57 protein-coding genes (2 of these 57 running past the window's edge) are annotated in these 55749 nt (G+C 69.2%); 30 read left to right on the forward strand and 27 right to left on the reverse strand.

Translation table 11 applies throughout. The features are described 5' to 3' along the window. On the reverse strand, positions 1-518 hold the 5' portion of the coding sequence (locus tag AC1HFH_RS14590; protein WP_480243316.1) for an oxygenase MpaB family protein. The gene continues 397 nt to the left of window position 1, outside the view; the window shows 518 of its 915 coding nt (coding positions 1-518); it begins with the start codon at positions 516-518; the stop codon falls past the left edge of the window. A 126-nt stretch (positions 519-644) separates the two neighbouring features. On the opposite strand from AC1HFH_RS14590, the gene AC1HFH_RS14595 reads away from it, so the two are divergent. Both AC1HFH_RS14595 and AC1HFH_RS14600 read left to right on the forward strand, forming a co-directional pair. Then, on the forward strand, positions 645-1292 hold the full coding sequence (locus AC1HFH_RS14595; RefSeq protein WP_480243317.1) for a TetR/AcrR family transcriptional regulator: 648 nt from the start codon (positions 645-647) through the stop codon (positions 1290-1292). Between the two features lie 166 nt (positions 1293-1458). After that, the gene (locus AC1HFH_RS14600) at positions 1459-2619 is read left to right on the forward strand and encodes a BtrH N-terminal domain-containing protein (RefSeq protein WP_480243318.1); all 1161 of its coding nucleotides are present in this window, start codon (positions 1459-1461) and stop codon (positions 2617-2619) included. A 21-nt stretch (positions 2620-2640) separates the two neighbouring features. On the opposite strand, the gene AC1HFH_RS14605 is transcribed toward AC1HFH_RS14600, so the two are convergent. The 3 genes from AC1HFH_RS14605 to AC1HFH_RS14615 all read right to left on the reverse strand — a co-directional run bounded on the left by AC1HFH_RS14605 (position 2641) and on the right by AC1HFH_RS14615 (position 4606). Next, a complete protein-coding gene (locus AC1HFH_RS14605) occupies positions 2641-3030 on the reverse strand; it encodes a VOC family protein (RefSeq protein WP_480243319.1) in 390 nt (129 codons plus the stop codon). Positions 3031-3194: 164 nt separating this feature from the next. Further along, positions 3195-3791, reverse strand: a complete 597-nt coding sequence (locus AC1HFH_RS14610; protein ID WP_480243320.1) for a dihydrofolate reductase family protein — start codon at positions 3789-3791, stop codon at positions 3195-3197. Next, positions 3788-4606, reverse strand: coding sequence for a metalloregulator ArsR/SmtB family transcription factor (locus AC1HFH_RS14615; protein WP_480243321.1), 819 nt, complete (start codon positions 4604-4606; stop codon positions 3788-3790). The genes AC1HFH_RS14610 and AC1HFH_RS14615 overlap by 4 nt, the downstream gene beginning before the upstream one ends. Positions 4607-4699: 93 nt before the next feature. On the opposite strand from AC1HFH_RS14615, the gene AC1HFH_RS14620 reads away from it, so the two are divergent. The 5 genes from AC1HFH_RS14620 (at position 4700) to AC1HFH_RS14640 (ending at position 9873) form a co-directional block, all read left to right on the forward strand. After that, positions 4700-5029 carry an ArsR/SmtB family transcription factor gene (locus AC1HFH_RS14620; protein WP_480243322.1) on the forward strand — a complete coding sequence of 110 codons (330 nt, stop codon included), beginning with the start codon at positions 4700-4702 and terminating at the stop codon, positions 5027-5029. 37 nt (positions 5030-5066) lie between these two features. Then, a complete protein-coding gene (locus AC1HFH_RS14625; protein WP_480243323.1) occupies positions 5067-7208 on the forward strand; it encodes a heavy metal translocating P-type ATPase in 2142 nt (713 codons plus the stop codon). 321 nt (positions 7209-7529) lie between these two features. After that, entirely contained in the window at positions 7530-8513 is a 984-nt protein-coding gene (locus AC1HFH_RS14630; protein ID WP_480243324.1) for a helix-turn-helix domain-containing protein, read from the forward strand. Between the two features lie 257 nt (positions 8514-8770). Beyond that, on the forward strand, positions 8771-9058 hold the full coding sequence (locus AC1HFH_RS14635) for a hypothetical protein (RefSeq protein ID WP_480243325.1): 288 nt from the start codon (positions 8771-8773) through the stop codon (positions 9056-9058). Between the two features lie 95 nt (positions 9059-9153). Beyond that, complete coding sequence (locus AC1HFH_RS14640) at positions 9154-9873, forward strand: hypothetical protein (RefSeq protein WP_480243326.1); 720 nt, start codon at positions 9154-9156, stop codon at positions 9871-9873. A gap of 19 nt (positions 9874-9892) precedes the next feature. On the opposite strand, the gene ppk2 is transcribed toward AC1HFH_RS14640, so the two are convergent. Together ppk2 and AC1HFH_RS14650 are read right to left on the reverse strand one after the other, a co-directional pair. Then, the gene (gene ppk2 / locus AC1HFH_RS14645) at positions 9893-10783 is read right to left on the reverse strand and encodes a polyphosphate kinase 2 (RefSeq protein WP_480243327.1); all 891 of its coding nucleotides are present in this window, start codon (positions 10781-10783) and stop codon (positions 9893-9895) included. 60 nt (positions 10784-10843) lie between these two features. Beyond that, complete coding sequence (locus AC1HFH_RS14650; RefSeq protein ID WP_480243328.1) at positions 10844-12181, reverse strand: wax ester/triacylglycerol synthase family O-acyltransferase; 1338 nt, start codon at positions 12179-12181, stop codon at positions 10844-10846. 183 nt (positions 12182-12364) lie between these two features. Here AC1HFH_RS14650 and AC1HFH_RS14655 point away from each other — a divergent pair, with 183 nt between their 5' ends. Further along, positions 12365-12901: a hypothetical protein gene (locus AC1HFH_RS14655; protein WP_480243329.1), complete on the forward strand. Its 537-nt coding sequence runs from the start codon at positions 12365-12367 to the stop codon at positions 12899-12901. Next, positions 12898-14274, forward strand: a complete 1377-nt coding sequence (locus tag AC1HFH_RS14660; protein ID WP_480243330.1) for a wax ester/triacylglycerol synthase domain-containing protein — start codon at positions 12898-12900, stop codon at positions 14272-14274. The genes AC1HFH_RS14655 and AC1HFH_RS14660 overlap by 4 nt, the downstream gene beginning before the upstream one ends. Before the next feature lie 64 nt (positions 14275-14338). On the opposite strand, the gene AC1HFH_RS14665 is transcribed toward AC1HFH_RS14660, so the two are convergent. The 3 genes from AC1HFH_RS14665 to AC1HFH_RS14675 all read right to left on the reverse strand — a co-directional run bounded on the left by AC1HFH_RS14665 (position 14339) and on the right by AC1HFH_RS14675 (position 17262). Further along, a complete protein-coding gene (locus AC1HFH_RS14665) occupies positions 14339-14992 on the reverse strand; it encodes an MspA family porin (RefSeq protein ID WP_480243331.1) in 654 nt (217 codons plus the stop codon). Between the two features lie 97 nt (positions 14993-15089). Continuing rightward, positions 15090-15794 (reverse strand): MspA family porin, encoded by a 705-nt coding sequence (locus AC1HFH_RS14670; protein WP_480243332.1) that lies wholly within the window; start codon positions 15792-15794, stop codon positions 15090-15092. Between the two features lie 130 nt (positions 15795-15924). After that, positions 15925-17262 carry an MFS transporter gene (locus AC1HFH_RS14675; RefSeq protein ID WP_480243333.1) on the reverse strand — a complete coding sequence of 446 codons (1338 nt, stop codon included), beginning with the start codon at positions 17260-17262 and terminating at the stop codon, positions 15925-15927. Between the two features lie 490 nt (positions 17263-17752). Between AC1HFH_RS14675 and AC1HFH_RS14680 the strand changes: the two genes are divergently transcribed. The 3 genes from AC1HFH_RS14680 to AC1HFH_RS14690 all read left to right on the forward strand — a co-directional run bounded on the left by AC1HFH_RS14680 (position 17753) and on the right by AC1HFH_RS14690 (position 21180). Then, complete coding sequence (locus AC1HFH_RS14680) at positions 17753-18421, forward strand: cysteine hydrolase family protein (RefSeq protein WP_480243334.1); 669 nt, start codon at positions 17753-17755, stop codon at positions 18419-18421. A 229-nt stretch (positions 18422-18650) separates the two neighbouring features. Beyond that, the gene (locus AC1HFH_RS14685) at positions 18651-19946 is read left to right on the forward strand and encodes a cytochrome P450 family protein (RefSeq protein WP_480247853.1); all 1296 of its coding nucleotides are present in this window, start codon (positions 18651-18653) and stop codon (positions 19944-19946) included. A 10-nt stretch (positions 19947-19956) separates the two neighbouring features. Then, positions 19957-21180 carry a cytochrome P450 family protein gene (locus tag AC1HFH_RS14690; RefSeq protein ID WP_480243335.1) on the forward strand — a complete coding sequence of 408 codons (1224 nt, stop codon included), beginning with the start codon at positions 19957-19959 and terminating at the stop codon, positions 21178-21180. A gap of 55 nt (positions 21181-21235) precedes the next feature. On the opposite strand, the gene AC1HFH_RS14695 is transcribed toward AC1HFH_RS14690, so the two are convergent. The 5 genes from AC1HFH_RS14695 to AC1HFH_RS14715 form a co-directional block, all read right to left on the reverse strand. Beyond that, positions 21236-22162 (reverse strand): DUF4153 domain-containing protein, encoded by a 927-nt coding sequence (locus tag AC1HFH_RS14695; RefSeq protein ID WP_480243336.1) that lies wholly within the window; start codon positions 22160-22162, stop codon positions 21236-21238. A gap of 72 nt (positions 22163-22234) precedes the next feature. Continuing rightward, complete coding sequence (locus AC1HFH_RS14700; RefSeq protein ID WP_480243337.1) at positions 22235-22909, reverse strand: hypothetical protein; 675 nt, start codon at positions 22907-22909, stop codon at positions 22235-22237. Positions 22910-22980: 71 nt separating this feature from the next. Beyond that, the gene (locus tag AC1HFH_RS14705; protein WP_480243338.1) at positions 22981-24000 is read right to left on the reverse strand and encodes a HAMP domain-containing sensor histidine kinase; all 1020 of its coding nucleotides are present in this window, start codon (positions 23998-24000) and stop codon (positions 22981-22983) included. Beyond that, entirely contained in the window at positions 23997-24689 is a 693-nt protein-coding gene (locus AC1HFH_RS14710) for a response regulator transcription factor (protein ID WP_480243339.1), read from the reverse strand. The genes AC1HFH_RS14705 and AC1HFH_RS14710 overlap by 4 nt, the downstream gene beginning before the upstream one ends. Before the next feature lie 9 nt (positions 24690-24698). Beyond that, positions 24699-25370: a TetR/AcrR family transcriptional regulator gene (locus AC1HFH_RS14715; RefSeq protein WP_480243340.1), complete on the reverse strand. Its 672-nt coding sequence runs from the start codon at positions 25368-25370 to the stop codon at positions 24699-24701. 133 nt (positions 25371-25503) lie between these two features. On the opposite strand from AC1HFH_RS14715, the gene AC1HFH_RS14720 reads away from it, so the two are divergent. The 7 genes from AC1HFH_RS14720 (at position 25504) to AC1HFH_RS14750 (ending at position 33141) form a co-directional block, all read left to right on the forward strand. After that, positions 25504-26655, forward strand: coding sequence for an acyl-CoA dehydrogenase family protein (locus tag AC1HFH_RS14720; protein ID WP_480243341.1), 1152 nt, complete (start codon positions 25504-25506; stop codon positions 26653-26655). A 12-nt stretch (positions 26656-26667) separates the two neighbouring features. Continuing rightward, positions 26668-27420 carry a 3-oxoacyl-ACP reductase FabG gene (gene fabG, locus AC1HFH_RS14725; protein ID WP_480243342.1) on the forward strand — a complete coding sequence of 251 codons (753 nt, stop codon included), beginning with the start codon at positions 26668-26670 and terminating at the stop codon, positions 27418-27420. Between the two features lie 43 nt (positions 27421-27463). After that, positions 27464-28621: an acyl-CoA dehydrogenase family protein gene (locus AC1HFH_RS14730; protein ID WP_480243343.1), complete on the forward strand. Its 1158-nt coding sequence runs from the start codon at positions 27464-27466 to the stop codon at positions 28619-28621. 3 nt (positions 28622-28624) lie between these two features. Further along, a complete protein-coding gene (gene pcaF / locus AC1HFH_RS14735; protein ID WP_480243344.1) occupies positions 28625-29818 on the forward strand; it encodes a 3-oxoadipyl-CoA thiolase in 1194 nt (397 codons plus the stop codon). A 25-nt stretch (positions 29819-29843) separates the two neighbouring features. Continuing rightward, a complete protein-coding gene (locus AC1HFH_RS14740) occupies positions 29844-31346 on the forward strand; it encodes a long-chain-fatty-acid--CoA ligase (protein ID WP_480243345.1) in 1503 nt (500 codons plus the stop codon). Then, positions 31343-31795: a MaoC family dehydratase gene (locus tag AC1HFH_RS14745; protein ID WP_480243346.1), complete on the forward strand. Its 453-nt coding sequence runs from the start codon at positions 31343-31345 to the stop codon at positions 31793-31795. The genes AC1HFH_RS14740 and AC1HFH_RS14745 overlap by 4 nt, the downstream gene beginning before the upstream one ends. 158 nt (positions 31796-31953) lie before the next feature. Next, complete coding sequence (locus AC1HFH_RS14750; RefSeq protein ID WP_480243347.1) at positions 31954-33141, forward strand: AI-2E family transporter; 1188 nt, start codon at positions 31954-31956, stop codon at positions 33139-33141. Between the two features lie 25 nt (positions 33142-33166). On the opposite strand, the gene AC1HFH_RS14755 is transcribed toward AC1HFH_RS14750, so the two are convergent. Then, positions 33167-34015 (reverse strand): helix-turn-helix transcriptional regulator, encoded by an 849-nt coding sequence (locus AC1HFH_RS14755; RefSeq protein ID WP_480243348.1) that lies wholly within the window; start codon positions 34013-34015, stop codon positions 33167-33169. Between the two features lie 115 nt (positions 34016-34130). Between AC1HFH_RS14755 and AC1HFH_RS14760 the strand changes: the two genes are divergently transcribed. Next, positions 34131-34898: an SDR family oxidoreductase gene (locus AC1HFH_RS14760; RefSeq protein ID WP_480243349.1), complete on the forward strand. Its 768-nt coding sequence runs from the start codon at positions 34131-34133 to the stop codon at positions 34896-34898. Positions 34899-34921: 23 nt separating this feature from the next. Here AC1HFH_RS14760 and AC1HFH_RS14765 read toward each other — a convergent pair whose 3' ends face one another. The 5 genes from AC1HFH_RS14765 to AC1HFH_RS14785 form a co-directional block, all read right to left on the reverse strand. After that, a complete protein-coding gene (locus tag AC1HFH_RS14765; RefSeq protein WP_480243350.1) occupies positions 34922-35455 on the reverse strand; it encodes a DinB family protein in 534 nt (177 codons plus the stop codon). 218 nt (positions 35456-35673) lie between these two features. Then, the gene (locus tag AC1HFH_RS14770) at positions 35674-36888 is read right to left on the reverse strand and encodes an epoxide hydrolase family protein (RefSeq protein WP_480243351.1); all 1215 of its coding nucleotides are present in this window, start codon (positions 36886-36888) and stop codon (positions 35674-35676) included. 103 nt (positions 36889-36991) lie between these two features. Then, complete coding sequence (locus AC1HFH_RS14775; protein WP_480243352.1) at positions 36992-37153, reverse strand: hypothetical protein; 162 nt, start codon at positions 37151-37153, stop codon at positions 36992-36994. A gap of 127 nt (positions 37154-37280) precedes the next feature. After that, positions 37281-37745 carry a MarR family winged helix-turn-helix transcriptional regulator gene (locus AC1HFH_RS14780; RefSeq protein WP_480243353.1) on the reverse strand — a complete coding sequence of 155 codons (465 nt, stop codon included), beginning with the start codon at positions 37743-37745 and terminating at the stop codon, positions 37281-37283. A 348-nt stretch (positions 37746-38093) separates the two neighbouring features. Beyond that, entirely contained in the window at positions 38094-38510 is a 417-nt protein-coding gene (locus AC1HFH_RS14785) for a YybH family protein (RefSeq protein ID WP_480243354.1), read from the reverse strand. Between the two features lie 516 nt (positions 38511-39026). Between AC1HFH_RS14785 and AC1HFH_RS14790 the strand changes: the two genes are divergently transcribed. Beyond that, the gene (locus tag AC1HFH_RS14790) at positions 39027-39908 is read left to right on the forward strand and encodes a TIGR03621 family F420-dependent LLM class oxidoreductase (RefSeq protein ID WP_480243355.1); all 882 of its coding nucleotides are present in this window, start codon (positions 39027-39029) and stop codon (positions 39906-39908) included. Positions 39909-39912: 4 nt separating this feature from the next. Here AC1HFH_RS14790 and AC1HFH_RS14795 read toward each other — a convergent pair whose 3' ends face one another. Further along, entirely contained in the window at positions 39913-40314 is a 402-nt protein-coding gene (locus AC1HFH_RS14795; protein WP_480243356.1) for a response regulator transcription factor, read from the reverse strand. Between AC1HFH_RS14795 and AC1HFH_RS14800 the strand changes: the two genes are divergently transcribed. Beyond that, positions 40307-40678 (forward strand): DUF6223 family protein, encoded by a 372-nt coding sequence (locus tag AC1HFH_RS14800; protein ID WP_480243357.1) that lies wholly within the window; start codon positions 40307-40309, stop codon positions 40676-40678. The two genes, AC1HFH_RS14795 and AC1HFH_RS14800, sit on opposite strands and share 8 nt — an antisense overlap. A gap of 33 nt (positions 40679-40711) precedes the next feature. Here AC1HFH_RS14800 and AC1HFH_RS14805 read toward each other — a convergent pair whose 3' ends face one another. After that, positions 40712-41704: a DMT family transporter gene (locus AC1HFH_RS14805; protein WP_480243358.1), complete on the reverse strand. Its 993-nt coding sequence runs from the start codon at positions 41702-41704 to the stop codon at positions 40712-40714. Positions 41705-41777: 73 nt separating this feature from the next. On the opposite strand from AC1HFH_RS14805, the gene AC1HFH_RS14810 reads away from it, so the two are divergent. Continuing rightward, the gene (locus tag AC1HFH_RS14810) at positions 41778-42692 is read left to right on the forward strand and encodes a LysR family transcriptional regulator (RefSeq protein ID WP_480243359.1); all 915 of its coding nucleotides are present in this window, start codon (positions 41778-41780) and stop codon (positions 42690-42692) included. Between the two features lie 24 nt (positions 42693-42716). On the opposite strand, the gene AC1HFH_RS14815 is transcribed toward AC1HFH_RS14810, so the two are convergent. Then, positions 42717-43523: an SAM-dependent methyltransferase gene (locus AC1HFH_RS14815; protein ID WP_480243360.1), complete on the reverse strand. Its 807-nt coding sequence runs from the start codon at positions 43521-43523 to the stop codon at positions 42717-42719. Positions 43524-43661: 138 nt separating this feature from the next. Between AC1HFH_RS14815 and AC1HFH_RS14820 the strand changes: the two genes are divergently transcribed. The 6 genes from AC1HFH_RS14820 to AC1HFH_RS14845 all read left to right on the forward strand — a co-directional run bounded on the left by AC1HFH_RS14820 (position 43662) and on the right by AC1HFH_RS14845 (position 51953). Then, complete coding sequence (locus AC1HFH_RS14820) at positions 43662-45830, forward strand: putative bifunctional diguanylate cyclase/phosphodiesterase (protein ID WP_480243361.1); 2169 nt, start codon at positions 43662-43664, stop codon at positions 45828-45830. Positions 45831-45837: 7 nt separating this feature from the next. After that, positions 45838-46932, forward strand: coding sequence for a coiled-coil domain-containing protein (locus AC1HFH_RS14825; protein WP_480243362.1), 1095 nt, complete (start codon positions 45838-45840; stop codon positions 46930-46932). Positions 46933-46993: 61 nt separating this feature from the next. Beyond that, entirely contained in the window at positions 46994-47998 is a 1005-nt protein-coding gene (locus tag AC1HFH_RS14830; protein WP_480243363.1) for a phosphatase PAP2 family protein, read from the forward strand. Positions 47999-48061: 63 nt separating this feature from the next. Next, complete coding sequence (locus tag AC1HFH_RS14835; RefSeq protein WP_480243364.1) at positions 48062-48649, forward strand: DUF308 domain-containing protein; 588 nt, start codon at positions 48062-48064, stop codon at positions 48647-48649. A 193-nt stretch (positions 48650-48842) separates the two neighbouring features. Then, positions 48843-50261: a three-helix bundle dimerization domain-containing protein gene (locus AC1HFH_RS14840; RefSeq protein WP_480243365.1), complete on the forward strand. Its 1419-nt coding sequence runs from the start codon at positions 48843-48845 to the stop codon at positions 50259-50261. 129 nt (positions 50262-50390) lie between these two features. Beyond that, positions 50391-51953 carry an endoglycoceramidase I gene (locus tag AC1HFH_RS14845; RefSeq protein ID WP_480243366.1) on the forward strand — a complete coding sequence of 521 codons (1563 nt, stop codon included), beginning with the start codon at positions 50391-50393 and terminating at the stop codon, positions 51951-51953. 13 nt (positions 51954-51966) lie between these two features. Here AC1HFH_RS14845 and AC1HFH_RS14850 read toward each other — a convergent pair whose 3' ends face one another. Next, positions 51967-52089: a hypothetical protein gene (locus AC1HFH_RS14850; RefSeq protein ID WP_480243367.1), complete on the reverse strand. Its 123-nt coding sequence runs from the start codon at positions 52087-52089 to the stop codon at positions 51967-51969. Further along, complete coding sequence (locus tag AC1HFH_RS14855; protein WP_480243368.1) at positions 52068-52256, reverse strand: hypothetical protein; 189 nt, start codon at positions 52254-52256, stop codon at positions 52068-52070. The genes AC1HFH_RS14850 and AC1HFH_RS14855 overlap by 22 nt, the downstream gene beginning before the upstream one ends. Positions 52257-52355: 99 nt before the next feature. Here AC1HFH_RS14855 and AC1HFH_RS14860 point away from each other — a divergent pair, with 99 nt between their 5' ends. Beyond that, positions 52356-52541, forward strand: coding sequence for a hypothetical protein (locus tag AC1HFH_RS14860; protein WP_480243369.1), 186 nt, complete (start codon positions 52356-52358; stop codon positions 52539-52541). Between the two features lie 13 nt (positions 52542-52554). Here the strand turns inward: AC1HFH_RS14860 and nuoN are convergent, their stop codons facing one another. Both nuoN and AC1HFH_RS14870 read right to left on the reverse strand, forming a co-directional pair. Beyond that, the gene (gene nuoN, locus AC1HFH_RS14865) at positions 52555-54159 is read right to left on the reverse strand and encodes an NADH-quinone oxidoreductase subunit NuoN (RefSeq protein WP_480243370.1); all 1605 of its coding nucleotides are present in this window, start codon (positions 54157-54159) and stop codon (positions 52555-52557) included. A gap of 38 nt (positions 54160-54197) precedes the next feature. Beyond that, positions 54198-55749 carry the 3' portion of an NADH-quinone oxidoreductase subunit M gene (locus tag AC1HFH_RS14870; RefSeq protein WP_480247854.1) on the reverse strand. Its footprint extends 56 nt past the window's final position, so 1552 of the gene's 1608 nt are visible here — the last part of the coding sequence; the start codon falls outside the window, past its right edge — the gene reads right to left on this strand; its stop codon occupies positions 54198-54200.

The raw sequence follows: 55749 nt of genomic DNA on the forward strand, positions 1-55749 counted from the left end.
TCGTAGAACCGCTCCCACTCGGCGTAGGTCTCCGGAATGTCCTTGATGCCCATCCGGCGACTCAGGCCTCGGACGTGGTTGGTGACGGCGACGATCTCGTGGTCGCTCAGCGAGCGCCAGCCGAAGGTGTTCACCCAGCGGACCGGGCCGATGAGCAGGCTGGCGGCGGTGTAGACCATGTCGTCGTTGGCGATGTCGTAGGCGCCGTGCATGTTGTTCAGCCGGCGGAAGGCCCGTTTCGCGGTCGTGGAGTCGTAGTCGTGCTCGATGAAGGTCGCGAGGATGATCGCGGTGTCGTCGATCCGCTTCTGCGGGGTGTCGACATAGGTGCCGGTCCGGCCGAGCAGATCACCGATACTCGGCACCGCGAAGGTGTGGAACTGGGCGAGGGCGCCGGAGTAGAACATGTCCCAGGGGAATTCGTGCTGGTGCAGGATGCGGACGATCTCCCGGCAGTCCTTCTCGGCATCGAGTCGATCGATCGTCCGCTTCCACTCGTAACGGCCACGCAGGTCCATCGTGATCACCTTTCGGCTTCGGTGGCGACCGGACCGGTCGCCACCGGCCCGCGTGAGACTCAAATGTAAAATCAGTCTCACTTCGGACTATGGCACAGGTAGGTGCCCGCGTGGAAGGATTATCCGGTGACTTTTTCCGGCGAGCTGGTGTCACGGGCGGTGGAGCTGAGTCGCCGGGCCGATCCGGCGCCGGATCCGGGGGACGACCACGTATTCGATGCGGCCCTCGGGATCCTGGACACGAAGCCCCTGGCCCAGATCACCATGGACGAGATCGCCGCGGCCTCGGGCGTCGGCCGAGCCACCCTGTTCCGGCACTACGGCTCCAAGCAGCGACTGTTCGAACGGCTGCTGGCGCGGGACACCCGCCGCTTCCTGGATGACATCGATCGTTCCCGCCGCGCCACCCCGGACCCGATCGAGCATCTGGCGAACACCTTCGCTGCCTGCCTGGACTGGCGCGACCATCCGATGTTGAACCGCCGGGATCCGGCCGGCGTGGGCGAGTTCCTGGCCGACCTCGGATCGGGTGATCCGTCCCCACTGTTCCTCGGTCAGGAGGCGGTGGCCGCCATGCTCCTCGAATATCAGCGAGATGGCAGCTTGCCGCCCGCCGATGCTCGGCGGCAAGCCGAGATCCTGGTCCACCTGATGCTCGGCTACCTCGCTTCCCCGGGGCCGTTCACCGATCTGACGGACCGGGTTGCCGTGCGTGAACTGGCCGTCACCTACGTCGCACCGATCGTGCTGTCGCCGTATCGGCGTGATGGATGATCCCCGTACGAAAGTGGGGGACCGGCTGCTGAGTCTCGGACGGCGAACCGACGCGGGGAGTGGGACGTTGCGCCGACCGCATTGCTGGAGCAGGGGGTCCGGTAGCTGAAGGGATCACACCGAACAGCACTCGGTACCTCGAGGAATAGTATCTGGCTACGTAGATATGCGCATCAAACAATTAGTCCTCATCCAAACCAACAACACCACTCACCTAGACCTGCAAACCAACGTCCCGACACATCGCCAATCTGCTTCGACCAGGGAGCCGAGCCTCCGGAGTGGCATCTCCAGCTACTGGAGGTGCCACTATCGAGATATGCCCACCGTGCCCGATATCGATGGCCGAGCAATGCAGCACTGCGAGACGACCACGCTGGGGGTGTTGCTGCGGCATCGGGGAATCGATCTGTCCGAGCCGATGCTGTTCGGCCTGGGTTGCGGGCTCTCGTTCGTCTATTGGGACAGCAAGCAGCTGGAGTTCCCGTTTCTGGGCGGACGTGTGAAGCCGTTCGAACTGACGCGCAATCTCGCTGCCGGGTTGGGGCTGGAGCTGGTGGTTCGGGAAACGGCCTCACCGCGCAGAGGCTGGGCAGATGTGGTCGACGTGCTCGATGGGGGAGACCCGGTCGGGTTGCAGCTCGACAGCTACCACTTGGACTACTTCGGGTCGAAGGTGCATTTCGGTGGCCACATCGTCGCCATGTACGGCTACGACGACCGGAACGCGTACTTGGTGGATACGCGCGGACAGGGCGGCAGCGTGGTGACCGGCCGGTCGAGTTTGGCGGCGGCACGGGCGGCCCGTGGCCCGATGACCGTACGGCATCGCTCGTTCACGCTCACGGCACCTCGGGAACTGCCGGCACCACGAGACCGGATGCTGCAGGCGATCGAGAGGTGCGCCGACGCTTTTCTGAACCCGCCGATCGCCAATCTCGGATACCGCGGGATCGAAAAAGCTGCGCGACGGGTGCCGACCTGGTGGGAGCGTACCGGCGATCCTCGACGGGTTCTGCAGCAGGCTGCGATGTTGATGGAGTACGCGGGAACCGGAGGTGCCCTGTTCCGGAATCTGTATCGGGACTTCCTGGCCGAATGCTGCGTTTGGGTGGACAGTGCCGACCTACGGGCCGGGTATCGACGGTATGCCGAGGCTGCCGACCTGTGGACGGAGGTTGCCGCGCTGATCGCCCGGTCGGGGGAGACCGGGGTCGCCCAGCACCTCGACGAGGCGGGGGTGCTTCTCGCCGACCTGTCGCGACTCGAGCGGACGGCGATGGAGCTGTTGCGCAAGTCGGCGCCGGGCGGTCCCGGCACGGTGTGAGTCGTACCGAGGCCGGGGACGTCACGCGCCGGCGGTCTCCCACAGCCCGATGAGATTGCCCTCGGTATCGGTGAAGTAGCCGACGAAACCCATCTCGCCGACGGGCATCTTCTCGGTGACGACGGCGCCGCCGGCCGCAGCGGCCCGGGCCAACGCATCGTCCACGCTCGGCACATCGATCACGATGTTCGAGGCCTTGCCGGGGAACATGTCGCTGCGTTCGTACATGCCGCCGTTGATGAACCCGGCCTCGGTGGGGCCGGATTCGGGGTCCGACGGTCCGGTCATGACCATCGTGTACTCCATCTCCGGGACCGGCATGACCTGCCAGCCGAACGTTTCGGAGTAGAACTTGCGCGCCCGGTCGCCGTCGTCGAATGGGATCTCGAAATGCACCACCTTGCCCGACATCGCACCCTCCAGGGAGAAGATCTTCGGTTCGGCCGATCGTTCGTGCAGTGCGCCGGAGGAGACGGCTGGGTCGATCAGCCGCGGGATTACAGGTCGAGGATACTCCGGTGAGGTGCGCCCCACACCGGTCGCGCAGTCGGTGTGGGGCGCTGCCGCAGGGCAGGTCAGCGGGTGCGGTCGTAGATGACGGCGAGTTCGCCGAGTGCACCCGCTTCGCTGTGGGTGAGCTGCCAGCCGGATGCCGGTAGCCCGTCGTCGAACAGCCGCTGCCCGCCTCCGGCGATCTCCGGGCAGATGAGCAGGTAGAGGCGATCGATCAGGTCCTCGGCGAGCAGGGCCCGGGTGATGGTGGGGCTGGTGTTGACGAGGATCTCGCCGGTACCGTGCGCGCGGAGATCGGTGACGACGTCGGCAGCGGGGGCGTCGATGATGCGGGCGTTGTCCCAGGGTGCGTCGGTCAGGGTGGTCGACAGGACCACTTTTTCGGTTTTCATCAGCCACTCGGCGTAGCCGCGATCGCGTGGGTCGGCGGTCGCGTCGGCGGCGACGGTCGGCCAGAACCCGAGGAATCCTTCGGCGTTGCCGCGGCCGAGGAGAGCGGTCGTGGCGTCGCGGTGGATCCGGGCGAGGTGGTTGCGCCCGACTTCGGTGGTTGCGTAGCGGACGATCGGGCCGAGGTCGGCGGGGCCGCCCGGGCCGTTGTAGCGGCCGTCCAGGGTGAGGGCGATATTGGCGGTGACCTTGCGGGTGTCGGTGCTCATGCGCGGGGGTCCTTTTCTGTGGTGGTGCCGAGGGTGTCGGTGAGGATGTCGAGCACCTGGCCCCAGCCGGTTTCGATACCGGCGATGAAGGCGGCGGACTCGATCGTGGTGTCGGTGATGTCGAGGTCGAGCCGGAGGCGGGTGCCGGCGGCGTGGTCGGTGAGTGCGAGATGGTAGGCGCCGGTGAACAGAACGGTCCCTGCCTCGGCGAGTACCGCGAGATCGAAGTCGAGCCGGGCGGGCGCGGTGGCGGCGTGTACCCGGCCTTCGGATCGGTGGATCCGGCCGTCGGAGTCCCGGTATTCGAGGACGGTGCGACCGCCGGGCTCGGGTTCGATGATGCAATCGGTGAGGGTCATCGACGGTGGTGCCCACCAGGTTTTCAGCAGTTGCGGGTCGGTCCAGTACCGCCAGGCGGTGTCGCGGTCGACCGGGAGTTGCCGCTCGAAGCCGAAGTGGCGGCCGTCTGCCCAGCGGTCGCGGGTTGCGGCCGCTGTTTCGGTCTCGATGGCGGCGCGGTAGCGCTCCAGGACGTCGCGTTCGCCGGCCTGTGCAATGGCGGTGGCCGCGAGTTCGCGGAGGCGGTCGCCGAACTCCTGCAGGGGTGCGGTTTCGATTGCGTAGACCCGTCGCTGACCGAGCGGGAAGACGGCGACCAGTCCGGCCTTGGTCAGTGTCTGGAGGTGTTTGGTGGTCTGGGGTTGTCGCAGGCCGGTCAGTTCGGCGAGTTCTCCGACCGAGCGTGGGCGCTCGGCGAGCAGTTCGACGATGCGCCATCGGGCGCTGTCGCCGAGTGCCGATGCGATCCGTTCCATGGCGATAAGAATTCCACGGAGTGAATATTCCTGTCAAGGAATATCTGTGGCTACATGATTTTCTGGATTCAGAAAATGATGTACCGTCCAGGTGTGGAGACATTGCTGCACTCGGATGCACTCGCCAGGTTCGGGCACGTCTTGTCCGACGCCACCCGGACGCAGATTCTGCTGAGCCTGCGGTCCGGGCCCGCTTATCCGTCCGAGATGGCGGAGCGGATCGGGGTGTCACGCCAGATTCTGTCCAACCACCTGGCCTGCCTGCGCGGGTGCGGACTGGTGGTGTCGGTGCCCGAGGGGCGGCGCAATCGATACGAACTGGCCGATGCGCGGATCGGGCATGCGCTCGGCGACCTGCTGGGAGTGGTGCTGGCCGTCGATCCCGCATGTTGTGCAGATGCGCAGTCCGCGCAGTGTTGCTGACGAAGCCGAAATCGGGTGATACGGAGGTGAGGCCGGAATGAGCGACGCATGCTGTGGAACCGACGCCGCCCCAGCCGAGCACGGCCCGGCCGAGCAGCCGCCACGGGTATGGCAGGTGCGGGAACTGCAGGCGGCCGCAGCCGCCGGAGTGCTCCTGGTCGCCGGGTTCGTCACCGGCTGGACAGTGTCGCCGACCGCGGCAGCGGTGCTATATCTGACCGCGGCTGCCGTCGGCGGTGCGACATTCGTGCCGGGCACGCTGCGTGCGCTGCGCCGGGGCCGGATCGGGGTGGGCACCTTGATGACCATCGCGCTGGCCGGGTCGCTGATCCTGGGTCAATTCGCCGAGGCCGCCATGCTCGCCTTCCTGTTCTCCATCAGTGAGGCCCTGGAGGACTATTCGCTGACCCGCACCCGGCGTGGTCTGCGGGCCCTGATGACGCTGGTTCCGGACCGGGTGCGGGTGGTGGGTGCCGAGGGCGGCACCGTGATCCGGGCGGCCGAATTGCAGGTGGGGGACCGGATGCTGATCCGTGCCGGTGACCGGATCGCCAGCGACGGGATCGTCCGGAGCGGCCGATCGAGCCTGGATACCGCGGCGATCACCGGGGAATCCGTACCGGTCGAGGTGGGTCCGGGGGATTCGGTGTACGCCGGGTCGATCAATGCGCACGGTGTGTTGGAGGTCGAGGCGACCGTGACCGTCGCGGACAACTCGCTCGCGAAGGTGGTGCGGGTGGTCGAGGACGCGCAACGACGCAAGGGGGTGCGACAACGGCTCGCCGATCGCTTGGCCGCACCTCTGGTGCCGGCGGTGATGGTTCTCGCCGCGGCGATCGCCGGCGTCGGTGCGGTGCTGGGTGACCCGGCGGTCTGGGTCGAACGGGCCCTGGTGGTGCTGGTCGCTGCCGCGCCCTGTGCCCTGGCGATCTCGGTGCCGGTCACGGTGATCGCGGCGGTGGGTGCGGCCTCCCGACTCGGAGTGCTGGTGAAAGGTGGTGCGGCCCTCGAAGCGCTGGGCGCCGTGCGTACCGTGGCACTGGACAAGACCGGGACGCTGACCCGGAACCGGCCCGCGGTCGTGGACATCGTGGCGGCGCCCGGCTACACCCCCGAGCATGTGCATGTGGTTGCAGCCGCACTGGAGTCGGGTAGCGAACACCCGCTCGCCGCGGCGATTCTGGCGGAGGCCCCCGCGGCGAGCCGGGCCGCAGCGGTCACCACCGTTCCGGGTGCGGGAGTCGAAGGCACGGTCGACGGGCTGCCTGCCCGGCTCGGCAAACCCGGGTGGGTGGCACCGGGTGTGCTGGCAGCTTCGGTGAACCGGCTCGAGGATGCGGGCGTCACCGTGGCGGTCGTCGAACTGGAACACACCGTGATCGGCGCGATCGGCGTCCGGGATGAACTGCGCCCCGAAGCCGCGGAGGCGGTGGCTGCGCTGCACCGGGCCGGCGTCGCGACGCCGATGCTGACCGGCGACAATCCCGGTACCGCTCGGGCGCTCGCGGTGCGGGCGGGTATCGCCGACGTGCATGCCGGGCTGCTGCCCACCGACAAGGCCCGCCATGTCGATCGGCTCCGCCGGGAACGTCGTGGTGCGGTGGCGATGGTGGGGGACGGGGTGAACGATGCTCCGGCGCTCGCGACCGCCGACGTGGGTATCGCCATGGGCGCCATGGGGACCGATGTGGCCGTCGAAACGGCCGATGTGGCGTTGCTGGGCCACGATCTTCGGCACCTGCCGCAGGCGGTGCGGCACGCCCGGCGGGCGCGGGCGATCATGCTGCAGAACATCGGTCTGTCGGCGGCGATCGTGGTGTCGTTGGTGCCGCTGGCCGCCACCGGCGTGCTGGGGTTGGCAGCCGTTGTGTTCATCCACGAGCTGGCAGAGGTGTTCGTCATCGGAAACGGGGTGCGGGCGGCGCGGCTCCGGCCGCTGCCGAATACGCAGTCACCCGGGAGGACAGCGGAATCCGGCCCGGATACCGGACGCACAGTCGGGTGCGCGTGTTGCCCGCCTCCGGATGGGGCCGCCGCAGATTCGGCGGTACCGGCGCGGCCCGGGGGTGTGCTCGCATTGGAGCCGTCGCCGATCGTTGTCGAACCCGGGCCGGTGGATGCCGCCTGCGAGTGTTGTACCGGCGTGGCATCGGCCGCGGAGTCACGGCAGGGCCGATGACCGGTTCTCACGATTCGGTCGACAGCCGGTTGCCGTGGAAAGCTCCGCGCTGGGAGAGGCGATGTCGAGGACCACCCGCTGGCCGCCTTCGCAGGCGTTGAGTCGGGTGGAAGACGAAGGCGGCCGGACCCCGACCCGGCGGATATCGGCGGGAACCGGCATCGGTGGACCCAAGGGAGCGGATGTCCACCGATCGGTGGGCACATCGGTGCGTTCGATGCCTTCGCTGCAGGTTACGACGGTTGCCGAGTGCTGGCGTCCGTTGTGCTGCTGCGGTGTGGCAGCTCGGCGAACGGCCACGTACATGTGAACATGATGATCATGAGCGAGCACGAGGTGGTCGTGAGGGGGCCGACGATATCGACGGACGAGGCTGCGCCGTACGAGGCATTCGACCTGTGGGCATCGATATTCGGCGACTCGATCCTGCCGTGCGCGATCGAACCCGTCGCCGACGGGCCGTTCCGGGGCGCGCTGACGCCACAGGTGATGTCGGAACCGCTGTCGATTGCGCTGGTGCACCACAGTGCCCAGGTCGCCCGGCGCAATCCGAGGCATATCAGTCGCGCCACCGAGTCCTATGTTGCTGCCGGAATCACGGTGTCCGGCAGCATCGAAGTCGCCGGGGTCGACCGGACGATCCGGGTGCCCACCGGTGCGATGTTCATCGTCGACGGTGAGCAGCCGCAGGTTGCGCGCACCACCGAGTACCGGGGGATTCTGATCAGGGTTCCCAGGAATTTGCTGGTTCGTGCCACCGGTCTCGGCGACGATGCGTTCCCGGTTGCCTCGATGCTGCCTCCGACGGCGCACGGTGGGCTGGCGATCGACTTCTTCCGGCGGTTCGTCGAACTGCCCCCGGATGTATTGGGGTCGGCCCCACTGCTCGATGTCGGAGTGCGACTACTGGGTGCTGCAATCGCGACCGAGGTGGGACGTGATCCTGATATCGACTCTGCTCATGCGCTCGTGCGTGAACATGTCGTCGCCTACCTCCGGGGCCACCTCGATGATCCGTCGATGAGTACGGAGAAAATCGCTCAGGGCTGCGGTATATCCCGCCGGAAGCTGTTTCGAGTGCTCGGTGACGATGTGGGTGGACCGATGACTGTCCTGCGCAGGATGCGGCTGGAACATGCGTGTGAGCTGCTCGTATCATCGCCCGACCGCACTATCTCGACGATTGCCGACGATTGCGGATTCTCCGGTGACCGCAGTTTCTATCGAGCGTTCCGAAGTGAAATCGGGATGACACCGTCCGAATATCGGGAAATCCACGTGGCCGTTCCGGTCGATGGGCGGTGACGATTCACCTCCTGTTCCGGTGTGGCCATGGTGGCACTGGAGGTCACTGGACCGGCCTGCGGTGTCGGTGGTGATTTCGGTTGGGCATCGTGTGGGCCGTTCTTCGGCTCTCCGACGTAATATCCAGTTCCGTACGGAAGTGCTGGTCGGGTGTTCAGCCGAAAGGGGTGCACATGTTCCGCGCTGAATGTTTGCCGGATCCGGCGCCGGGCCGGGAGGACGCCTTTCGGCCGACCACAGCCGCACCGTTGGATCCGGTGGTGCTGACGACGGGCGGGCTGCTCCTTTCCGCGGTGGCTGCGGCGATGATCGGACCGCTGCTGGCCGCCGTTTGGATGTTGCGCGCCGGTGCCGCAATCGGTGCCGGCGCGCTGGTGTCGCTGCTGTCGGTGATCGTCGGTGTCGCACTCGCGAGCACCGCTGCGGTTCGATTGTTCGTCCTCGCCCGCCGCCGATCCCGGCCCCGCACGCGGGTGGTACTTCGCGCCCGGCGTCGCCGGAACCCGGAGCGCGGTTTCGGTCTCGCCGAAGGGAGCATGCCATGACCGCGGTGCAAGGAATTCCCGAATTGTCCGCGAGCGTCGACTGCTGGCTCGTTCGAGCCGAGGGGTCGGTCGAGAACCCGGCACGCTGCCGGCGGATGACCGATGTTCTGCTCGACCGCGCCCGGCGGCGTTGGGCGGGGCGACCGGACGCCACCGACTTTCCGCCGGTGCGGCGGTGGTCGGCGATCGCGCCCGGCTACCTGGGCGGCCTCGAACGGTTGCCGGGCGATCTCGTCCGTTCGGTCGCCGCTGGGTATCGGCCGAACGCTGCCGATCTGCATCGGGGTGTCCGGGATGTGGTGGTGCTGCTCACGGGATGCCCGGTATCGGTGCAACCGTCGGACGCGCTGCGGCGCGGCTTCGTCATGACGATCTACGGCTGGGGCGACGACGATATGTCCCTGGCAGAAGGACTGCTGGGCTGTCTGACAGCGGTCGGGGCGCTGTCGGTGACCGAGTACCGGTCGCGGTGGCTGCCGCTGCCATTGGATACCGACGGTCACCGGCATGCGCTCTCGGCCGGTGAGCCCGGTCGGCAGTCCCGGCCGCGGTTCGGTCACGACTCGACGGTCCGAACGCACGTCCCACGCTCCCGGCGGCGACCCGTTATATCGTCTGGTCCGCTTCTCGATGACGGGTGCGAAGGCGAGGTGGGTGCCGTGGACCAGGACGTGCGGACCGAACAGCGGGGTGACGGGACGTGGCGTGCGTGGTATGCCGATTCCGATTGGGCGGCCGAGGGATTCTCCCGGCAGGAGGCGGTGGCTGCCGCCCGGGATCGGCGGGAACGAGCCACCGTGCGGCCGGCGGTGTGACTGCGGGGCCGGGCGGCGGTCAGTCGTCGACGGCGTCGCGGCCACGCAACACGATGGCCGGGTCGGGTCTGCCGACGGCGTCGGGATCCTTTCCTTCGTACTCGACCGTGGACAGGAAGTACCGCATCGCGTTGAGGCGGGCGCGCTTCTTGTCGTTGCTCTTGATGGTGATCCACGGAGCGTGATCGGTGTCGGTGCGCCGGAACATCTCCTCTTTGGCGGCGGTGTAGGGCTCCCACTTGTCCAGCGATTCCAGGTCCATCGGAGACAGTTTCCACTGCCGGACCGGGTCGACCTGCCGGATGATGAACCTGGTGCGCTGCTCGGAACGGGTGACCGAGAACCAGAATTTCGTCAGCCGGATACCGGAGTCGACCAGCATCTGCTCGAGTAGCGGCACTTCGCGCATGAACTGCAGATATTGGTCGTCGGTGGCGAAGCCCATGACCCGTTCCACGCCGGCGCGGTTGTACCAGCTGCGGTCGAACAGCACCATCTCCCCGGCGGCGGGCAGGTGTGCGACGTAGCGTTGGAAGTACCACTGGGTGGCCTCGCGGTCGTTGGGCTTGGTGAGCGCGACGATTCGAGCATGCCGTGGGTTGAGGTGTTCGGTGAACCGCTTGATGGTGCCGCCCTTCCCGGCGGCGTCGCGGCCTTCGAAGATCAGCAGATGTCGTTCACCGGTCCGCTGCTGCCAATTCTGGAACTTGAGCAGCTCGACCTGGAGGCGGTACTTGTCGACGTCGTAGCTCTCACGCGGCAGGCGTTCCGGGTACGGGTAGTTCTCCCGCCAGGTGTCGACTGCGCGTCCGGCGGGGTCGATGAGGATCGGGTCGTCGTCGTGATCGGCGCCGATGGTGTGCCCCTCGGCCTGCAATCGGTCGATGTAGGCGCGGACGTTGTCGAGCATGGCTGCACCTTAGGAGGGGCAGCCGAACGTGAGCTGTCCCGGCGGCGTCTGGGTGTTGAACTACTGGCCGGGGCGCTCGGTGGCGGCCCGGCGGGTGAGGTCGGTGAGGGTGCGGCGGATGCCCTGGGCGAGGACGTCGATGTCGGCGGCGGTGTCGTAGTCCGCGGTGATGCCGAAGGCCAGCCGGTCGTGATAGCTGAGGATGGCGACACCGGTCCGCAGGCGCATGGCGATCGGGACGGCGGGCAGCAGTTCGAGGACCGGTCGTCCGAACACGGTGAGTTCGTGGCGTGGCCCGCGGATATCGGTGGCGAGTGCGGTGACACCGCGCTGCGGTATCCGGCCGACGGCGCGCAGGGTCCAGGCGACGCCGGCGAACGGTAGCCGCCGTGCGATCGCGAGTACGGTGTGCTCGGCGGCCGGGGCACCGCCGGTCTTGTGGCGGGTCATGCGATCGTGCACCCGGTGCAGCAGTTCGACCGGGTCGGTACAGGCCACGGGTAGCTGCGGCAGCACCGCCGATACTCGGTTGTCGAGGACGTATTTCGCGTGTTCGGCACGCATGGATACCGGTACCAGGATGCGTAGTCCGGCGGCGGGCAGGGTTTCGCCGCGCTGCTCGAGCAGGTCGTGGTACCCGCCGGCGATCGCGGCGAGCACGACGTCGTTGACCGTGACACCGTAGGTCGAGCAGATGCCGGTGACCTGCGGCAGCGGCACCCGGACCGCGGTGTAGCGGCGTTGTCGCCCGATGGGGCCGTTCAGTGACGATGCCGGGCCCGGTCGGATCACGGCGGCGGCCACCGGCGCCAGGTTGCGGATCGTGCCGAAGACCGCCGCGGGCGCCGACATCGGCAGCTTCACCAGGTCGGCCGGGCCGAGACGGTGGTGCGGTTTCCGGGCCTCGGGTGCGGGCGGGCCCACATCCGAGGCGGTGTCGCAGAGCAGTTCGAACATGGCGACGCCCGAGACGCCGTCGAGGAGGCTGTGGTGGGCTTTCACGATCAACGCCCACCGGTTGTCGTCGAGCCCCTCGACCACCGTGCATTGCCACAGCGGGTGATCACGGTCCAATCGGCCCTCCAGTTCGGCGGCGACGAGATCCCACAAGGTCCGTTCGTCACCGGGGGTGGGCAGGCCCGTCCAGCGGATGTGGTGGGCGATGTCGAAGGCCGGATCGTCCTCCCAGACCGGCGCGGACATGTCCAGTGGCGCCCGGTGGATGCGTTGCCGCAAGCGGGGGAACCCGGCGAGCCGGGCGCCGAGGGACTCGGTGAACACCGGGCGTTCGGGAGGCGCGCCGGCGACGATCGCGACCACGCCGATCCCGAGGCTGATGCGCCGGTCGGCGTCCTCCAGCTCGATGAATCCGGAATCGAGCGGTCGAAGTTCGGACACGAGTCGAGGATGCCCCGCCGGGTCGCTGTGGTGCTGCGGCCGAATGTCATTCGTTCCGGTGCCGGCCGGACTCCGCCGGGTGCCGTGTCGAAGGTCCGTCGTACCGGGTCGTTTCGGCACTGTGGGCCGGCGGACCGGCCGATTAGCGTCGACGGGGTCCGGAACCGGTGGCAGGAGGACGAGATGCGGGCCCTGATCGTCTACGAATCGATGTTCGGCAACACCGCCGCCGTGGCGGCTGCCGTCGCGGCGGGACTCGGCCGGCACTGCGCGGTGGAAACGGTCGACGTGTTCGAGGCCGGCGCGCCGGGTGCAGTGGATCTGCTGGTTGTCGGCGGCCCCACCCATGCGTTCGGGATGAGCCGGACCCGCACTCGGCTGGATGCGGCGAATCGGACGGACCGGCCGATCGTGGTCGAGTCCGGTCTGCGGGAATGGCTCGCTACGGTTCCGCTCCCGGCTGCGGGGGCCCGGGCCGCCGTGTTCGCCACCAAGGCGGCGCACCCGAGATGGCTACCGGGATCGGCGGCCCGCTCGGCGGGCAGGCGCCTGCGGCGGCTCGGCTACGAACTGGCTGTCCCGCCGGCGGACTTCCTGGTCGACGGCATGACCGGCCCGCTGGCCACCGGCGAGGAGCAGCGAGCCGAACTATGGGCGCAGCGGCTCGCGCGGCAGGAGATCGCCCGGCTGTCCCGCTTTCCGCGATCGGGCGATCGATGACCACCCGGGTACCCGGCCAGTCCCAGACCGATCTGCTCACCTGGCGGTTGCAACGGAAGCCGGAGCTGCGGCCGACGATCGTGTCGGTTCTGCTGCTGGACACCGATCCCGATCCGGAGCGGCTGATGCGCGCCGTCGACGGCTGTACCCGGGACGTGCCCGAGTTGCGGCACCTGCTGGTTCCCTCCCGATGGAATCTGACACCACCACATTGGGAACCCGATCCGGCGTTCGAGCTGGCCTGGCATCTGCGGCGGGTGCTGCTGACCCGGGCCGCCGACCTCGACACGGTATTGACCTTCGCCGGACGCGAGGCGATGGCACCGTTCTCCTCGGATCGGCCGTTGTGGCGGGCAACGCTGCTGGCCGGGCCCGGTGGCACCGAATGCGCGCTGGTGCTGCGGGTGCATCACAGCCTCACGGACGGCGTGAGCGGGATCCGGATCCTGTCCCGGCTGTGCGATGTCGACCGGGCCGGGCGGGCCCACGTCGAATCGGCCGCCCCGGCGCCGCGGTCCGGTGCCGCGCCGGAAGCCGGTGATCACGACGGTGTCGGTGCCGAATTGCGGCGTCGGGTCGCCGGTATCCTCACTCGCACCGCGACCGTGCTCGCACATCCGGGTTCCTCGGCGTGGCAGGGAGCGAAGCTGACGGTGTCGCTGGGCCGGATGGTGCGGCCGGTGACGCCGACACTGTCGCCCGTGCTGGTCGGCCGGGGTGCCGAGCGGCGCCTGGCGGCGTTCGACGTACCCCTCGACGAGTTGCGAAACGTTGCGCACGCTGCGGGCGGAACGGTGAACGACGCGTTCCTGACTGCTGTCCTGCTGGGGCTGCGCAACTATCACGACCGCCGCGCCGCACCGGTGGACCGGTTGCGCGTGACCATGCCGATCAGTCTGCGCCGGGCCGGGGACCGGCTCGGCGGCAACCGGATCAGTCTGCTGCGGTTCGACGTTCCGGTCGGCGGGGACGACCCGGCTGGACTGCTGCGGCGGGTCGGTGCGGCGGCAGGTCGGGCTCGCCGGGAACCGGCGGTTCCGTACTCCGATGCGGTGGCTGCGGTCTTGAACCGAGTGCCGGTCACCGTACTCGCCGAAATGCTCGAACATGTCGACTTCGTCGCGTCCGATGTACCGGGGTCGCCGGTGCCGCTGTATCTGGCCGGCGCCCGAATCGATCGGATGTACGACTTCAGTCCGACCCTGGGGACCGCATTCAACGTGACCCTGACCTCGCATGCCGGGGTCTGTTGCCTCGGGGTCAACGCCGATGTGGCGGCTGTTCCGGAAGTTGCGGAGCTCGGCTCATGCTTGTCGGCCGGGTTCGACATGCTGTTGCGGGGCGGCGAGCGAACAGTCGATGTCCGTGGCTGAATCGGCGGTGGGGCGGCGGAGCCGGCCTACGACGGTGTGGGCCGGCTCCGTTCGGGTGGGACAGTCAGCCGAGGCTGAAGGGCTGTCCCCACAGGGTGACGATCTCCTTGCTGGTGCGGGTCTCCACATCGACTCGGATGAAGGATCGCGCCTGTGCGTAGCCGGCGCAGCCGCTCAACGCGATGGTGGAGTTCTTCCATGTCACGCTGCCCGAGCTGCCCCGGAACCCGGTGTAGGGCAGGTGGGTTTCGGAGCCGAAGCGGTCCGGGGTCTCGATGTCGAGGAGATAGAAACTGCGGGCCTGCCCGGGGCCGAGGCTGAGCGTGCCGCCCATGCCTGCGCCGGCGGATGGGCGCTTGCCCTCCCAGTCGGAACTCGCGGTGCCGGTGCCGCTCACCCCGCCGCCACCGATGTTGACCTGGCAACCGACCACATATCCGGGCCGGATCTTGCCGCCGACCGCCCGGCCGTCGACCTCGACCCGGGCGCTGCCGGATACCCAGGCGTTGCGATGCAACGGGGTCGCGCCGAGCGACGGGCTGATCGTGGCGGATTCGCCCGTCATGCTGATGGTGACGGTGCTGCCGTCGGGCAGCGTTTCGGTGACACTGCCACCGGGCAACGGGATCACGGTGTCGGCGCCGGCGGGTGCGGCGGCGACCGCGCCCGCGGTCAGCGCCGCAGCGGCGCAGGCGCCGGCGACCGTACGGGAAATCATTCGACGATCGATCATCTCTGAAGGCTTTCTGTTCGAGTCGGAGTCGGCCCGCCGCCGGGGTGCGGGGGTGGCGGTGCGGACCGGGCAGGGGAATCGGTCAGCCGATGCTGAACGGCTGACCGTAGAGCGTGGTCTTGGAGTAGTGGTCACCGATGATCTCCACTACGGCATACGAGCGCGCCTGTGCGAACCCGCCACATCCCTGGATCTCCATCTCGACATCCCGGTACCCGATCGTGTAGACGTCCGGCCCCAGGATGTCCTTGAAACCGATCTGTACGAACTTCACCTGCCCTGGTCCCAGCTTGATCCCGCCGGACCCGGCGACTCCGAACCCGGTGCTGCTGAGGTTGCCCGACAATCCCGCCGAGATGGCCGTATCGCTGATGCTGACCTGGCAGCCGACGATGTAGCCGGTATTGACCTGCGAGGCGCCGTGGGTGGACGAGTTGTTCGTCCCGGGACGATTCTCCGGGGTGCTGTACGGTCCGGGCCCGTCCACTGTCGGGGCGTCGGACACGTCTGCGGTGACGGTGCCGGACACCCAGACCACGCGGCCCACACCGTTCGCGGCCATCGACGGTGACACCACCGCCGTTTCCCCCGAGCGGGAAAGTGTGACTCCCGCCGCGGTTTCCACCCCGTCCGGAAGCGGTACGACCACGTCCGCGCCCGCAGTGGCCGTGGCGATCAAACCCGCCGCGGCGGATATCACGACCGCCGCGCTGCGTGCTCCGGCACCCCACCGCCGGTTGCCCCCACCACGGCCGAACGACAGCTTCGTCGTTGACTTGTTCCTCATCAGGTCGAAACCCTTCTCATCCTCATCCGATCCGCTGCCCGCTGTTCGGGTAGCGGGTGCCCGGGCGCATCTGCCCCGGGCTCCGGGCGGCACACCAGCCGCCCGGGAGTTCGAAGTACCGGCAGGCGGCTCAGACGGCGGCCGGTACGGATTCCTCGCGGGTGCCGTCCATGCGGATCGCGGCGAGCGAGGCCAGCGCGAGGACACACAGCACGGCGATGTAGCCGGCGACGGCGGCGGAGGTGTGCGTCTTCTCCACGAGCAGGACCATGATGACCGGTGCGAGACCACCCAGAATCGAGGCCAGCTGGTACCCGAGCGAGGCGCCGGAGAACCGGACCTCGGCGCTGAACATCTCCGCGAACAACGCGGCCTGCGGGCCGTACATCATCGACAGGCAGGTCGCGCCGACCAGCTGGGCGATGAGCACGCTCGTGAAGGTGGCCTGATCCACCAGCATCCACATCGGGAACACCCACAACAGCAGGGCGACTCCGCCGGTGGCGAACACGCGTTTGCGGCCGACACGGTCCGACAGGGCGGCGAAGCCGGGCACGGTGATCAGCTGCAGGGCGCTACCGATCAGGACTGCCGCGAGCACGGTTTTGCGTTCCATACCGAGTTCACGGGTGGTGTAGTCGAGCGTGCCGGTGACCATCAGATAGAAGGTGGAGTTGACGACCAGGAAGGCGCCGGCGGCGAGCAGGACCTGCCGCGGATGGTCGCGCAGGACCCGCGTGACCGGGGAGCGCTGCGCCTGCGGTGCGGCTTCGAGTTTGGCCTGGATGGCGCGGAATGCGGGGGTTTCCTCGAGGGAATGGTGGATGTAGATCGCCAGTACCACGAGCGCAATGCTGAACAGGAACGGGATCCGCCAGCCCCAGCTCGCGAGTTCGGCCGGGGCCATGACCTCGGCGAGGATCAAGAACACCGAGTTGCCGGCGATCAGGCCGATCGGCACACCGAGCTGGACGAGGCTGCCGTAGAAGCCGCGACGTCCGGGTGGTGCGTACTCGATGGCCAGCAGTAGCGACCCACCCCACTGGCCGCCCACGGACAGCCCCTGGGCCAGACGCAGTGTGACCAGCAGGATCGGGGCCGCGACGCCGATGGCAGCGTAGGTCGGCAGCAGGCCCACGACGGTGGTTGCCACACCCATCAGCAGTAGTGCGGTGACCAGGACGGGTTTGCGGCCGAAGCGGTCGCCGAAGTGTCCGGCGAGGATGCCGCCGAGCGGTCGGGCCAGGAAACCGATCGCGGCGGTGGAGAAGGCGGCCAGGACGCCGGCGGCGGGGCTGAAGTCGGGGAAGAATGCCTTGCCGAAGAACAGTGCGGCGGCGGTCGAGTAGATGAAGAAGTCGTACCACTCGATGGAGGCCGCGATCAGCGCGGCGGTCCCGGCCTTGCGCACCTGTGCGCGATCGATCTCCGGGGTGGTGGGGGTGGGGGGCTTTGCGGTCGGTGTCATGACCATTCCTCCAGAACAACTGATGTGATGCCGAACACTGTTAGGTTCGAGCGGGCACGACAGTAACCAAACACCGTTCGGTTTGACAAGCGCTCCGCGAAATCCGTCTGGCGCCGGCGGCGGGCGATTCATGTTTGCCCAGGTAGACCGGTATGGATCTGAGAAGGCGCGGGAGGCTGTGGCGATTCACAGCGGATCCGTGCCGAGCGTGCGCGTTGCCCCGGTCTCGGCGGACGCACTCGACGGAAGGGGCCGAGCGGGCCTCGAAACGACCTGGCACGGCGGCATCGGCTGCCGCCATTGTCCCGGGCGAAGACGGGCGCAGGCCGACCACAAGGCCGGCCGTCCCGGACGGTCCCGCTACAAAACCGGTCCTGCCGGAATCGCTGGGCGCCGGGTGTGCGGAAAGCCTTCGCGCACACCGGTCTGCGCCCATACTGGGTGGCGTCGCCGTGGGGGACCGAGGGAACAAGGTTTCGGGGAGGTACTGGTGGGGTCGCTGGCTGTGCTGGTGATGGACATGCAGAACTCGTATCTCGTCCAGGACGTCCGAGACGCGTACGGCTGGCCGCCGCTGTGGCGGCTGCCGGACGTGGTCGCCGAATGTGCCGCGCTGCTCGGGCAGGCGCGGGAACAGCGGGTCACGGTCGTCTACTCCCGGCAGACCGCGCCCGCGGCGCTGACGCCGCGGGCAGCGCGGCACCGCGCGCGCCGGGCGGACCGGGTTCCGGTGCTGTCGGCGGCCGAGCGGGCCTGGCGGGCACAGATCATGGACGCCGTCGCGCCTCGGCCCGGCGACCTGGTGCTGGACAAGACGCGACACAGCTTCTTCGCCTACACCGAATTGGAGCCCGTGCTACGCAGCCGCGGCGTCGACCGGGTCATGGTGTGCGGCCTACAGACCAACGTCTGTGTGGAGGCCACCGTCCGCGCCGCGCTGGAACGCAACTTCGAGGTCGCGGTTGCCGAGGATGCGGTCACCACCGACGGTCCCGATCTGCATGCCGGCTCGCTGAACTCGATGCGCGTCATGTATGTCGAAGTCGCGCCGTGGCGGGAACTCCTGGCGCCGGGCGCCACCTGGCAGCGCGCGTTCACCACCCCGAATTACGGCCGCGATCCAGACTATTGGGCCGATCCGTTCTACTCGCACCGGTAAAATCCGGCCGCGAGGTGCTCACGCTGCAGTGATACAGCGTGCCGGGCTGCAATCGGATGTCATGTCAGATGCCATGCCGGACAACAAATCTTGCATCGGGGCTGTGCGACTGGTTGAGTGCAGTGTTGCCTCGGCCGCGGCGGAGCGGATGTGCCGCGCGGGGCGGGTCCACGAGCAGTATCGGGCCCAGTTGTCGTGCATAGCCGATAGTCTGGAGTTTCGAGTGACCATCGTGAACGCGCCGGTGCGACCGGTCGGGCAGCTCTTCGGGAACGAGAGCGGAGAGCACGGCTGTCCGGTCCGGTTCCCGGACCCGCGGGTACCGCTGTACACCGAGGAGTTCGCGGCCGATCCGCACCGCGCCTACGACGATATGCGCCGCCGCCACGGCACGCTGGTTCCGGTCGAGCTGGCGCCGGACGTCCCGGCCACCCTGGTGATCGGGTACCGCACGGCGCTGCGGATCCTCAACGACCCGGAGCACTTTCCCGCCGACCCGCGCTCCTGGCAGCAACAGGTGCCGGCGGACAGCCCGATCCTGCCGATGATGGAATGGCGGCCCAACGCGCTGCGCAGTGCCGGCGCCGAGCACACCCGCTACCGGGCGGCCAACACCTCGGCCATCGCCGGCGTCGATCTGCACGCACTGCACGATGTGGTCGAGCAGACGGCGGTACCGCTGATCAACGAGATCTGCGGTACCGGGACGGCCGATCTGCTCGGACAGTACGTCTATCCCCTGGTGTTCGGAACGCTCAACACCATCCTGGGCTGCGACCCCGATATCGGGGCCCGGGTCGCCGCGGGCATGGCCGCCATCTTCGACACCGTCCGCGCCGAAGAGGGCAACGAGATGCTGGTCGCGGCACTGGCCGAACACGTCGCCCGCAAGCATGCGACACCGGGCGACGACATCACCTCCCGGCTGCTGGCCCATGCCAATGCGCTCACTGACGAGGAGATGCTGCACCAGCTGGTCACCCTGTACGGCGCGGGGATCGAGCCGATGGTGCACCTGGTGGCGAACACCATCCTGCTGATGCTCACCGACGGCCGGTTCGCGGCCCCGCTACTCGACGGCAGCCTGTCCACCCGCGACGCGCTGGACGAGGTGCTGTTCACCGACCCGCCGCTGGCGAACTACTGCGTGAGCTACCCGCGCACCCCGATGCTCGTCGACGACGTGTGGCTGCCCGCCCATCAGCCGGTGCTGATCAGCATGGCCGCCTGCAACAACGATCCGGCGATCCGCGGCGGCGACCTCACCGGCAACCGGTCGCATCTGGCCTGGAGCGCCGGACCGCACGCCTGCCCGGCCCGGCAACTCGGCTACCAGATCGCCCAGGACGCCTGCGATCTGCTGCTGGAGGCGCTGCCGGATATCGAGCTCGCCCAGCCGGCCGAGGAACTGTCCCGACGGTCGGGGCCGTTCCATCGTGCCCTGGTGGCGTTGCCGGTGGTGTTCCCACCGGCGCCGCCGCTGCCCTCCGGTGCGCCCGGCGGGCCGAAGATGTTCGTCAGTTAGGAGTTTCGAAATGGACACCATGCACAGCCCGCTGGTACTCGACCCCACCGGAGCCGATATCCAGGGCGAGTCGGACCGGCTCCGGGAACGGGGACCGGTCACCCCGGTCGAGCTGCCCGGCGGGGTACAGGCGTGGTCGGTCACCGACCCGGGAATCCTGAAGTCGTTGCTGACCGACCCGCGGGTGTCCAAGGACCCGCGGCAGCACTGGCCGGCCTTCGTCAACGGCGAGATCACCGCCGAATGGCCGCTGATCACCTGGGTGGCCGTGCAGAACATGTTCACCGCGTACGGCTCCGACCATCGGCGGTTGCGCAAACTGGTGGCCCCGGCCTTCACGCACCGCCGCACCCAGGCCATGCAGCCCCGGATCGAGGCGATCACCACCGAGCTGATCGACAAGCTCGCGGCAACCCCGGCCGGCGAGCCCGTCGATGTGCGGGAAGCGTTCTGCTATCCGCTGCCGATCCGGGTGATCAGTGAACTCATGGGCGTACCGGAATCGTTGAACGCCGGCCTGCGGACCTGCGTCGACGGCATCTTCGACACCACCCTGACACCCGAGCAGGCGAACGCGAACATCGTCGAGATGTATCGGATCCTGGGGGAACTCGTCGAGTACCGGCGGGCGAACCCGGGCGACGACATGACCAGCCTGTTGATCGGACAACACGACGAGGAGGTCGGCTCCCTCGGCGACCAGGAACTGGTCGACACCCTGCTGCTGGTCATCAGTGCCGGGCACGAAACCACCGTCAACCTGCTCGACCAGGCCATCTTCACGCTGCTCACCCGGCCCGAGCACCGGGCCGCCGTCACCTCCGGCGACGTCACCTGGGCCGATATCGTCGAGGAGTCGCTGCGCTACGAAGCACCCGTCGCCCATCTGCCGTTGCGATACGCGGTGGAGGACATCGAGGTGGGTGGGACGCGGATCGCGGCCGGTGAGGCGATTCTTGCTTCCTACGCGGCAGCCAACCGGCACCCGGACTGGCACGGCGCGACAGCGGGCGAATTCGATCCTTCCCGCATCACCAAGGAGCACCTCGCGTTCGGACACGGCGCGCATCTATGCCTCGGCGCACCGTTGGCCCGGCTGGAGGCCGCGGTGGCGTTGCCCGCGCTGTTCGAACGATTCCCGGACATGCGGCTCGCGGCCGAACCGGCCGAGCTGGGTTCGGTGCCGAGCTTCATCTCCAACGGGCACCGATCGCTGCCGGTACACCTGGCCTGATCGCGGCGGTGTGCCCGCCCCGGCCGGAACCGGGGCGGGCACACCGGGGACCGGATCACCGGGCGGCGCTGCGGGACAGGTTCCAGGACCACCAGCCCTCGGGTTCGAGGTCGGCACGGACCGAGTGCTCGATGACGGTCCGTTCGGGGAAGGGGAGCCGCTGCAGCGCGGGCAGGACATCCGGCGACAGGGTGCCCAGATAGTCGATGTCGAGCCGTTCCCCACGCTCCCAGCGATCGATATTGCGATGCGCCACCAGCTGTTCCGGGTCGGCGGCGGCGATCACCAGCAAGGTGGCTGCCGCGCTACCGAGGGCGGCCCGGGACAGCCACGTCCCGTCCAGCCGGGCGACCGCGACCAGCACCAGCAGATACACCAGCCCCACCCACAGTTCGCAGGTCGCGACCAGCAGCCGCAGCACCGTGAATCCGTAGGCCTGCTGGTAGGTCCACATGCGCGCGAGCGCCGACCCGACGATGACGAGCATCAGCACACCCACCGCGGCGAGCAGCGACCGGAGCACCCGGCGGTCGGCCGCGGTCTCCCGGTCCGCCCAGTGCAGGACGGCCAGCAGGACCGCCAGGGACAGCACGCTCACCGCGGACAGCTGCCAGAAACCGCTGCGGGCGTACTCGGCATAGGTGAGCCCTGCGGTGCGCTGCACATAGTCGTCGCCGCCGAACATGGCGACGAACTGGGCGCCGACGAACACCGCGAACAACACCGTCAGGCTCGCCACCGGCAGCGCCCACACTGCACGCGACCAGGTGCGGGCCGGACGAGTATCCACCGCCGCCGACGGGGGACCGGCCAGCAGATACAGTGCACCGAGCACACCGGTTCCGGCGAGCAGGAACAGGGCGAGCCACCGTGCCACGGAACCGATATCGAGGGTCGGAGTCAGCGTGTCCAGCAGGCCCGCGAAGGTTGCGTCGGCGCCGCCGAGCAGCGGGACGAACACGATCAGCAGACCCGCCGTCACCGCGATCGAGACGCCGTAACGCTGCCACTGTGCCCGCGCTGCGGGACGTGGCGGCCGGGTGTCACCGAACGCCTACGGCAGCGCCTCGATCGCCGCCAGCGGTACTGCCGCCACATCGTGGGCGACGCCGCGGATCGACCGCCGGCCCAGCACCGCCAGGGACCCGGCCACCGCGGCGGTCAGCAGGCACAACACGAACAGCCACCCGGCCGCGCGGATCGTTCCCACTGCGAGGAGGGCGATGGTGGCCGCGGTCCACAGGGCGCGGGAACGGTTGCGGTGCAGGACCGCCAGGACACCGCCCGGCTGATCGGTTCCGGTCGCCGCCGACCGGCGGGACCGGATATCGAAAGCGGTCAACCCGATCAGCGTCACCACACCGGCGATCACCCAGCCGATTCCGGGGCGTTGTACCGGGAGAATCGTTGCGGTGACCGCCGCGATCACCACTGCCGTGAGCAGGACGCCGGGTGGCCGCGCGACCCGGCGCCACCGCGGCGGGACGGGCGGGCGGTATCCCGGTGCAGCGGTACCGGAACGGTGTGACGCCGCAGCTTGCGTCTTCACCAGGGAAACGGGTTTCCGCGCCGGTTCCTCGGCCGGAGCCGGTTCCGGTTCGGCCCGGCCGGTTTCCGGCTCCGGGCGATCATCCGGTTCCGGAACGTCGGCCACCGTCCCGGCCGCAGCGTCACCGGTACCGGGTTCGGCCGGGCCCTGTAGTGCGGGTACTGTCGATTCGTCTGGCATATCGTTCCCCTCGTTCGGGCGTGCGGAATCGTCCCGGAACCGGTGTGGTCCGGGAGGTGGGTGCGCGGGAGTCAGGCGGCGGGCAGAACTACCCGGATCCGGGAGCCCGGGTCGGCGACGGCGATGCTGCCGCCGTGCAGTTCGACGATCCAGCGGGCGATGGCGAGACCGAGGCCGGTGCCGCCCCCGTCGGTGCGGCCGCCGCGGGTGAAGCGGTCGAATACAGTGGACCGTTCGGCCTCCGGGATTCCGGGGCCGTCGTCGCGGATCTCCAGGACGGTGGCGTCCGGGCGGGCCTCGGCGTGGATCTGTACCTCGCCGCCGGCGGGACCGTGCCGGGCCGCATTGTCGACCAGGTTGAACAGCACTTGATGCAAACGTGCACGATCTGCATACACGCACACATCGCCGGGGTGCAGGGCCGTGGTGAACCGGACGCCACGCCCGTGGGCGGCGGTCGCGACCTCGGCTTCGGCGATCACCTCGGCCAGCAGTGGGGCGACGGGCAGGTGTTCCCGGTCGAGCGTGCGGGCGCCGGCCTCGATGCTGGACAGATCGAGCAGTTCGGAGACGAGCAGGCCGAGCCGTTCGGTCTGCGCCAGCGCGGTGCGCATCGTGCCGGGATCGGGGGTGCTGACCCCGTCGACCAGGTTCTCCAGGGTGGCGCGCAGCGCGGTGATCGGGGTACGCAACTCGTGCGAGACATTGGCGATGAGATCGCGGCGCTGCCGATCGGCGGCGGCCAGGTCCGCGGACATCTGATTGAAGGCGCGGGCCAGTTCACCCACTTCGTCGCGGGAGCTGGCCCGGATCCGGCGGCTGTAGTCGCCGTGGGCCATCCGCCGCGCCGCTGCGGTCATGTCGCGCAGCGGCCGGGTGATCCCGTGCGCGAGGAACTGTGACGTGATCAAGGCGATCACCAGGGCAGTGAGCGAGGTGCGGGGCGGCAGCCAGCCGATATTCCACCAGAAGTAGCCGAAGGCGGCGCCTCCCGAGCACAGCATCAGCACGGCCAGCTTCAGTTTGATCGAACCCACCCGGTCCAGCGGGCGGGGCAGTGCGGCGGTGATGCGGTCGGCGAATGCGGTCATACGGCGTCCAGGGCGTAGCCGACACCGTGCACGGTGCGGATGAGGTCGGCGCCGAGTTTGCGGCGCAGGGCCTTGACGTGGCTGTCGACCGCGCGGGTTCCGGCCGCGTCGGCCCAGTCCCAGACTTCTTCCAGGAGCCGTTCGCGGGCCAGGACGGCGCGGGGTCGGCGGGCGAGCCGGACCAGCAGATCGTATTCGAGCGGGGTCAGCCGCGCCTCCCGGTCGGCCCGCCAGACGCGGCGCTGGTCCAGGTCGATGCGCAGGGTGCCGACGACGATGGCGGCGTCGGCATGTTCGCCCGCCCGATCGACGCGCCGCAGCAGGGCGTGCACCCGGGCGGCGAGAACCCGCAGGGAGAACGGTTTCGTGAGGTAGTCGTCGGCGCCGACACCCAGGCCGACGAGCTGATCGGTTTCGTCGGTGCGGGCGGTCAGCATCAGCACCGGGATCTGCCGGTCGGCCTGGATTCGCCGGCACACCTCCAGCCCGTCGAAGCCGGGCAGCATCACATCGAGGACCACCAGATCGACGCCCGGTTCGAGGGCCGCGCGGACTGCACCGGGACCGTCGTGGGCGATATCGACGGAGAAGCCTTCGGCCCGGAGCCGGGTGGCGACCGACTCGGCGATCGCCACCTCGTCGTCCACGACCAGAATCCGCCGCCCGTTACCGGCGCCACTGCTGTTCATGCCCCGACACTAACGACCGGGTGTGGAGGGTTCCGGGTCCGAATGTGGAGATTTCGTGTGGATCTGGTCGAAGCGTTGCCGCAGGCCGTCGAGGAACGCGGTGAGGGCGAGTTCGAAACTGTCGGTGTCGATCTCATCGGCCTTGGCGCGCAGCAGATGCGCTTGTTCGAGGTGCGGATAGCGGTTGCGGTACACCTGGACGTCGTCGACGAAGCCGCGGGCGAACGATCCGACGGTGGAACCCATGACGAGATGGCGGGTCGCGGCGCCGATCAGCGTCGCGTCGCGGGCCGGCCAGCCCGAACCGACCAGGACGCCGTGCACGGCATCGGCGACCCGCAGGTTCTCGTCCCGGTAGCCGGGGCCGGAGGCCAGGTAGGGCACGAAGTTCGGGTGCGCGGCGAGGGCGGCGCGGTAGGAGCGCGCCCAGCCGGCGAGGGCGTCGGCCCAGTCGCCGTCGGCGAGGGACGGCGGCGCGACCTGCGCCATGATGTCGCCGGCGATGTCGTCGAGGACCTCGTCCTTGGTGGGGTAGTGGCCGTAGAGCGAGGCGGCCTGCACGCCGAGTTCGGCGGCGAGTTTGCGCATCGACAGCTCGGCCAGGCCGTCGCGATCGATCAGGGTCGTCGCGGCCGCGCGGATGCGGTCCCGGCTCAACAGCGGCACCCGTGGCCGGGCCATGTGCGTCTCCTTCTCCCGACTCCTCGGACAGGAGTCCGAATCTATCACCGCAGGAACCGCACCCTTGCTTACCAAACAGCGTTAGGTTAACGTGGGCCACGCAACTAACAGTGTTAGGCAAGAGGGAGTCCGCATGGATCTCGAGCTCGACGACGAGCACCGCGAACTACAGCAGCTGGCCCGTGCCTGGGTGGACAAGGAAGTCGTCCCGCACGTGACCGCCTGGGACCGGGCCGAATCGGTCGACCGGGCACTGGTCGGCAAGCTCGGCGCCGTCGGATTCCTGGGCATCGGCATCGACGAGGCCTACGGTGGTTCCGGCGGTGACGCACTGTCCTACTGCCTGCTGCTGGAAGAGCTCGGCCGCGGCGACAGTTCGGTCCGCGGCATCGTCTCGGTCTCCCTGGGCCTGGTGGCGAAATCCATCGCCGCACACGGCACCGGGGAACAGAAGCAGCGGTTCCTGCCCCCGCTGTGCGCCGGAGAACACCTCGGCTGCTTCGCGCTCACCGAACCCGGCACCGGATCCGACGCCGCCGCATTGACCACCCGCGCCGTCCGCGACGGCGACGACTGGCTGCTCACCGGCAGCAAGATCTTCATCACCAACGGCACCTGGGCCGATATCGCCCTGATCTTCGCCCGTACCGGCGGGCCCGGCCCCAAAGGGATCACCGCCTTCCTGGTGCCGACCGATACGCCCGGCTTCACCCGCACCGAGATCAAGGGCAAGCTCGGGCTGCGCGGCCAGGCCACCGCGGAACTGGCCCTCGACGGCGTCCGGGTGCCCGATGCGCTCCGGCTGGGCGCCGAAGGCTCCGGATTCGGTATCGCTATGACCGCGCTCGACAAGGGCCGGATGGGTGTGGCGGCGGGCTGTGTCGGCCTGGCCCGCGCCTGCCTGGAAGCCGCCGTGCAGTACGCCGGGGAACGCGAGCAGTTCGGCAAGCCGATCGCCGCCTACCAGCTGGTCCAGGAACTGCTCGCCGATATCGCCGTCGACGTCGACGCCGCCCGGTTGCTCGCCTGGCGCACCGCCGATCTCGTCGACCGCGGACTGCCCTTCGGCACCCAGGCCTCGATGGCGAAACTGTTCGCGAGCGAGGCCGCGGTCCGGGCCGCCAACAACGCCATCCAGGTGTTCGGCGGCTACGGCTACATCGACGAATACCCCGTCTCGAAGTATCTGCGCGACGCCCGGGTGCTCACCCTCTACGAGGGCACCAGCCAGATCCAGAAACTGCTCATCGGCCGCGCCCTCACCGGCGTGAATGCCTTCGGATAAAGGAGAATCGAGATGACCTCGAAGGTCGCCCTGGTCACCGGCGCCGGCCGCGGTATCGGTGCCGCCACCGCCACCCGGCTGGCCCGCGACGGATTCGCCGTGGCGGTCGCCGACCTCGACGAGACCGCCGGTAAGACCACCGTGGCCGAAATCGCGGCCGCGGGCGGCACCGCGCTCGCCGTCGCCTGCGACGTCGCCGACGAAACATCCGTCGACACCGCGTTCGACCGGGTCGCCGCCGAACTCGGCTCGCTCGACGTCCTGGTCAACAATGCCGGCGTGCTGCGGGACAACCTGCTGTTCAAGATGTCGGCCGAGGATTGGGACACCGTCCTGTCGGTGCATCTGCGCGGTGCGTTCCTGTGCAGCCGCGCCGCCCAGCGGCACATGGTGGCGCAGCGGTCCGGCAAGATCGTGAACACCTCCAGCGTGTCCGCCCTCGGCAACCGCGGCCAGGCCAACTACTCGGCCGCCAAGATGGGCATCCAGGGCCTGACCCGCACCCTCGCCATGGAACTCGGCCCGTACGGCATCAACGTCAACGCCGTCGCCCCCGGCTTCATCGCGACCGAGATGACCGACGCCACCGCGGCCCGGATCGGGATCAGCGCAGCCGAACTGCAGGCGAAGACCGCCGAGATCACCCCGCTGCGCCGGGTCGGCGCGCCCGAGGACATCGCGAACGTCGTCGCCTTCCTCGCCTCCGACAACGCCGCCTTCGTCACCGGCCAGACCATCTACGTCGACGGCGGCCGCCGGCTCTGACCACCGCCACCGACCGCCACCCGCCACGAGAAAGCCCTCAGCAATGCAGCGAACCGTGTACAACACCGACCACGAAACGTTCCGGAAGACGGTGCGTTCGTTCATCGAATCCGAAGTCGTCCCGGTGTACGACCAGTGGTACGAAGCCGGCATCGTGCCGCGCGACTTCTACTACAAGCTCGCCGAACTCGGCATCTTCGGCATCGAGGTGCCCGAGGAGTACGGCGGCGCCGGTATCGAGTCGTTCAAGTTCCAGGCCGTGCTGATGGAGGAGGCGCACCGGGCGGGCGTGTCGTTCGGTGGCTCCGGCGTCCACGTCGGCCTGTGCCTGCCGTACCTGAAGAACCTGGCCACCGACGAACAGAAGCAACGGTGGCTGCCCGGTTTCGTCACCGGCGAGATCATGTTCGCCATCGCCATGACCGAACCCGGTACCGGTTCCGACCTGGCCGGGATGCGCACCACGGCCACCCTGTCCGACGACGGCACCCACTACCTCCTGAACGGGTCGAAGACGTTCATCACCGGCGGTGTGCACGCCGACCGGGTGATCGTCTGTGCCCGCACCGCCGCACCCACCGAACAGGACCGCCGCCACGGCATCTCGCTGCTCGTCGTCGACACCACCTCGCCCGGCTACACCGTCGGCCGCAAACTCGACAAGCTGGGCCTCAAGGTCTCCGACACCGCCGAACTGCATTTCGACAATGTGCAGGTCCCGGTGGCCGATCTGCTCGGTGACGCGGACCGCGGATTCTCCTACCTCGGCCGCAACCTGCCGCAGGAACGCCTGTCCATCGCCGTCGGCGCCTACACCCAGGCCCGGGCGGCGATCCGTTTCGCCACCGAATACACCCGGGAACGGAACGTCTTCGGCAAACCGGTCGCGGCGTTCCAGAACACCAAATTCGAACTGGCGGCCTGCCGCGCCGAGGTCGACGCCGCCGAAGCGGTCGTAGACCGGGCCCTGGAAGCACACGACCTCGGCGAGCTGACCGCCGCGGACGCTGCCTCGGCCAAACTGTTCTGCACCGAAGTGGCCGCCCGGGTGATCGACCGCTGCCTGCAACTGCACGGCGGATACGGGTTCATCAACGAATACCCGATCGCCCGTCTCTACGCCGACAACCGGGTCAACCGCATCTACGGCGGCACCAGCGAAGTGATGAAGATGATCATCGCCAAGGACATGGGGCTGTAGACCGTGACCGCCTATCTCGTTGCGGGGGTGCGGACCCCGTTCGGCCGCTACGGTGGCGCGCTGGCCGCCGTCCGGCCCGACGACCTGGCCGCACACGTGCTGACCGCATTGATGCGCCGGCTACCGGAGGTGGACTGGGCCGCCGTCGACGATGTGCTGCTCGGCTGCGCCAACCAGGCCGGTGAGGACAATCGCAATATCGCCCGGATGGCGGGCCTGCTCGCCGGGCTACCGGTCGAGGTGCCCGGCGCCACCGTGAACCGGCTGTGCGGTTCCGGACTCGATGCCGTGGCCACCGCCGCGCGGGCGGTGCGCGCCGGCGACGCCGACCTGGTCGTCGCGGGTGGTGTGGAGAGTATGACCCGCGCGCCGCTGGTGCTGCCGAAAGCCGGTGCCGCCTGGTCACGGTCGGCCGAAGTGTTCGACACCACGCTGGGCTGGCGGTTCGTGAACCCGCGGCTGCGGGAACTGTACGGCACCGACGCCATGCCCGAAACCGCGCAGCACGTCGCCGCCGAATTCGGCATCGACCGGGCCGATCAGGACGGTTTCGCGTTGCGCTCACAGCAGCGCGCCGCCGCCGCGATCGCCCGCGGCCGGCTGGCGCAGGAGATCGCACCGGTGCCGGTGCCGCGCCGCAAGGCCGAACCCGTCGTCGTCGACACCGACGAACATCCGCGGCCCACGTCGCCGGACGCACTGGCCGCCCTGCCCAGCGTGGTCCCGGACGGCACCATCACCGCCGGCAACTCCTCCGGCATCAACGACGGCGCCGCCGCCGTACTCATCGCCTCGGAACAGGCGGTGGCCCGCTACGGGCTCACGCCGCTGGCGCGGGTACGCACGGCCGTCGCCACCGGGGTGCCGCCCCGCATCATGGGCATCGGTCCCGCCCCGGCCACCGAAAAACTGCTGGCCCGCACCGGGCTCGGCATCGGCGACATCGACGTGGTCGAACTGAACGAGGCCTTCGCCGCCCAATCCCTGGCCGTGCTGCGAGCTCTCGGCCTGCCCGACGACGCCGACCACGTCAACCCGAACGGCGGCGCGATCGCCCTGGGCCACCCGCTCGGCGCCAGCGGCGCCCGGCTGGCGCTGACCGCCGCGCTGGAACTCGCCCACCGGGACGCCCACCGGGCCGTCGTCACCATGTGCATCGGGGTGGGACAGGGCCTGTCCGTCCTGCTGGAACGCTGAAACAACCCGACCTGCCGAGGTTTCCATGAACGCCACCCTCTCCCTGGCCGCCGTGCTCGCCGAATCCGCCCGGCGCCGCCCCGACCATCCCGCCCTGATCGACGGCGAGCAGCGCATCACCTTCGCCGAGATGTGGCGGCAGGCCCGCGAACAGGCGGCCGCCCTGATCGACCTGGGCATCCGGCCGGGACAACGGGTCGCCCTGATGGCCCCCAACACCGCCGACTTTCCCCGCGCCTACTATGCCGTCCTCGCGGCCGGCGCCACCGTCGTGCCGGTACACCTGCTCCTCAACGCCGACGAGGTCGAGTACGTGCTGCGCGACAGCGGCGCCACGCTGCTGCTGTGCCACGAACAGGTCGCCGCCACCGGCGCGGCCGGGGCGGCGCAGGCCGGGATCCGCTGCCTCGACCCGAAGGCACTGACCGCGGCCGAACCACTGCAGCACTACGTCTCCCGCAGCCCCCTGGACACCGCGGTCGTGTTCTACACCAGCGGCACCACCGGCCGCCCCAAAGGCGCCGAACTCAGCCACCTGAACATGGTGATGTCCGCGACCGTCAACGCTGTCGACGCCAACGAGGTCCGCGCCGGCGACATCGCGCTCGGCGCGCTGCCGCTGTTCCACATCTTCGGCCAGACCGTGTCGATGAACTCGTGCTGGCGGGTCGGCGTCACCCTGGTGTTGCTGCCGAGATTCACCCCGGCCGAGGCGATCCGGCTGATGGTCGCGGAACGGGTGAACACCTTCCACGGAGTACCCACCATGTTCGCGGGCCTGCTTGCGGCGGCCGCGGGCGAAGCGGCGCTACCGGAGCTGCGGTTGTGCATCAGCGGTGGGGCGGCCCTGCCGCCCTCGGTGCTGGAGGGATTCGAGGAGACGTTCGGCGCCCGGGTCCTGGAAGGGTACGGCCTGTCCGAGACCTCACCCACCGCGGCGGTCAACCAGCCGCATTTCGGGCCGCAGGCCGGCACGGTCGGGCATGCGGTGTGGGGTGTGGACGTCGAGATCGCCGATCCGGACCGGCGGGACGGGATCGACCTGCTGGCCACCGGATCCGTCGGCGAGATCGTGGTGCGGGGCCACAACGTCTTCTCCGGCTACACCGGCCGCCCCGAAGCCACCACCGCGGCGGTGGTGGACGGCTGGTTCCGCACCGGTGACCTCGGCACCAAGGACGCCGACGGCTATGTTCGGATCGTGGACCGGATCAAGGAGATGATCATCCGCGGCGGGTTCAACGTCTATCCGACCGAGGTGGAGGCGGCGCTACTGCGGCATCCGAACATCGACCGGGTCGCGGTGATCGGGGTTCCGGACGAACACTACGGTGAGGAGATCCTGGCGGTCGTGGTCGCCGACGGGCCGCTCACCGCCGACGAGGTCGTCGACTTCGGCCGCGCGCAGGTGGCCCGGTACAAGTATCCGCGGCGGGTCGAGTTCGTCGACGAACTACCCCTCGGCCCCACCCACAAAGTGCTGAAACGGGAACTGAAACAACGATTCGCGAGGCGGGCCGACGCATGATCGACTTCACCGACTTCGATGCGCTGCGCGCAGCCGCCGGGACCGAACTCGGCGTCAGCGACTGGCTCACCGTCGACCAGGAACGCATCGACATGTTCGCCGACGCCACCGGCGACCACCAATGGATCCATGTCGACCCCGACCGGGCCGCGCACGGCCCGTACGGCGGCACCATCGCGCACGGCTACCTCACCCTGTCACTGGTGGTGCCGCTGACCGCCCAGGTGATGACCGTCGGCGCCGCCCGGATGGGGATCAACTACGGGCTGGACAAGGTCCGGTTCATCACGCCGGTACGGTCCGGTGCCCGGCTGCGGGCCCGGGTCCACCTGGATGCCGTCAGCGACGTTCCCGGCGGGGTGCAGGCCCATCGCACCGTGACGATCGAGATCGAGGGGGAGGACCGCCCGGCCTGCGTCGCGGCGAGCATCGCCCGGTATCTGGCCTGAACCATGCTGCCCGCCCGGCCGTGCCGACCGGTGAGGCGCCGGCCCGTGTCGGTGGTACGGTCCTCCGGCAATGGCGCGGTCCTCTCGGAACCCCGGCGTACCGGCTCGCGGCCGCGTGGATGCCTGCGGATCCGGTGGTGCCGTGCGAGACTGGCGCCGTGAACGGGGATGACCGCGCAGTATCGAACGACACCTCTGCCGACACCGGTGCCGCACCGCCTGATCGCGGCCAGGTGATCGGCAGCGGGGTGCTGTGGCTGGCCAAATGGGGCCTCGCCATCGTCGCCATCGCGGCCGGGGCATGGGTGATCGGGTTCGTCATGGCCCGGTTGTGGGTGGTGCTGCTGCCGGTGCTGCTCGCGATCGTGGTGGCGACGGTGCTGTGGCCGCCCGCGGCCTGGTTCGTCCGCCGGGGCATGCCGCCCGCGCTGGCCGCGACGTTCAGTCTCGGCGGGTTCATCGCGGTGCTGGCCGGGGTGATCGCGGGAATCGTTCCGTCCGTGGTCGACCAGGCGCCGTCGCTGGCCGACAAGGCCACCGCCGGAGTCAACACGGTGCAGGACTGGTTGCAGGGCCCGCCGCTCAACGTGGGAGACGAACAACTCGATTCCGCGGTCGAGGCGATCGTGTCGCGGGTGCAGTCCAGCGCCGACCAGATCGCCACCGGCGTGTTCACCGGGGTCAGCACCGCCACATCGGCCCTGATCACGCTGTTCCTGGTGCTGGTGCTGTCCTTCTTCTTCATCAAGGACGGCCCCCGGTTCATGCCGTGGCTGCACAACACCATCGGCAGCCCCGCCGGCCGCCACCTCGAGGAGGCGCTCGGTCGGATCTGGCACGTCCTCGGCGGATTCATCCGCACCCAGGCCGTCGTCAGCTTCATCGACGCCCTGCTGATCGGGCTCGGCCTGGTGATCCTGGGTGTTCCGCTGGCACTGGTGCTGGCGGTGATCACCTTCCTGGGCGGATTCATCCCGATCGTGGGTGCGTTCGTGGCGGGGGCGCTCGCCGTCCTCGTCGCGCTGGTGGGTAAGGGGTTCACCACCGCGCTGATCGTCCTCGGCATCATCATCGCGGTGCAGCAGCTGGAGGGAAACGTCCTGCAGCCGGTGCTGCAGAGCCGGACCATGAAACTGCATCCGGTCATCGTGCTGCTGTCGGTCACCGCCGGCGGCGCGCTGTACGGCATCGTCGGCGCGTTCCTCGCGGTGCCGGTGGCGGCGGTGGCCGCGGTGGTGATCCGTTACGTCGGTGAACAGATCGACGTCGTCACCGCCGAGCCGGACACCGACACCGAAGACGAGCGGGCGGGCGAAAAGCCCGCCGACGTGGATTCGGCGAGCTGAGCAGCACCCGCACCCGGACGGTCGTTCAGTCGGCGTCGAGGAACTGCTGATCACCCAGCACCGCAGCGAGCCGGAGTTTGTCGAAGTCCTCGGTACCGGGTGCCGCGGTCAGCACCAGCAGCGCCTGGGACTGGTCCTCGGTGAACAACACCTGGCAATCGACGTCGATGGGGCCGATATCGGGGTGCAGGATCGTCTTGTGGTCGGTGAACCGGACCGCCACCTCGTGTTGCTGCCACAGCTCGCGGAACTCGGCGCTGCGGGTGTGCAGCGCCTCGGCCAGCGCGGCGGCAGGGGAGCCGGGGCCCTGCACGGCCGACGCCGCACGCAGGGCCGCGACATGCGCGCGGCTCTGGCGGGCATGATCGTCGGGTGGGTAGTACCGCCGCTCGGTGCCGGGGTGAGCGAACCAGCGGTAGATATCGCTGCGGTCGGGGCCCCGGAAATGCCGCCGGTCCCCGAGCAGGGCCCGGGCCGGCTGGTTCTGCACCAGGACTTCGCCGATCTGGGTCAGGATCATTGCCGGGGTGTCGGCGAGCCGGTCGAACACCCGCAGCAGCGCCGGCGCCACATAGGTGGCGGTGGCGGGGCGCGGTGGCGGATTCTGCCCGGCGACCCGGTGCAGGTAGTCACGTTCGTCGGGAGTCAGACGCAACGCGCGGGCCAGGGCGTCGAGAATCTGCGGGCTCGGTTGCGGGCCGCGGCGCTGCTCCAGACGTGCGTAGTAGTCCGGTGACATTCCGGCCAGCGTGGCGACCTCTTCCCGCCGCAGCCCCGGTGTCCGCCGCCGGGATCCCGCGGGCAGGCCGACATCGGCGGGCCGCAGCGTCTCCCGGTGCCGCCGCAGAAAATCCGCCAGCTGGGTCCGATCCACCCGTTCATGATGCACGCCTCCACCGTGCCGCGGGCCGGGACCGGTAGCCAGGGACTCCCGATCCCTGGGTAAGCGGTCCGTTCCTGCCTGGCACCGCGCCGTCGATACTGACGACATGGACATCCACGCAGGCAACACCCTCTTCATCCCCGGCGCCACCAGCGGAATCGGGTTGGCCCTGGCGCTACGATTCCAGGCCGCCGGCAACACCGTGATCATCGGTGGGCGGCGTCAGGACCTCCTCGACCGGATCACCGCCGAGCATCCGGGGCTCATCGGTATGCCGATCGACGTCACCGACCCGGCCTCGATCACCGCGGCTGCCGGCAAAGTGATCGCCGACCATCCCGAACTCGACGTCGTAGTCACCATGGCCGGAATCATGCGACCCGAGGACTGGCACACCGCCGCCGGTTTCCTCGACACCGCCGAAGCCACCGTCACCACCAATCTGCTCGGCACCATCCGGCTGATCGGCGCATTCGTCGACCACCTGGCCACCCGTCCCGAGTCGACCATCATGACCGTTTCCTCCGGACTGGCGTTCGCGCCGCTGCGGATCACCCCGACCTACAACGCGACCAAGGCCGCGATCCACATGCTCAGCGAATCGCTGCGCCTGCAACTGGCCGACACTTCGATCGAGGTGATCGAGCTGGTCCCGCCCGCGGTGCGGACCACGCTGATGCCCGGCCAGGAGGACAGCGAGTGGGCGATGCCGCTCGACGATTTCGCCGACGAGGTGATCCAGATCCTGTCCACCCGGCCCTGCACCACCGAAATCCAGGTCGAGAACGTGAAATTCCTGCGCTACGGGGAAGCCCGCGGCGACTACGACCAGGTCGTGGCGGTGTTGAACAGCCACGATCCGCACGGAAAATAGGTCGGCTCCGGCGGAGCGAACGGTCAGCGGGTCGGGTCTGCGCCCGCGGCCCGGAACAGGCGGAGCTGGCCGATTTCGGCGGCGTTCTTCATGAGTTCGGCGTTCACCCAGGCGAAGGTATCGGCGACCGTCCGCTGCGGGACCCCGGTCCACGGGAACCGGGCCGGTGCGTCGAGGTCGGCGTCGTCGCACCGGTCGAGTACGGCACGCCATTCGGTGTGCAGATCCCGTAACCACTCGACCGCGTGCTCCGGGCCCGGCCACCGAATATCGGTGCGGTCGCGGGGCGGGCGGTGGCAGGCATGGTCGAGAGCAGTGGACCACCACCAGCCGATATGCCAGCCGAGCCAGGCGATGGTGGGCACCGGTACCGGGTCCGGCTCGACGTCGGCCCAGTCCGGGACCCAGTCACCGGAGGCATCCTGCCGCACGGTCCAGCACAGTGGTGCCGGTTCCCAGAGGTGATCCTCGGGCTGCAGCAGGTCGAGGTGATATTCGAACAGCGCCCAGGTCAGGTCGAACTGGAAACGCAGCAGGTCTCGTCGTGAACCGGACATGCCGTGAGCATCCCAGATCCACGAGCGCTGCCGCGGAACCGGCCCGGCCGACAGCGGTGCGGTGCTGTCCACCGTCGACTTCGATCGGGGCGGCATCCCGCCGGCCGAGTACGGGGCGACGACGAGGCAGGCGGCACCGACCGGTCAAGTAGTGGCCGTTCCGGTACCGGCGGCGTGAGGCCTGGACCCGGGTGGCCGCCCGGCTGGTGGTTGCCGGATCAGAGTGCGGTGAAGAAGTCCCGCACGTCGGCGGCGAACAGGTCCGGTACCTCCATGGCGGCGAAGTGGCCGCCGCGGTCGAATTCGGTCCAGTGCCGGATGTCGTACAGTCGTTCGGCCAGGGGGCGCACCGACTGGGTGATGTCATGCGGCAACACGGCCACCCCGACCGGCACGGGGCAGTCGGCGCTTCCGCGGGCGGCGTCGTGGTGCAGGCGGGCCGAGGAGGCAGCGGTCGCGGTGAACCAGTACAGCGAGATGTCGGTCAGCATCCGGTCGTCGGGGATCCGCGAGGTCGGGTCGGTCCATTCGGCGAAACGCTCGGCGATCCAGGCGAGCTGGCCGACCGGCGAGTCGGTCAGGGCGTAGCCGACGGTCTGTGGCGTGGTGGCCTGCAGCGCCTGGTAGGGCGGCCGGTTCGCCATCAGGTGCCGGACCTTGTCCAGACGGGCTTCGTCGGCCGCCGACAGGTCGATTCCGGCAGCCGGATCGGGACGGGTCGGCAGGTAGTTGACGTGCACCCCTACGACGTTCTCCGGTGCCACGGCACCGAGTGTCAGAGAGATTCCCGCGCCGAAGTCACCACCTTGTGCGCCATAGCGCCGGTAGCCGAGGCGGTCCATCAGCTCGGCCCAGGCCCGGGCGATCCGCGCATGGTCCCAGCCCCGTTCGTGTGTCGGCCCGGAGAAGCCGAACCCCGGGATCGAAGGGATCACGAGGTGGAAGTCGCGGGACAGTGGTTCGATCACGTCCCGGAACTCCAGGAACGAGCCGGGCCAGCCGTGGGTGAGGATCAGTGGCAGCGCGTCCGGGTTGTCGGAGCGCACGTGCACGAAGTGGATGTTCTGGCCGTCGATCTCGGTGGTGTAGTGCGGTAGTTCGTTGAGCTGAGCTTCCTGTTCACGCCAGTCGAACTCGGTGCGCCAGTATTCGGCGAGCTGTTGTAGCCGGGGGAGTGGGAACCCGTAGTCGGTGCCGGCGTCGGCGACCTCGTTGGGCCAGCGGGTGCGGGCGAGGCGGTCGGTCAGGTCGTCGAGGTCGGCCTGGGGGATGTCGATCTCGAACGGGGTGATGGCGGTGGGGTGCACAGTCGTCTCCCGGATGGTGGTGTGGTGCGGGTCGGCCGGGGCTGCGGGGGAGGTGCAGCCGGATGCGGTGAGGGCGAGGGTGATTGCGGCGAGGCCGGCAGTGGCATATCGGATCGGCCGGTACATGTCGACTCTTCTCATATCGTTGGCGCGACCAACAATAACTCAGAATGTTGGCCGCGCCAACTAATTGAATGAACGGCGAGGTCGGCGCCGAATCACCGGTAGGTCAACGATCCAACGTGGATTCGCGTTGCAGGCGCGACAACTTGTCCGGATTGCGCACGAAGTAGAGCCCGATGACCGAGCCGTGGTCGATCCGCACCGCCACGACGCCGTCGATCTCGCCGTCCAGCCGGACGAGCAGCGCAGGCGCGCCGTTGACGTGCACCGGCTCGATCGACGCCCGGTCGCCCCTACCGGGCGCGGCGCTCGTGGTGCGCGTAGCTACGGTCGGTGCAGGCGGGCCGACCGCCGGAGTCTCCGACGCGGATGGCGCGGCGCCCTGGTGCGGGCGCCTATTCCCGACCGTGCGGACGATCGGCGGCATCGACGATCCTGGTCAGCAGCCCGACGAGGTTTCGGCGTTCGGTGGGGGACAGGCCGGCCAGCAGCACATCGTTCGCGTCGTCGAGGGACCGGTCCAGGTGCTCCAGGTGCGCGGTTCCCGCAGGGGTCAGGGAGATGATGTTGCGGCGTTTGTCGTCCGGGTCCGGATGCCGCTCGATGAACCCCCGGGTGCCGAGTTCCCCGACGGACAGGGCGATATCGCTGCGGTCGATCCCGGTGCGGCGGCCGAGGTCCGCCTGGCTCGCCGCACCGAATTCGCGCAGGGTCACCAGCAGGGCGTAGTGGTACCGCCGCGCCCCGGCTGATTCGAGGATCGGATCGATCAGCCGGTTCGCGGTGGTGGCGGCCAGGTTCAGCAGCCGGCTGGGCATGGTCCGCAGCCGTGCCGGCGCGACACCCCGGTCGTTCTCCATGGCATCAACGTAGCAAGGTCGGGTCCCAGCGTGACAGCGTCGAACCGAGGAAAGGGCGACCGTCATCCAGCCGGCCTGGTGGACCTCGGCGAAGTAATGGTACGGCCGCACCAGCGGCCATAGTTCTGCATGTGTTTCGGCACGATTCCGTTTGGTTTGTGCACACGAAACGAAACGGGTCCGGCGCCAGGGCTCAGCATCGAGAGGTGAGAGTCTTGGCCTCCGATAAGGTTCACTTATCGGGGGCCAGAATGATCCGGGTTCTGCGGTCGAGTCCTTCCGATTGTTTCGTTTCGTTTCGTGTGCAGAACACGTAACCAACGTAACGAAATGCAGTGGAACTGCTCGTCACGAGACGGGGTCGGCGACTGTCGTGTCGGGGAACGAATGATGCTCATGGCTGACCCGCCAATGCCCGTCCTCCTTACGCAGGCCGAGGGTGAGTCGCAGCCGCAGCTCCGGTGTATCGGCCAGCTCTTCCGGTGTGCCACAGCGGAGGAGTGCGAAAGCGAAGGCCACGTCGGTGCCGGCGGTGATCTCCAGGGACAGGATGTCGAAGTCGGCGCCGCGGGACAGCCAGTCGAAGAACCCTGGCCAGGTCTGCCGGTAGGCGTCGAGGCCGCGGACCCCGTCGTGCGGGGGCGGTACGTCGAACATGACGATGTCGTCGGTGTGGCCGGTCAGTACTTCCTCGAGGTCACCGGCGCGGACGGCGGCCGCCCAGTTCTCGATGAGGGTGCGGATGAGGTCTTCGTCGGTCGACATGGTGTCGTCCTTCCCGGAGCGCACCGATCCTCGGAGGACCGGCCGGTGGGAATCTCCCACTACCCATAGGACGCCGTGACCCGGGCCGGACTCATCGCGAGGAGCCGAACTCACCGGTGACGGAGGCGGGGAGACCGAAACGCGATCCGCAGCGGGCGCATCCGGTGCGGAATCCGTCGGCAACTCCCGCTGCCGTTCGACCACGGTCATCGGTTCGTCGCGATCCGGTGCAGTCACGCACGGAAGTCGCGAACCTCGGTCCCCGTGCACATCGCCCGCCACGCGGGGAGCAGCGATTCCTGCAACGCGTCGTCCGCGGCGTGCACCGATCCGAGCATCCGGCAACGGTGCAGAGGGAGCTCGGCACGCAGCGGCCCCGCGAAGCACTCGAACTCGTCTCGGGTAGCGCCGGCACCACTGGAGGCCACCGATCGATCATCGCCGACCGGCACTGCGCGGCGAACCCCTGCTGTCACAGTGACGGAATCCGGTCCGGCTTCCTGGTAGACAGGAAACGTGACAGCACAAGGTTTCCGGTTCGGGGTGAACATGCTGGTTCCGAGTTCCAGGAAGGAGTGGGTGGACAAATGCCGGCGGGCCGAGCAGCTCGGCTACGACGTGGTCGGCGTGGCCGATCATCTGGGGTTGCCCGCACCGTTCCCGGCGATGATGCTCGCCGCAGAGGCCACCGAACGGGTCCGGATCAACACGTTCGTCCTCGATACACCGTTCTACAACCCGGTTCTGCTCACCCGGGATGTCGCCACGGTCGACCGATTCACCGACGGCCGGGTGGAACTCGGCCTGGGCGCCGGCTATGTGCAGGCGGAGTTCGAAGCCGCCGGCATGCCCTTTCCTAGTGCCGGCGCGCGGGTAGCGCACCTCGAACGGACCGTGCGCACACTGCAGGACTGTTTCGCCGACACCGAGTTCCGGCCGCAGCCGGCGCAGGCCGGCGGGCCGCCGCTGCTGATCGCCGGGTGGGGCGACCGGGTGCTGCGGCTGGCCGCCGAGCACGCCGATGTCGTCGCGTTCACGGGCGCCGCCGCCCCCCAGGACGGTGGGCCGATCCGGCTCGCCGACCTCGACACCGCGGCCCGGCGGGTGCAGTACGTCCAGGGCCTGCTCGGTGAACGCCGGGACCGGGTCGAACTGAACATCCTGGTCCAGCGGGTGGTTCCGGGACAGCAACGGGATGCGCTGGCGGCCGAGGTCGAGCAGGTCCTGCCGCCCGGAGCAGCCGACAACCTCGAACAGATCCCGACGCTGCTGGTCGGTTCTCCGGCCGAGATGGCCGCCCGGCTGCGGGAGCGCCGGGAAACCCTCGGACTGTCCTACATCACGGTGCTGGAGGACAGCATGGACAGCTTCGCACCGGTCATCGCGGAACTGCGTTGACCGGTCACCGGCTTCGCGGCGTCACCAGCCCCGATTCGTAGGCGAAGACGACCAGCTGCGCGCGGTCGCGGGCATGCAGTTTGGTCATCGCGCGGTTGATGTGCGTCTTGACGGTCAGCGGCGTGATCGCCATCCGCTGGGCGATCACGCCGTTGTCCAGGCCGTGCGCCACCAGCGCGACGGCCCAGTCGACGATATGTGCCCTGCGCACGGCAGCAGAGTAGCGGCCGAACCGGAGTGGCGACACCCGCGAACGGAGGATTCGTCGCTGCTGCGGCTGCGGTAGTGACGGCGATGCTGCGGCCGCCGCGGCAGTACGGAATGTCCACCTGCGCACGATGCCGATCGGCAGTACACGCGACATCATCGGATCCACCAGCACGTCGTCGAGGAGAATCATGGCCATCCGGAACCCGTTCACCACATCGCTTTCCATGCCCACCGAGGGTGCGCCGGTCGCTGCGGCCGAGATGACCTCCGGTCGCCTGGGTCCGACGCTCACCGCATTCGTCGCACTGGCGGGCGCGATCGTCGGCGGTATCGCATTGCTCCGGGCCGACAGCCACCGTAGCGGCCGGGCCGCTCCTTTCGCCGTGGCGGCCGGAGTCGTCGCGATCGTCGTCGGCACCTGGTTCGCGGTCACTGCCGAGGGGGGACCCGGCACCGGGAACGGCATCGTCGGGGCATGGGCCGCGATCGGGTTCGGGGTGATCGGCCTCGTTCTGGGCGGCATGGCACTGGTGCGCTCCCGGAAGGTGCGAGCCGGATGACGGTGCCGTCAGACGGTTTCCGGGGCCGGACCGCTACCCGGGGGTGGGTCGCTCCGGCCGCGCGGCGGGTTCGGGGTGGGTCTCGATGGTGCCGGGCGGTGCATTACCGGTCTTACCGGTCCGAGGCCGGGGTGGTCGGGTGGCGTAGCGGGCGGTGACGACGACGAGGCCGCACCCGGTCAGTTGCAGCAGTGTCGGCCGTTCGCCGATGGCGATGCCGATACCGACCGCCGGAATCGGTTGCAGCGCCATCAGCGTGGCGCCGACACTCGGTGTCAGCCGGGGGAGTGCCGAGTTGACCAGCAGCCAGGTGAGAACCTGCCCGAACAGGGCCACGGCGACCAGCCAGCCGAATGCGGCCGGCGGTGGCGTGAGGTCGAGCCCACCCCAGCAGGCCCCGACGATACCGGCACTGACGGTCGCGGCCGCCGTGGCCGTGCACACCGGGGTCACCGCGGAGCCGCCGGTGGCGGTGGCCATATCGCGCCGCATCAGATACAGATACCCGGCGAAGGCGAGCCCGGCGGCCGACCCGAACATCAGCCCGGCGACCGGATCGGTGCCCGGTGCGGCGGCGCCGGTCGCACCGCTGGCCAGGACCACGCCGCCCAGGATCATCGGTGCGGCCACCAGGAACCGGCGGGGCAGCGCCACCCGGTCGAGCACCAGGGCGAGCAGCGGGAACACCACGATCTGGAGGTTGATCAGGACGGTGGCGACGCCGGCGCCGACCTGATGGATACTCGCCGACCAGAACACGAAATCGATACCCAGCAGGGCGCCGGCGGCGACGGGGGCAGCGTGGATCCGGGTGCGTTGCCCGGTGGCCCGGCCGATCCGGCGCTGTTCGGCGACGGCGAGCGGCACCAGCACGACCAATGCGAGCGCGCACCGGAAGAAGGCCGCGGTCCCGGCCGAGGTCTGCGACAACTTGATGAAGGCACCCGATGCAGATGTGCACATGATGCCCGCCAGGAGCACCACGGCGGGCGGAACCGCCCGGTGCGCGGCAGGATCGACGGTCATCCCTCCACCGTGCCGACCCGGATGCCCAAGTAAAAGCGGCAATCCGTCGGCAGAAATCAGTAGAGTTGCTTATGTGTTGAGTCTGGAGCGGCTGCGAGCCCTGGCCGCGGTCGCTACGCACGGCTCGATTGCGGCCGCCGCCCAGGATCTGCACATCACCCCGTCCGGAGTGTCCCAGCAGCTGAACAAGCTCGAACGCGAAGCCGGCCACCGGCTGCTCGAACCACACGGCCGCGGTATCCGACTGACCCACGCCGGCCGGGTGCTGGCCGGCCACGCCGAAACGATGCTCGCGCAGGCAGCGGCCGCCGAAACCGACCTGCGTGACCTGCACACCGATCTGGTCGGCCCGTTGCGCATCGGCGCGGTGAGCAGTGTGGTCCGGGAACTGCTCACCGACGCACTGCGCATTCTCGCCGCGGAACAGCCGCGGCTGCGGCCCGGCGTCACCGACGGTGAAGGCATCGACATGCTGCCGGCCCTGCTGGCCGGCGATCTGGACATCGCGCTCGTCGACTCCTGGCAGACCCGTCCGCTGCGGCTGCCTCCGGGACTCGGTGCGCGCAGCATCCTGTCCGAACCACTGGACATCGCTCTGCCTGCCGGACATCCGGCGGCCGACCGAACCGAGCTCGATATCGCCGATCTGTCGGAGATGCCGTGGGCGAACTGTTCGGCAGGTACCGACCCGTACGAAGCGCTACAGCAACTCGCCCGCCGGCACGGATTCGAACCCGACATCCGCTACACCGTGGCCGACTACACGACCCAGATGCGTCTCGTCGATGCGGGCCTGGCCGCCGCCCTCATCCCCACCATGGCGCAACGCAACGCACCCGCCGGGATCCGGCTGATCCCGTGCCGCACCCCGGTACGCCGCGAGGTCGACGCCGTCTGGCGCACCGGTGCCGGAGGGCCACTGGTCCGCTGCTGCCTCGCGGCACTCGACCGGGTGCGCGACGGCCTCGACGCGCCGGCCACCGGCTGACCACCGGCGGCCGATGGTGCCGGATCAGTCCTTGCGGGCGACGGCACCGTACGCGCCGGAGCGTTCGGGATGCTCGCCGACATCGGCGGGGTCCTCGGGCCGCCACAGCGGCAGATGGACGAGGCCGGGTTCGAGCATGGTCCAGCCGGCGAAACAGGCCTCGATCTCGTCCCGGGGCCGCAGCACGATCTCGGTGGAGGTGCGGCCGGACAGTTTCTGCGCCTCCAAGACCTCGGCCGGCTGGCCGTCGGCGGTGGCGTGGGTGATCGCCAGATAGCTGCCGGACGGTACGGCATCGCGCAGCCGGGCGACGCAACCGGCCGGATCGGCGTCGTCGGCGACGAAGTGCAGCACCCCCAGCAACAGGATCGCGACCGGCTTGTCGAAATCGATCAGCCGGGTGACCTCCGGATCGGTGCGGATCGCGTCGGGTTCGGCGGCATCCGCCCGGACGACGGTGGCGTTCGGGTTGCCGGCCAGGATGGCCTGACTGTGGGCGACCGCGACCGGGTCGATGTCGACGTAGACGACCCTGGCCGCCGGGTTCGCCGCCTGCGCGACCTCGTGCACATTGCCCACCGTCGGAATGCCGGAGCCGATGTCGAGGAACTGCTCGATGCCCTCCTCGACGAGGAACCGGACACAGCGGCGCAGCAGATCCCGGTTGGCCCGCATGGTCTCGGCGACATTCGGGGTGAAGGTCTCGATCTGCTGGGCGAGCTGCCGATCGATCTCGAAGTTGTGCATACCGCCGACGAAATAGTCGTAGACCCGCGAGGCGCTGGGCCGGTCTAGATCGATACCGTCGGGGGCCCAGCTCGGTCTGCTCATCGGTCCCGGCATTCCTTTCGCACCAGCTGTTTCGACGCCGACAGCACCTGCCGGCGCGGCTGGCCGCCATGGTAACCGACCGGAGACGGAAGCACCTGCAGTTCACATCTGCCCGGTGCCCGGCTAGCATCGAAGCCCATGGGTTGGGATGCCGGGCCCGGAGCTGTACCCGATGGCTCGTACGCCGACCTGGCCGGTCGATGGCTGACGGCGCTCCGGGGTGGGGCGCGTGATCACGTCGTGCCGATGAGCGCCGCCGAGGCCGGTCGGCTGCTCAGCCGGCTGGCACGCGAGTTCGGCGAAGCTGCCTTCGGCGCCGAACCGGAACGCGCCGCCGCGGCGGGCGCCGATCTGGCCCGCGGTCATTTCGTCGGTGACGAGGCCCTGGGCCGCAGCATCGAGGTGCTCACCGCCCATTTCACGACGGCCGGAGTGCCGACCGACCGGCTCGGCGCGGCGGCCGGTGCGTTCGCCAACGGCTATCTGCAGGCCTTCCGTTCCTGGCTGCTCGCCGAGCAGGAAAGTGTGCGGAGCGCCGAGATCGCGGCGCGGCGCGCGGCCGAGGAACAGCTGCGAGCCAGCGAGGCCCGGATGCGTGGCGTGTTCGCGCAGGCCGGTGTCGGTACCGGTCTGTCGGATATGACGGGCCGGATCATCGAGGTGAATGCCGCCTTCGCGGAGATGCTCGGCTACCGTCCCGAGGAGATGCGTGAGCTGTCGGTCACCGATCTCGCGCATCCGGACGACGCAGCCGGCATGTGGGAGCTGTACGACGCGCTGATGCGCGGCGAATGCGACAGCGTGCGCCTGGAGAAGGCCTATCCGCATCGGGACGGGCACGCCGTCTGGACCAACCTCAACGTCTCCCTCATCCGGGACGATCGGGGCGTCCCGCAGTACACGCTGGTACTCGTGGAGGACATCTCCGAACAACGCGCCCTGCAGGAGAGCCTGCGCTACCGGGCACACCACGATCAGCTGACCGGCCTGGCGAACCGTTCCCGGTTCTTCGACGCGCTGGCCGCCGCATTCGACGATCCCGCGTCCGGCGTCGGGCTGTGCTATGTGGATCTCGATCATTTCAAGACCGTCAACGACACCCACGGACATGCGGTGGGCGACGATCTGCTGGTCCTGGCGGCGGCCCGGCTGCAGGAGTGCCTCACCCGGCCCGACCAGCTGGTGGCGCGGATGGGTGGCGACGAATTCGTGATCCTGGTGCCGGATCCGGGGCATCCCGGTGCGGTGGCGGAGCTGGCCGAAACCGTGCTCGCGGCCCTCGCCGAGCCGTTCGAGATCAACGGGCAGCGGTTGCGGGTCGGTGCCAGCGTCGGCGTGATGGAGGAACGGTCGGATCGGGACAGCGTCGACGAGTTCCTGCAGGCCGCGGACACGTCCATGTACTGGGCGAAATCGGCGGGCCGGGGCTGCTACGCGGTCTTCGACCCCGATCGCGGCCGCCGCGAACACGCCCGGGCCGAACTGTCCGCGGCCATCCCGGAGGCGCTGGCCGCCGGTGAATTCTTCCTCGACTACCAGCCGATCGTGGCGCTGGCCGACGAACGGATCGCCGCGGTCGAGGCCCTGGTGCGGTGGCGGCACCCGGAGTTGGGTGTCCTGTCACCCGCCCAGTTCATCGACCTGGCCGAGGACAACGGGCATATCGCCGCGCTCGGCGCCTACGTGCTGGAGCAGGCGTGCCGCACCGCCCGCCGCTGGTTCGACCGCGATCCGGCCGCCGCCCCGGTCATCAGCGTGAACGTCTCGGCGGTGGAGGTCGCCGACCCGGCGTGGCTGGCGCGGGTGACCGGAATCCTCACCGAGACCGGAATCCCGCCGGAACGGCTGCAGTTGGAGCTCACCGAACGCGTGTTCATGGCCGACGACGGTGGCCCGCTGGCCGCGCTGCGTACCCTGTCGGAGGCCGGTGTCCGGATCGCCCTCGACGACTTCGGGACCGGATACTCCAATCTCGCCTACCTCGGCCAGTTGCCGCTGCAGGTGGTCAAGCTGGCCGGGCCGTTCATCCAGCGGATCCGGGACTGCGACAGCGCGAGCGCCACCGATTTCGTGGTGCTGGAGACGATCGTCGGTCTCACGCACACCCTCGGATTCACCGTGACCGCGGAATGCGTGGAGACGCGGTTCCAGGCCGAGCAGCTGCGGGCCCTGCACTGTGATACCGCGCAGGGCTGGTACTTCCATCGGCCGCTGCCGGAGCAGCGCGTGACCGACCTGCTCGAGGAGCAGCGGGCGGGTCGCTACGATGCCTCCGATGTCGAGCGTATGCAACTTCCCAGGATGTAATCGCACGGTGCCGCGCGCCGGGGGTCCCGGGCGGCCGTCGGAGTACTGCGATCATCCCGACCACACCCGGTGGCGGGCCTGGCGCGAGCGGCAGCGATTACAGCAGCACGACGATCAGCAGGCCGATCCGGGCACCGCCGGCGCCGCACCGGTGACCGCGGCCCGGCTGCGTGCCGATGAGCTGCTCGGCCAGTTCCGCGGCCTGGCCGAGCAATTGGGAGACACGATGCGCGCGGCGGTGGTGGAGCTGGGCACGCTCGGCGATCCGTCGGTGGCCGAGGCACAGGTGCAGGCGGTGCAAGCCGATGCGGCGCGGCGGATCGCGGAAGCCGAAGGGGCGGCCGTCGCGGCCGAACAGGCGCGCCGCGACGCCGCAGCCGAACGGGCACATGCGGAATCGGTCGCCGAGGATGCGGTGCAGGCCGCGGAGCGCGCCGAGGAACGCAGCACAGCGGCCGAAACGGCCCGCGCCGCCGCGCTCGCCGAACTGGAACAGGCGACCAAGCAGGCCGCCGACGACGTCTTCGCGGCCCGCAGCGCTGCCGAGGAGGAGATCCGGGCGGCCCGGCAGGAGCTGGCCGAGCAGCAGGCTGCCACCGACGCCGAGGCCGACCGGCGGATCGAACTGGCCCGGCAGCAGGCCCAGGCCGAGACCGCCGAGGCCCGGCGCGAGGCCGCCGCCCGGGTCTCGGCGGCACAGGCGGAGCGGGACCTGGCCGTCCAGCGGGCAGCGGATGCCGAGCGGGCCACCGAACGCGCCGAGCAGGCCGCTGCCGAACGGGTGGAGGCCGCCGCCGAGGCCCGGGAGGAGTGGCGGCGAGTCCGTACCGACCTGGACCGGGCCCGCGCCGAAGTCGACGAGTTGCGCGCCGAACTGGACAGCCGCCGTAGCGAAATCTCCGAACTGCGGCGCGCCGAGACGGCGGCCGCGGCGGCGCATCGGGCAGAACTGGCGGCGGTAGAGGAACGGCTGCGGGCCGATTCGGCGGCTCGCCTGGCCGCCTTGGACGACGCCCGTACACAGACGCTGGCCCGCGCCGAACGTGCGGAACGCCAGCTCGACGAGCTGCTGGCCGCCGACCGGACACCCGCAGAAGGTTAGCTTCGGCACCGAACCGAACCGCGATGGTGTCGAAAATGAACGGAGATGGAAGACTGGCCGAATGGCTGGGTTGTCCACGGTCGAACCGGAGGTTACCGAAGCGCGGTCACCGCGTCCGGTGCTGCGTCGTGTGGTGTGGTACGGGTATCTGATCGCGCTGGCGATCGCGATCGTCACCGGGTTGATACCGGGCGGTCGTCTCACCGAAGCGGGCTGGATTCTCGCCGGCATCGTGGCATTCGCCATCGATCGGCCGTGGCGTGATCATCTGCGGGTGGTGCTGGACTGGCTGCCGCTGATCGGTGCGCTGCTGGTGTACGACTTCACCCGCGACCTCGCCGATACCGTCGGCATGCCGCTGCGGATGCAGGAACTCGTCGATGCGGACAAGTGGCTGTTCGGCGGTACGGTGCCGACCGTCTGGCTGCAGGAGAATCTGGCCTCCGACGGGCAACCCTGGTGGACCCCGATCACCGGTGTCGTCTACACCACGCACTTCATCGTTCCCTGGCTGGTCGCCGCGATCTTCTACGTGTACTCGCGCCCGCTCTGGTCGAAGTACATGCGCCGCATCCTGCTGCTGTCCTATCTGGCCCTGGTCACGTATGTGCTGGTACCGGCGGCCCCACCGTGGTACGCATCGCGCGAAGGCGTGCTGCCCGAGGGGATCCGCCGGATCGCCGGGTTCGGCCTCGGTGTGGTGCCGTCCGAGGACAGCGCGGAGTTCCTGGAGGCACACGGCAACTATGTCGCGGCCCTGCCCTCGCTGCACACCGCGTTCGCGGTGCTGGTGGCGCTGACCCTGTGGCCGCTGGTCCAGCGATGGTGGCTGCGAGTGCCGATCGCGATCTTCCCGTTCGCTATGGCGTTCACCCTGGTGTACGGCGGCGAGCACTATGTCGTGGACGTCCTGCTCGGTTTCGCCTATGTCGCCCTGACCGAGGTGCTGGCCCGGATGTGGGAACGCCGCAAGAATCCGCCGGAACCCCCGGTGAAGACCATGGAGCCCGAGCCGGTCGAATCGACGCGAACGGCGGCGCCGATGGACGCCGCCGCGGCGAGCTGACCCGGGACGCACGACAATCAGCGAATATCCGGCAATCCGGAGGGTGCGGCCTATGATGTCGGCATGCCCGCATACGACTCCGGGGGGCAGGAGTTCGGAAACGGAATACAGCAGGCCATCCGCGTCGGTGGGGCCGGTGCGGTCATCGGCGGGCTGGCGATCCTGGTGTGGCCGGGGCGGGATCTCGAGACCGTCCAGTTGCTGCTCGGTGGCTACCTGCTGCTGATGGCGGGGGTACAGGCCTATCTGGCGGTGCATGCGGAGCGGGTCGGTGCGATCCGGCTGCTCGTCTTCGGATGTGCCGTGATCACCCTGGCGCTGGCGGTGTTCTGCCTGCGTGGCGACAACTCGGTGCTGTTGCTGGCGTTGTGGACCGGGGTGGGGTGGGCGATGGTCGGCATCGTGCAGGCGGTGATCGCGGTCTCCGACGACCGGTTGCCGCTGGCGGTGCCGAACGAGATCTGCGGCGTCGCGACCGTAGCGGGCGGGGTGGTCGTGATCGTCGCAGAGTTCGACGATCTGTCGGGGATGGCGGTCCCGGTGGGTATCGGTCTCCTCGTGATCGGTGCCGGGCAACTACTGGCCGGCGGCGCCGGGCTGTCGCGTGCGCAGACCGCGGCGGCCGGCGAGCCGGTGCGCAGCACAGGCTGAATTCCGCAGCGCAAGGGAACTTCCGGCCAACGCCCGGAATCGGTTCGGGGATAACCTGTCGAACTCTGCGTTCCCGCCGGTGTACCGGTCGGTGCCGACGCTGCCCCGGCGGTAGCGTGTGCCGCCGGGGCAGCGCCGGTGGGAGCGTGTTCGGCGCGCCGTGTCGAGGAGTTGCGAGGGTAGGAGAGTACGGGTGGCGCTCGATTCCACCGGCGGCGACGCCGAGGTATCCCGGCGAGAAGATCAGGCCATCGAACGGGTCACGCAGCATCTGGTTGCCGGCTTCGCGGGGCAGGTGCCCGGCGATCGGGTGCGTTCGACGGTGGGCGCCGCGCGCGACCGATTCGCCGACCGTCCGGTGCGTGAGTTCGTGCCGATTCTGGTGGAGCGGATCGTGCGGGCCGAACTCGAGGCGGCATCGGCCGCGACGCAGTCCACTGCGGCCGATGCGCAACCGGCGGCGACCGGGACCGCGGATCGGCCGCAACGTAAGCATGGGCGCACCGCCGCTCCGCTGCTGACTCGGCGGCGGATGCTGCCGGTCGGCGCCGTGGCGCTGGCCGGTGTGGTGACCGCCGGCGCCGTCGTGGCCTGGCCCGACAGCGCGCCCGAGCAGGCGGCGGCGACCGGGGTGCCGCCGATGGTGGTGCGCGGCGTGGTCGGATCGGAGAAGATGGCGTTCTTCGACGATCCCCGGGTCGCCGAAGCTTTCGCCGAGCACGATGTGCGGGTCGATGTGACCCCGGCCGGTTCGCGGCAGATCGCCACCTCGGTCGATCTCGGCAGCGCAGATTTCGCCTTTCCCGGTAGCAGTCCGGCGGCGGAACGGATCCAGCGTGCGCACGACATCACCGCGGCCTACACCCCGTTCGCCTCGCCGATGGCGATCGCCACCTTCGGGCCGATCGCGCAGTTGCTGACCGAGGCGGGGGTGGTGCGCCGGGGGCCGGTCACGACCTTCGACATGGACCGCTATCTGGAGTTGACCGGCACCGGGACCCAGTGGGACGACCTGCCCGGCAACCTCGGGTACCCGGTGGACAAGCACATTCTGGTGTCGACGACCGACCCGCGGACCTCCAATTCCGCCGCCATGTTCCTGTCCATCGCGGCCTACGTCGCCAACGACAACGCCGTCGTCCGAGGCCGGGTCGCCGAACAGCATGTCCTGCCGGCGGTGACGAGGTTGTTCCTGGCGCAGGGCTACACCGACAACAGCAGTGCGGGACCGTTCGACCGATACCTCGCCGACGGGATGGGGCCGACTCCGCTGGTCTGCATCTACGAGGCGCAGTTCGTCGAGGCCGCGGGGGCGGGGCGCATCCGGGACGACATGGTTCTGATGTACCCGTCGCCGACGGTGCTGTCGCGGCACACGCTGGTTCCGCTCACCGAGTCCGGCGACCGGATCGGCCGCTTGCTGACCGAGGACCCGCAGCTGCAGCGGCTCGCGGCCGAGCACGGCTTCCGCACCCGCGATCCGCGGCAGTTCGTTCAGGTCGCCACCGACCGCGACGTGGCTGCGCCCGAGGAACTGATCGATGTGGTGGACATCCCGGCCTACGACACGCTCGAACGGTTGCTGACCGGGGTGGCCGCGGCCTACGACTGAGCGACGGAGGCGGACAGGCGTTTTCGTCGGATCGGGTGCTTGACCGCCCTCCTGGGTCGGCGCTATGGTCGGCCGACCTTCGAATTGGACATGAGTCCAGTTCGGGGTGATCCGATCCAGGAGTGAATGATGAACGGACGACTCCACCGTCTGGCCGGCGCGGCACGATCGACGATTCGGCGATTCGCTGCCGCCGGATGCGCCGTCGGCCTGCTGCTCACCCCGGTCCCGGCCACCGCCGAACCGCCCACGCCGCTGACCCCGCTGCATGCCGACGGCTCCCGCCTCGTCGACGGATTCGGCCGCACCGTCCTGTTGCACGGTGTGAACAACGTGGACAAGGACGCACCCTATGTCCAGCCCGGCGACGGGTTCACCGTCACCGACCGTGATGCGGAACTCCTGGCCCGGTACGGTTTCAACACCGTGCGGCTCGGTGTGTCCTTCGACGGGCTGATGCCCGAGCGCGGCGTGATCGACCACGCCTACCTGGACCGGGTCGCCACCGTGGTGGACACCCTCGCCGCGCACGGTATCTACACCCTGCTGGACAACCACCAGGACGGCCTGTCCTCGATCTGGGGTGGCAACGGCTTCCCGGAATGGTCCCTCCGGGCCCGGCCCGGCGCCGACGAACCCAATCCCGGCTTCCCGCTGTACTACCTGATGCCCAGCATGAACGCAGGCTGGGACGAGGTGTGGCACAACACCTACGGTGTGCTCGATCATCTCGGCGCCGCCCTGGGTGCGCTCGCCGAACGGGTGAACGGGCATCCCGGCGTCCTCGGGATCGAGCTGATGAACGAGCCGTGGCCCGGTTCGCCGTTCCTGACCTGCTTCCCGGACGGCTGTCCCGAGTTCGACACGGTCTACCAGGCGGCGCTGCAGCGACTCACCGACGCCGTCCGGTCCCGCAATCCCGCGGTCCCCGTGTACTGGGAACCAAATGTCACCTGGAACGAGACGATGCCGAGCCATCTCGGGAAGAACCCGCCGATCAGCAGCCCCGATATCGTCTTCGCGCCGCACGACTACTGCATTCCGAGCCAGCTGGCCATCTATCTCGGGCTACCCGAGGAGCTGCGGGCGGTGTGCCCGGTCCAGCAAGACAAGACCTGGGCAAATATCGACGCATTCCGCAACCGCACCGACATCCCGACGCTGGTCACCGAATTCGGCGACGGCGATCCGGACGTCCTGCACAACACCCTCGTGCGCGCCGACGAACGGTTCGTCGGCTGGCAGTACTGGCACTACGCCTCCGCCTTCACCGGCGACCGGCTCGACGGCGATCCGTTCGCCGGCGCGATCGGTGCAGAACTCGTCCGCACCTATCCCCGGGCCACCGCGGGAATCCCGGACCGCATGGTCTTCGACAGCGGTACCGGTGATTTCGCCTACCGGTACCGGCCTGAGCCGAGTGCCCGCCCGACCGAGATCTTTGCCGGCGACCGCGTGTACCCGGACGGCTACGAAGTCCTCGTCGACGGCGGCCGCGTCACCTCGCCGCCGGATGCGCGCATCGTCACCGTCGAGGCCGACGGGACCGCACCGGTCACCGTCCGGATCCATCGTCCCGGATCGCACGGCGCCGAGCTGCCCGACGGCGGTACCGGTTCCGCGGGGACCGGCTCGGCCGGAACAGGTTCGGCGGCAGGCCGGCCGAAGCTGCCGACCGGATCGGCAGGTTGATCGATCCGTATCCCTAGCCGCGCCACGGATCGATCAACCGGACGCCGGTGGGCTCGAAATCGCGGACATTGCGGGTGACCAGGCTGAGCCGATGAGATTCCGCAGTGGCCGCGATCAGCCCGTCGACCGGGTCCACCGGCCGGAAGCTTCGGAGCGCACCCGGAGCCGCCCCCACGCCTGTGCCACTGCCTGGTCCACCGGCAGGACTCGCCGTTCGAACCGGCCGGGAAGCTCCTCGGCCAGCCGCCGTTCCAGCCGTTTGCGCCGCAGGCCGGTCGGCATCCGCTCGACTCCGCGGCGCATACCGCGTCCGTGTCGAGGAGGAACCTCGGTGGTCCGGGCGGCCGGTGAACTGTGACCGAGAACAGGTGCCGGGCCGCAGAGTTCGCTACGGTATGGACCATGGCAGACCGGTCCGACGATGCGCTCACCTCCACGCGGGAATTCGATGCCCTGCTCGACTTCGACCTCCAGGACGAGGAGCTCGACACCGCGCCGTCGCCGCGGATCCGGGTGCTCGCCGCGGTCACGGCTGGGGCGATGCTGCTGGGTGCGGCCGCCACCGTGCTGGTGATCGTCCTCGGCTGAGCCGCCGCGGCAGTCAGCTGACGAACTCGGCGGCCCGGTCGGCCAATTCGAGGACGGGTTGCGGCAGCACCCCCAGGATGAGGGTGGCGCCACCGGTGAACGCGATCACCACGGTGGTCAGGAAAGGTGCCGTGACCGTCGGGGCGTCCGCGGACGGTTCGGTGAAGAACATCAGGACGATCACCCGCAGATAGAAGAATGCGGCGATCGCACTGCACAGCACGCCGACGATCACCAGATACCCGGCGTCGGCGCCCGCGGCCGCCGCGAACACCGCGAACTTGCCCACGAATCCGCTGGTCAGCGGGAGACCGGCGAAGGAGAGCAACAGCAGCGCGAAGGCGGCGGCGGTCAGCGGGGCACGCCGCCCCAGGCCGGCCCATCGGGGGAGGGCCGTCGCCTCCGCACCCGAGGGCTCCCGCACCAGCGTCACCACCGCGAACGCGCCGACCGTGCCGAGACCGTAGGCCAGCAGATAGAACAGGGTCGACGACAGCCCGGCCCGGTCGGCGGCCGCAACACCGACGAGCACGAATCCGGCGTGCGCCACCGACGAGTAGGCGAGCATCCGTTTAATGTCGGTCTGCGTGACGGCCAGCACCGCGCCGACCACCATGGTCGCGATCGCGACCGCCGCGAGCACCGGCCGCCAGTCGTCCCGCAGACCCGGCACACCCACGTACAGCACCCGGACCAGAGCACCGACGGCGGCGATCTTGGTGGCGGCCGCCATGAACCCGGTGACCGGAGTGGGCGCACCCTGATACACATCGGGCACCCAGGACTGGAACGGCACCGCACCGACCTTGAACAACAAGCCCACCGCGAGCATCGCGACACCGAGCAGCGCCAGCGTGTCGTTCCCGCCGTCGGCCACCGCGGCAGCGATACCCGGCAGCCGCACCGTCCCGGCCGCACCATAGAGCAGGGCCACGCCGTACAGGAAGAACGCCGACGAGAAGGCGCCCAGCAGAAAGTATTTGAGCGCCGCCTCCTGGGACAGCAGCCGCCGGTACCGGGCCAGCCCGCACAGGATGTACAGCGGCAGCGACAGCACCTCCAGGGCGACGAACATCGTGAGTAGATCGTTCGCCGCCGGAAACAGCAGCAGCCCGCCGATCGCGAGCATCGTCAGCGGAAACACCTCGGTGGTGGTGATACCGGCCCGGGTGGCCGCCCGTTCGGTACTGCTGCCGGGCACCGCGGACGCCTGCGGTGTGAAGGCATCGACCCCGCCCGCTGCCGCCGCCGCCCGGCTCCAGGTCCCGGGCCCGGAACGCGCCGACACCGCAGGTGCGGCGCTGCGTTCGGCGATCAGCAGCAGCCCCAGGATCGACACCACCAGCAACGCACCCTGCAGGAACAGGGTCACACCGTCCACGGCGACCGCACCGGCCACCGCAGTCGCATCCGTGCCCGCCAGCAGGACCACCGCGACCAGTGCCGCAACCAGCCCGCCGACACCGAGTGCGACCTGTGTCCGATACCGGTGGGCGCGGGGCACGAACGCGTCCACCAGCACACCCGCTACCGCGGCACCGAACACGATCAGCATCGGTGCGAGCAGGTGGTATTCGATGCTCGGCGCCGGCAGGGTCGCCGCGAGTTGGTTCGTCATCGCTCAGGCCGTCCTCGACTCGGAAAGATGGTGGGCGCTCATTCGTGTTCGGCACCGGTCGCCGGTGCACCGGCTTCCAGCGGAGGTGGCGAGATCGCCGGTTCGGGGTCGGTGCGGTCGATCGTCGCCATCGTGTGCCCGACCGCCGGGTTCACCACATCCAGTACCGGTTTCGGATACAGCCCGAGGAACACCAGCGCCGCCACCAGCGGCACCACGACCGCGAGCTCGCGCGGCACCAGATCGGTCAGGTGCTCGTTGCCCGGCCGCAGCGGGCCGGTCATCATCCGCTGGTACATCCACAGCACATAGATCGCGGCCAGGACCAGCGCGCCGGCCGCCAGCACCGCCGCCACCTGGTAGCGGTTGAAGGTACCGACCAGGACCAGGAATTCGCTGACGAACGGCGCCAGACCCGGCAGCGACAACGTCGCCAGACCGGCCACGAAGAAACTGCCGGCCAGGACCGGCGCCACCTTCTGCACTCCGCCGAAGTCCGCGATCATCCGGCTACCGCGGCGGGAGACGAGGAACCCGGCCACCAGGAACAACGCAGCCGTCGACAGGCCGTGGTTGACCATGTACAGCGTCGCACCGGCCTGGCCCTGACTGGTCATGGCGAAGATGCCGAGAATGATGAACCCGAAGTGCGAGATCGACGTGTACGCGATCAACCGCATCACATCGGTCTGCCCGATCGCCAGCAGGGCGCCGTAGAGGATCCCGATCACCGCCAGGGTGATCACCAGCGGCGCATAGGTGTTCGCCGCCTCGGGGAAGATCAGCAACCCGAACCTCAGCATCCCGAAGGTCCCGACTTTGTCGACAACCGCCATCATCAGCACCGCGCTCGCCGGCGTCGCCGCGACGGCCGCGTCCGGCAGCCAGGTGTGCAGCGGCCACAGCGGCGCCTTCACCGCGAACGCGAACATGAAACCGAGGAACAGGGCATTGAGCACCGCGGTGCTGCCGCCCAGTTCGCCGGACCCGGCGGCGCCGATCACGGTGCGCAGGTCGAACGTGCCGGTCGCGCCACCGAGCCCGGCGCGGGCGGTGAGGACGTAGAGACCGATCACGGCCGCGAGCATGATCAGGCCGCCGAAGAGGTTGTACAGCAGGAACTTCACCGCCGCCCGGGCACGGCGGCGCCGCTGTTCGGGGTCCGCGGACCGCATGCCGAACCCGCCGATGAGGAAGTACATCGGGATCAGCATCGCTTCGAAGAAGATGTAGAACAGCAGGATGTCGAGCGCCAGGAACGACATCAGCACCATCGACTCGACCAGCAGGGTGAGCACCACATACAGGTGGGTGCCGCGGGACCCGCCCGGTCCACCGTCGTGCCAGCCGGCCAGCAGCAGTAACGGCACCAGCGCCGCGGTCAGTACGATCAGCGCCAACGCGATCCCGTCGACGCCGAGCGTGTACCCGACGCCGAACGCCGGGATCCACTCGCGCGATTCGACGAGCTGGAACTGGGCACCGCCTGGTTCGAAACGCACCGCGACGACCGCCGCCAGCACCAGCACCAGCAGCGACACCGCCACCCCGGCCCACCGGGCCGCAGTGCGCTGCGCCGCGGGCAGCGTG

This window comes from Nocardia sp. KT25-26, from assembly GCF_056627695.1.

What these genes read in the sequence shown, in the direction of transcription:
- AC1HFH_RS14600 (WP_480243318.1), top strand. Translation starts at nt 1,459, where the DNA reads ATGCGCATCAAACAATTAGTCCTCATCCAAACCAACAACACCACTCAC.
- AC1HFH_RS14605 (WP_480243319.1), bottom strand. Translation starts at nt 3,030, where the DNA reads ATGTCGGGCAAGGTGGTGCATTTCGAGATCCCATTCGACGACGGCGAC.
- AC1HFH_RS14610 (WP_480243320.1), bottom strand. Translation starts at nt 3,791, where the DNA reads ATGAGCACCGACACCCGCAAGGTCACCGCCAATATCGCCCTCACCCTG.
- AC1HFH_RS14615 (WP_480243321.1), bottom strand. Translation starts at nt 4,606, where the DNA reads ATGGAACGGATCGCATCGGCACTCGGCGACAGCGCCCGATGGCGCATC.
- AC1HFH_RS14625 (WP_480243323.1), top strand. Translation starts at nt 5,067, where the DNA reads ATGAGCGACGCATGCTGTGGAACCGACGCCGCCCCAGCCGAGCACGGC.
- AC1HFH_RS14630 (WP_480243324.1), top strand. Translation starts at nt 7,530, where the DNA reads ATGAGCGAGCACGAGGTGGTCGTGAGGGGGCCGACGATATCGACGGAC.
- AC1HFH_RS14640 (WP_480243326.1), top strand. Translation starts at nt 9,154, where the DNA reads ATGACCGATGTTCTGCTCGACCGCGCCCGGCGGCGTTGGGCGGGGCGA.
- ppk2 (WP_480243327.1), bottom strand. Translation starts at nt 10,783, where the DNA reads ATGCTCGACAACGTCCGCGCCTACATCGACCGATTGCAGGCCGAGGGG.
- AC1HFH_RS14655 (WP_480243329.1), top strand. Translation starts at nt 12,365, where the DNA reads ATGCGGGCCCTGATCGTCTACGAATCGATGTTCGGCAACACCGCCGCC.
- AC1HFH_RS14660 (WP_480243330.1), top strand. Translation starts at nt 12,898, where the DNA reads ATGACCACCCGGGTACCCGGCCAGTCCCAGACCGATCTGCTCACCTGG.
- AC1HFH_RS14665 (WP_480243331.1), bottom strand. Translation starts at nt 14,992, where the DNA reads ATGATTTCCCGTACGGTCGCCGGCGCCTGCGCCGCTGCGGCGCTGACC.
- AC1HFH_RS14670 (WP_480243332.1), bottom strand. Translation starts at nt 15,794, where the DNA reads ATGAGGAACAAGTCAACGACGAAGCTGTCGTTCGGCCGTGGTGGGGGC.
- AC1HFH_RS14675 (WP_480243333.1), bottom strand. Translation starts at nt 17,262, where the DNA reads ATGACACCGACCGCAAAGCCCCCCACCCCCACCACCCCGGAGATCGAT.
- AC1HFH_RS14690 (WP_480243335.1), top strand. Translation starts at nt 19,957, where the DNA reads ATGGACACCATGCACAGCCCGCTGGTACTCGACCCCACCGGAGCCGAT.
- AC1HFH_RS14700 (WP_480243337.1), bottom strand. Translation starts at nt 22,909, where the DNA reads ATGCCAGACGAATCGACAGTACCCGCACTACAGGGCCCGGCCGAACCC.
- AC1HFH_RS14705 (WP_480243338.1), bottom strand. Translation starts at nt 24,000, where the DNA reads ATGACCGCATTCGCCGACCGCATCACCGCCGCACTGCCCCGCCCGCTG.
- AC1HFH_RS14710 (WP_480243339.1), bottom strand. Translation starts at nt 24,689, where the DNA reads ATGAACAGCAGTGGCGCCGGTAACGGGCGGCGGATTCTGGTCGTGGAC.
- AC1HFH_RS14715 (WP_480243340.1), bottom strand. Translation starts at nt 25,370, where the DNA reads ATGGCCCGGCCACGGGTGCCGCTGTTGAGCCGGGACCGCATCCGCGCG.
- AC1HFH_RS14720 (WP_480243341.1), top strand. Translation starts at nt 25,504, where the DNA reads ATGGATCTCGAGCTCGACGACGAGCACCGCGAACTACAGCAGCTGGCC.
- fabG (WP_480243342.1), top strand. Translation starts at nt 26,668, where the DNA reads ATGACCTCGAAGGTCGCCCTGGTCACCGGCGCCGGCCGCGGTATCGGT.
- AC1HFH_RS14730 (WP_480243343.1), top strand. Translation starts at nt 27,464, where the DNA reads ATGCAGCGAACCGTGTACAACACCGACCACGAAACGTTCCGGAAGACG.
- AC1HFH_RS14740 (WP_480243345.1), top strand. Translation starts at nt 29,844, where the DNA reads ATGAACGCCACCCTCTCCCTGGCCGCCGTGCTCGCCGAATCCGCCCGG.
- AC1HFH_RS14745 (WP_480243346.1), top strand. Translation starts at nt 31,343, where the DNA reads ATGATCGACTTCACCGACTTCGATGCGCTGCGCGCAGCCGCCGGGACC.
- AC1HFH_RS14760 (WP_480243349.1), top strand. Translation starts at nt 34,131, where the DNA reads ATGGACATCCACGCAGGCAACACCCTCTTCATCCCCGGCGCCACCAGC.
- AC1HFH_RS14765 (WP_480243350.1), bottom strand. Translation starts at nt 35,455, where the DNA reads ATGTCCGGTTCACGACGAGACCTGCTGCGTTTCCAGTTCGACCTGACC.
- AC1HFH_RS14770 (WP_480243351.1), bottom strand. Translation starts at nt 36,888, where the DNA reads ATGTACCGGCCGATCCGATATGCCACTGCCGGCCTCGCCGCAATCACC.
- AC1HFH_RS14780 (WP_480243353.1), bottom strand. Translation starts at nt 37,745, where the DNA reads ATGGAGAACGACCGGGGTGTCGCGCCGGCACGGCTGCGGACCATGCCC.
- AC1HFH_RS14785 (WP_480243354.1), bottom strand. Translation starts at nt 38,510, where the DNA reads ATGTCGACCGACGAAGACCTCATCCGCACCCTCATCGAGAACTGGGCG.
- AC1HFH_RS14800 (WP_480243357.1), top strand. Translation starts at nt 40,307, where the DNA reads ATGGCCATCCGGAACCCGTTCACCACATCGCTTTCCATGCCCACCGAG.
- AC1HFH_RS14795 (WP_480243356.1), bottom strand. Translation starts at nt 40,314, where the DNA reads ATGGCCATGATTCTCCTCGACGACGTGCTGGTGGATCCGATGATGTCG.
- AC1HFH_RS14805 (WP_480243358.1), bottom strand. Translation starts at nt 41,704, where the DNA reads ATGACCGTCGATCCTGCCGCGCACCGGGCGGTTCCGCCCGCCGTGGTG.
- AC1HFH_RS14815 (WP_480243360.1), bottom strand. Translation starts at nt 43,523, where the DNA reads ATGAGCAGACCGAGCTGGGCCCCCGACGGTATCGATCTAGACCGGCCC.
- AC1HFH_RS14820 (WP_480243361.1), top strand. Translation starts at nt 43,662, where the DNA reads ATGGGTTGGGATGCCGGGCCCGGAGCTGTACCCGATGGCTCGTACGCC.
- AC1HFH_RS14830 (WP_480243363.1), top strand. Translation starts at nt 46,994, where the DNA reads ATGGCTGGGTTGTCCACGGTCGAACCGGAGGTTACCGAAGCGCGGTCA.
- AC1HFH_RS14835 (WP_480243364.1), top strand. Translation starts at nt 48,062, where the DNA reads ATGCCCGCATACGACTCCGGGGGGCAGGAGTTCGGAAACGGAATACAG.
- AC1HFH_RS14845 (WP_480243366.1), top strand. Translation starts at nt 50,391, where the DNA reads ATGAACGGACGACTCCACCGTCTGGCCGGCGCGGCACGATCGACGATT.
- AC1HFH_RS14855 (WP_480243368.1), bottom strand. Translation starts at nt 52,256, where the DNA reads ATGCGCCGCGGAGTCGAGCGGATGCCGACCGGCCTGCGGCGCAAACGG.
- AC1HFH_RS14860 (WP_480243369.1), top strand. Translation starts at nt 52,356, where the DNA reads ATGGCAGACCGGTCCGACGATGCGCTCACCTCCACGCGGGAATTCGAT.
- nuoN (WP_480243370.1), bottom strand. Translation starts at nt 54,159, where the DNA reads ATGACGAACCAACTCGCGGCGACCCTGCCGGCGCCGAGCATCGAATAC.